This window comes from Lysobacterales bacterium (genome assembly GCA_014946745.1).
In the GTDB taxonomy this organism is placed as follows: Bacteria; Pseudomonadota; Gammaproteobacteria; order Xanthomonadales; family Xanthomonadaceae; genus Aquimonas.
The window spans coordinates 346,030-402,922 of the sequence record JADCRD010000002.1 but is presented as its reverse complement, the minus strand read 5'-3'; the positions used below and the strand labels follow the sequence as shown (position 1 = coordinate 402,922).

The following is a 56,893-nucleotide window of genomic DNA, read 5'->3' as shown; positions in this document are numbered from 1 at the left end:
CGTCCACCAGTAGTTGATCAGCACGTTGAAGGCGTCCAAGGCCTCGACGTGATGCCACCACAGGCTGGGAACGAAGAGCGCGTCGCCGGGTTCGAGCTCGACCGAGCGCGCCACTGACATCGCCTCGCGAAAGCGCGGATAGCGATCGAGATCGGGCGCATTGAAGTCGATGACGCTGACGGCCTGACCGCCGGGCGTGGGATCCAGCGGGCCCGGATACAGATTGCCGATCTGATCCGGAGGAAACAGGGTGAACCGGCGCCGGCCCACCGCGCAGCAGGCGATGTTGTTGGGAGCGTCGTAGTGGCAGGACGCCGTGACGCGATTGCCGATCCAGATGCTTGGCGGCGCATCGATGCCCTTGGACGCGAAGTCGAGGTCGTTGCGCTCGCGCAAACCCGGCAGGCAACTGTCGACGGGCAGCGAGGCGAGGTAGTACATGGCCGGCTCGGGCGTATCGAGCTGGCTTTGCAGGGCATCGAGCACGCTGCCGAGGTCGCTGCGCCGGACCTCGCAGTTCAAGGCGGTGAAGTCGTCGCTGTAGAACGGCCGCCCGCGTATCGCCGGCTCACCGTGCGAGAACTGCACCGGTCGACCGTTGTAGTGGCCTCGCAGCAGATCCATCGCCGCATTCGGCCCCTGCCGACCGGCTTCGACAAGGCTCCAATGGCGCGCCAGCCCCCGCAGCACGACCGGCTCGGCCGCAGCCGCCAGCAGCTCGATGGACACGTCCTCGAAGGGAAGGTCCATGGAACGGATCTCGACGGCGCCTTGGATCATCCTGCGCGACTCCGCATCAAGCGGCGCGTCCGGCCGGGCTGGCCGGCGTTGCTGCTGCCCGCAGTCGTCGCTGCTTCTCCGCCAGCAGGCGGCGCACGTTGTGCTGCGAAGCCAGAAGCAGATACGCCCCTTCGAGCCAACCGGCCTGATGCAGGCCGTGCAGCGCGTCCGCATCCAGCGCGGCGAGACGCGCACGATCCAGTGCATACAAACCGCCGACCTTGACGCCGTGTTCGGCATCGAATCGGACGTCGAGCTCGATCGGCTGGATCAGCCCGAGCGCGTCGAACGCAGCGCACATGCGCGCGCTGGCCTGCGCGCCGTCATGGATGCCGCGCAGTACGGTGATGATGTGTTCGAGGTAGGCGCTGTGGCCGCCGTGCGGGAGAAACACGGCCTCGCCATGGCTCACGCTGATGCGCGGGTGATCCATGTCGACATGGATGACCGGTTCAGGCCTGCCTTCGCCGTGCATGTCCCGATGCTGGAACCCGATGAGGAATGGCCCGCGCGCGAGTGCACCGGGGAGATAGTGCGCGCTCCACTGGCCTTCGCGCAGGAAGAGGTTTTCCTTGGGCTCGAATCCGAGCAAGGCCACGGTTTCGTAGTCGCCGCCCTCGCGCGGTCGGCGCAGAAAGATCGGGTACTCGCGCTGCAGGTCGGCGAACTCGGTCGGAAACGCCGGCAGCATGCCCAGCGCATCGCCGTAGACCTCGCCGAAGTCGGTAACGACCCTCAGCCCGGCATGAGTCACATTGTTCAGCACTTCGTAGCGTGCCATGCGTGCTGCAACTCCGGTGGATGGGCCAGTGACGATTCCACAGCCGCGCCCGGTCTCGCAAGCAGGACCGGGTGCGATCCGGCAGGGCTTCAGAACGACTCCGCGAGGCTTGACGGGGCGCGCGCCGAAAGTCACTCCAGTCAGGGCCGCTGCACGGGCAGCGGCCCTGAACCCTGGGCAGACAGCGGTCGCCCTTCTGGCCGAACTGGCAGGCTGCTTCTCGACAGCCTGCTAGAACGTATAGCGGAAGCCGAGCATGTAGCGCGGGCTCTGGTCGGCCAGCTTGATGAACTGGTTGTACGAACGCCCGCGCCAGCGGATGTCTTCGCCGGTCAGATTGATCGCTTCCAGCGACACCGTCATGTTGTCATTGATGCGGTAGCTGGTACTCAGATCCCACTGGCTGTATTCCTCGACATAGAACGGATTGCGGCTGCCGCCCTGGTTCGCAAGGATCAGATACTCGTCGCGCCAGTTCCACGCCAGACGCACCGACCAGCCATACTTCTCGTACATCAGCATGGCATTGGCGGTGTCACTCAGGCCGAGCAGTGCGAACTGATCCACGGTGGGATCGCCGGCATCGTTGATTCCGACGTCACCCTTGACGATGGTGTAGTTGGCGTACACGCCGAAGCCGGTGTCGCCGAGGAAGTACTGGCCGCCCAGTTCCCAGCCGCTCAGCTTGGCCTTGCGCTGGTTGACGGGACGATTGACATCGAACAGATAGAGCGGGTCGTCGGCCTCGCCCACCAGGTCGAAGTCGAACTCCATCTGCAGCACCTGAGCGACCGTGCCGTTGTACGCCCCCAGACCACCTGTGCGCGGGTTGCGGAGCAGCGCCAAGGCAGTGAACAGCGCGGTGTCATTGGCTGAGCAGGCGGCATCGACATCACCCCCACCTGCGGTCACCTGGGTTCGGCAGGCGGCACTGAGCAGGAAGTCGAGCGCGGCTCGCGCATCGGGTCCGGAGGAAGGATCCCGGAGGTCGTACAGGGATTCACGCACGACTGTGTTGCCGACGAAGTTGTCGACGCGCTTGTTCCAGTAGGTCAGCGTGACGTAGCTGGACGGTGCGAAGTACCACTCCAGCGCGAGGTCGAGGTTGTCCGCTTCGAGCGGAATCAGGGCCGGGTTCTGCGCGCTTCCGGTGGCCCGCGTCGAGGGATTGATCAGGATCGAACCGCTGGGCTGGTTCGGGCTTGGGCCCGCGTACAGATTGCCGTAGGGCACGCGCGACATGGTCTGGCTGAACGAGACCCGGCCCTTCAGGTCTTCGGTGAGATCGATGCCGAAGTCCATGTTCGGCAGCAGATGGCTGTAACTCGACTTCTCGCTGAAGGGTTGCAGCGTGCTTGAACGCACGATCCGGAAATCGTTGTTCGCCTGCCATTCGATGGCGCCTGGAATCGCCACCACCGAGGTCGAGGTGATGTCGGTGCGCTCGTAGCGCAGTCCGAAGCGGGTGTTGACCGTCTTGCCACCCAACTCACCGTCAAGCTCGATCTGCAGGTAGGCGGCATCCACCGACTCGTTGATCTCGTTGTCGGCAGCCAACTGCGGGTTGACGCGGGTGCTGGCGCCGTAGCGCTGCGCCGCCCACTGCGCCAGTGCGCTGCTGTCTCCGCGCCAGGCGCCAGTCGGAATGCCCGCGGTGCCGAAGTCACTGAACAGACGGGTGATGCTGAAGGGCGTCAGCAGATCGGTCATGCCGGATTCGTTGCCCGCGTTGGCCACACCCCAATCGCCGAGCGCCGCATACATCTCGCTGTTCTGGCGACGGGTCATGCGGGTATCGGACGAGTCCACGCCGAACTGGAAGCGACCGCCATCGAACATCCATTCACCGTCGATCTTGCCCGCCTTGACCCGCGACTCCTGCGCCTGCGCGTTGATGCGCAGCACCTGCGAACCGAGCTGTGAGGCGGGGAAATCCGGATTGACCACCCCATTGGTCCCGGCAATCGCGTTCGCGATGCTCGGGTACCAGGTGCGTGAGGCGATCGGCAGGCCGTTGTTGAAGCGGAATTCCTGGGCCCAGCCACCACCGCAGTAGGGCCCGCCCGCCTGGCAGTTGTTGGTTCCAGCGAGGCTGAAGAAGGTGGAGCCTCCGCCAGTGAACGGATCATTCGGCAGGCTGCGCGACTTCGACTGGTGGGTATCGACGGTGAATCTCAGATCGTCAGTCGCGCGCCAGGCAGCGTTGAAGCCCAGCGAATCCAGCCGGTACTTCTGCATGCTGCGCTGCTGCTCGAGACCGAAGTCCTTCAAGCCGACCACGTCACGCAGGTAGATCGGCGTGGCCACCGCTTGGCCGGTATCGAACTCGAGATGCGTGAAGCTGTTGGAGCGCTGCAGCCACTGCGTCTGTTCGCCGCGGTCTTCGGTGATCTCGTTGTTGCCGTAGGTGTAGTCCAGCGTCAGCGTGAGGCTGTCGGTCGGCGCGAACTGCAGGACACCCTGCGCATTCAGGCGCTCGCGCTGGAAGTCCGCGAACGCATAGCGGATGTCATTCGGCATGCCGTACAGCTGGCCGATCGCCGGCGGGTTGACCACGGTGGCACCCGGACGCAGCGCAGCCTCGGTTCCGGTCCATGGCTGGACGTTCCAGTTGTTCTCGGTTGCCTGGATCGAGCCACCCTGACGCTCCTGGTAGCTCGTGCTCAGGCTCACGCCCCAGGTCTTTTCGTCGTTCGCGTAGCTGAAGATCCCCGAGACTTCAGGGGTGATCTCCCGGTCGAACGGCGCCGACTCGTCGTACATGCCCTTGAGCCCGGCGTTGGCCACCAGGCCATCGCGATCCAGAGGCCGTGCGGTGAGGATGTTGATCGAGGCGCCGATGCCACCGCTGGGTACGTGCGCCTGGCCCGTCTTGTAGACCTCAAGGCCGCTGACCGCCTCGGAAGCGAGCTGTGCGAAGTTGAAGGCGCGAGTGCCGCCATCGACGCCGCCGATGGGCACCTGTCCGGGAGCGCCAAAGGCATCCGCACCGGGAATCTGTCGCCCGTTCAAGGTCACCAGATTGAACTGCGGGCCGAATCCGCGCGCGGTGACCTGCGCGCCTTCGCCGTCGCGGCGCTCGATCGAGATGCCGGTGATTCGCTGTAGGGACTCGGCGAGATTGGTGTCAGGAAACTTGCCGATGTCCTCCGAGGTGATGGCATCGACGATGCCGGTCGAGTCGCGTCGCACGCCCATCGACTGCTCGAGAGACCCGCGCATGCCGCTGACGACAATCGCGTCGAGGCGTGCCGCGTCATCGCTCTCGGCGACGGTCTGTGCGTAGAGCGGGTTGATCACCAGCACCCCACCCACAAACGTAAACAGAGCCCGCGAACGGAACCGCTTCTTGTTGAGGCTCATTGGCAGACCCCCATCGACCGATCCGGCAGGCACGGTCTGGCATGGGTCCATGCGCCATGAGTGGCTGCTGTCAGGTGTCGCCGACTGCAAATGATCATTCTTGTCACTCCCTGTTGGGCTAGAGAACGCAGCTTTGCCCCGGTATCGCACCGGGGCTCCCCCTCGGCTCGCCGGCGGCGACCCGACCTCGTCGAACGCGTAGGCCACCTGCAGGCAGCCCGATCCCCACGCGACGAAATCCTTCTCAGCCCCCGGCCGCTTGAGCAGGCCAGGCCCTCATCGGTGAGTTCGCACGCGTTCCACTTCGGTGACACCCAGAGCGTTCCCGCTCCCGTCTCCCCCGGGGCAGAGGCTCTGCTCGCTTGGCTCGCGCCAGGCACCCATGAGCGCTCGGCCGCGCAGCTCACCAGCGACGACCGGTGATCGCCCTGAAGCCTCGCCCGCCATCACGGCATGAGAGCGCTACCATCGGTTGAAATAAAAAAACAGCGCCAATTGACAGCGCTATCAGGTTTCTGCAGCAGCGTGATATCACCCTCCCGTGAAACTGTCACCGTGCAGTGCAACAGAGGGCGAGCCAAGGGGGGGCTCAGCGGGCTTTGAAGCAGCCTGGCTCCTGGCCCCGGGCGGAGAGGGCCGCGCCGACAGCGCAAGCGCATGCGCGCTGGATGTCTTGTGCGGCGGTACGGACCTGAGCCCCATCGCCGACGCGAAAAGCTCCCGGAAACGGAGATCCTCGGCACGCCGCCAGGCGCGCCTTGGCGCGCACGCGGACGCCGTGCGGTCCGCACTGGCGCGGGCTCAGTCGGCAGCGTTCAGGGCCGCGGCCAGCCAGGCCCGCGCTGCATCCCAGTCGCGATGCGCAGTGCGCGGCGAGATGCCCAGCGCCAGCGCGACATCGTCATCGTTGAGGCCACCGAAGTAGCGGTGCTCGAACACCGCCGCCTGACGCGGCTCCAGCGCGGCCAGCCGCTGCAGGGCCGAATCGATCTCGACCAGCAGCTCGAACTGCTGCAGCTCGGCGGCGGCGTCCTCATCGAGGGTTACCGCGATCGCGCCGCCGCCGCGCTTCTGCGCCAGACGCTCGCGGGCGTGGTCGATCAGCACCTGGCGCATGATCCGCACGGCCAGGCTCAGCAGATGCCCGCGGTCGCGCGGCGTGCCCTCGGCACGCGCCAGCCGCAGATAGCATTCGTGCACCAGCGCGGTGGTGTTGAGGGTGTGCTGACGGTGGCCGCTGAGCGAGCTGCGGGCGAGGCGCTTCAACTCGGGATAGACCAGCTCGACCAGCCGATGCCAAGCCTCGCCGTTGCCCGCGCGGGCGGCGTCGAGCAGAACGGTGATGTCGGAATCGGCCTGCGGCATGGCCGCGGACTCTAGCAGCTTGTTGAAAAACTCCCTTCCGGGGAGTTCTTCAAGTCGGCGGTCCGGCGCAGGTCCGTACCGCCTCACGACACATCCATCGCTTGCGCGCTTGCCTCGTCGTCCCGGCCATCCCTGGCCGGGCGAGCAGGCTGTTTTTCAGCATCATGCTCGCCGGGGCTGACTGGAGTTCAACCGGTTGGATCGAGCCCGGCCGGCTCGGGCGCCCGCCGCGGCAGGTCCAGCTCGAAGCGTGCGCCGCTGCTGCAGGGCACGCAGCGCAGCCCGCCGCCCAGCACGTCGCGGGCGAGGTTCTGTGAGATGTGCAGGCCGAGGCCGCTGCCGCCGCTGCCGAGGCGGGTGGTGAAGAAGGGTTCGAAGATCCGCCCACGAATCGCCTCCGGGATGCCGCGACCGCTGTCCTCGCAGACGATGCGGATCTGTTCGCCGTCGAGCGCGGCGGCGCGGATGCCGATCTCGCCGGGGCTGTCTTCGGCAAGACCGTGGCGCAGCGCGTTCAGCACCAGATTACTCAGGATCTGACCCAGCGCGCCGGGATAGCTCTGCAGCCGCAGGCCCTCCGGCACCTCGATGCGTAGCCGGTGGGGAGTGCCGCGCAGCTGCGGCCCAAGGCTGGTGGCGATCTCCTCGATCGTGGCCCGGAGGTCGAACTCGCGTCGGCGCTCGCTGGCGCGGTCCACGGCGACCTGCTTGAAGCTGTTGAGCAGGCGGCTGGCACGTTCGAGATTCTGCTCGACCAGGCGGGCGCCTTCGCTGCTGGCCTCCAGCTGTTCCACCAGGGCTGACATGCGCAGGCTGCCCTGTCTGAGTTCGTCGAGGGTTTCCCGGCTGCGCGACTCCACCGTGGTCGCAGCCAGCAGGGCGTTACCTATCGGCGTGCCCAGCTCGTGGGCGACGCCGGCCACCAGCTGACCGAGCGCAGCCATCCGCTCCTGCGCGGCCAGGCTCTGCACCGCGGCGTGCAGCTCGGCGTAGGTCGTCTCCAGCTCGGCGCGCTGCTTGCGCACTTCGATTTCGACTCGGCGCTTCTGGTCCAGCGCCTTGAAGAACGCAAAGGCCAGCGAGACCGAAACCATGACGCCCGCCAGCCAGAGCCACAGACGACGTTCGCTGGGCGGGCTGCCGTTGAAGTCGCGATCGAAAGCCCATTCGAGCGTCCACGGATAGGCGCCCATCTCGATGCGCTGACGGTGCTGTGCCTCCGGGGTGCCGGCGAGCGCCGGTTGGCGGGCGTGATCCACACCGGCGGCGAGCGGGTGCAGGATGCGCAGATGCATGCCTCCCTGCAGCAGCCCCGCACCCACCTGATCCAGCAGCTCGTCGAACGCGATCAGCTCCAGCAGCACGCCGGGCTGTCCACCGTTGGGGGCGGTCACCGCAAGCGCGAGAAAGCTGCGACCCTCGCGTTCGAACAGCTCGCCGATCTGCAGTGCGGGCGCGCCCGCGAGGGCAAGCTGAAGGGTCCGCAGCACCGCCTCGGGGCCGTGCAGCCGCGCGCCCTCGCTCAGCAGGCGGTCATGCGCCGAGCTCTGGCGCACCGTCCAGCGTCTGCCCTCGACGCTCAGCCACGCCACCTGCGGCAGCCGCGCACTGCCTCGGCTGCGGCGCACCACTTCGACCGCTTCCACCAGCTCCTCATGAGTGACTTGCGTCGACCCTGAGTAGAGGGTGGCGACCGCCACCAGCGAGGCGCGCTCGCGCAGCACCCGATAGCGCAGCTCGGCGCCGACCCGCTCGGCTTCGGCCACAGACTGGGCGCGCCAGAGGGCCAGCTGGGCGCGTTGGTCGTTGCGATCGATCAGCGCGGTCAGCAGCAGACCGGCAGCGAGCAAGGCAAAGCTGGCCAGCCGGGCCGCGCCGAGCCTGCGCGGCGGGATCTTCAAGCGGGGCCTGCGGCGGGGCCCCTTGCCGTGCCGCGCAGCCACTCGCGCAGCGCTGGCGGGGGCATCGGCCGGGCCAACAGATAGCCTTGCGCGACCTGGCAGCCCAGCGCACGCAGCACCTCGGCCTGCGCCTCGGTCTCCACGCCTTCGGCCACGGTCTGCAAGCCCAGTTGCGCCGCCATGCCGACGATGGTTCTGGCGAAGGCGGTGCCCTGCGGTGCCGTCAGCGCCTGCACGAAGCTGCGATCCAGCTTGATCACATCGATCGGCATATCGCGCAGCTGCGCCAGCGAGGAATAGCCGGTGCCGAAATCGTCGATGGCCACGGTGGCTCCGAGTGCGCGCAGGGCCTCCAGCGAGGCGCGCACGGTGCGCGGGTCCTCCAGCGCGACAGATTCGGTGATCTCGATCTCAAGCCGCCCGGGCTCCAGGCCGTGTCGCTGCAGCAGTCCGCGCACCCGGCCCACAAAGCGCGACTGCCGAAGCTGCGGCATGGCCACGTTCACCGCCAGCCGGCCCGGTGCATAGCCCTCGCGATCCAGGCTGGCCAGGGTCTCGCAGGCGCGATCGAGCACGAACTCGCCGAGCCGGGCGATCAGCCCGCTCGACTCGGCCAGCGGGATGAACTCGGCGGGCGAGCGCCAGCCGCCGGGGGCCTCGGCGTCAGGCCAGCGCGCCAGCGCTTCGAGTCCGACCAGGGCCTGGGTGTGCAGGTCGAGCTGAGGCTGGAACCACACCGTCAGCTCGCCGGCGTCCAGAGCGCGGCGCAGACGATGCGCCAGCGCCAGACGCTCGCGCACCCGCTCTTCCATCTCCGCGTGGAAGAAGGCGTGTCCGTCCTGGCTGCCTGACTTGGCGCGCTTCAGGGCCAGGCTCGCTCGACGCAGGCTGACCAGCGCCGTGGACGACGGGCCTGCCGCAGCCTCGGCCAGACCGATGGCCGCCTCGGCCGGCAGCGCGTGTTCCGCGCACACGAACGCCTCGGTGAACAGGCCGCGCAGACTGTCGACGTTGACCCAGCGCCGCGGGCCGGCGACTGCGAAGACGTCATCACCGATTCGCGCCAACAGACAGTGTTCGCCGAGCCGCTGCTGCAGCCGTTGCGCCACGGCCTGCAGCAGCAGGTCGCCCACTTCGTGCCCGAGCCCATCATTGAGCTCGCCGAACTGGCGCAGGTCCAACAGGCCCAGCCAGCGCGTACCGGCGACGGCCGTCTCGGCGTCGAGTGCGCGCAGGAAACCGGCGCGATTGAGCAGGCCCGTCAGCGCATCGTGGAAGGCGAGGTGGTTGACCTCGTCGAAGCGTCTCAGATTGGCGTAGCAGCCCGTGATGTTGGCCCCGAACACTTCCAGCAGCTGGCGGTCCACCTCGGCCAGCGGCCGTTCGCTGCAGGCGACATACACGGCCGCGTCGCAGCTGCCGCCGTCGAGGAAGAGCACGCTGCGCTGCGGATGGAACACGTGCGAGCGGGTCGCGAGGGCCTGGTGCAGATCGGCGGCGGCATTGGCATCGGGCAGCTGATCCAGCGGCTGCCCGACGTGGTCGCCAAGGCGGCCGGCGGCGCCGACCACATACATGCGGGTGTCGCCGTGGTCGAACGGCGAACCGCGTTGGGCGCAGACGATCCCCTCGATGGGCACCTTCAGCAGGGCGGCGAGCTGCACCAGCACGCCTTCGGCAAAGGCGCCCAGTGCCTGCGGCCGCAGCAGGCCCGGCGCGGCGTGCACGATCAGCTCCAGGCCGCGGCGGTTCTCGGCGATCGTGCGGATCTGCTCATAGCTGCGCAGCGCCGCCGACAGCGCCGTGATCAGCCGGGTGCGGGTGAGCTCCGACTTGGTGCGGTAGTCGTTGATGTCGTAGCGATCGACGATGCCGAGTTCGGGGGCATAGCCGGGCTGCCCAGTGCGCAGGATGATCCGGGTCTGCACCCGTCCGCAGGTGCGGCGGATGAAATCGACCAGCTCCAGCCCGGCGCGCTCGGTCTCCATCACCACATCGAGCAGGATCACTGCGAGGTCGCCGGGCTGGCTCAGACGCTCGCGCGCCTCGCGCGCCGAGTGGGCGTGCTCGAGCTGCAGCGGTCGGCCGAGCAGGCGGGTGCCGCGCAGTGCAAGGCGGGTCGCCTCGTGCACTTCGGGGTCGTCATCGACCACCAGCAGGTGCCAGGGCGACGGCGCCGCGGCATCGGCGGCAGGCTCCTCCAGCAGGCGCAATAGATCGTCCGAGCTCATGGGTAAGGCCGTGGCCCGCGTGAGGGGTGTCGATGCGACGGAACTTCAGCGTTCGCGACGCGCTGTGCGCCTGCGTGCAATGGACATGCCGTCACCGGTGCCAGAAAACGCGAACGGGGCCCGAGGGCCCCGTTCGCGCTGCGAGCCCTGCCGGGCCCGACTCAGTCGCCCGCTGGCTGCAGCCAGCGCGCCAGCCAGTCATGCACCTCCTGGTAGAAGTAGCGGCTGTTCTCGCCCTTCAGGATCCAGTGGTTCTCGTCGGGGAAGATCACCAGCCGGCTCTCGACCCGCTGGCGCTGCAGCACCGCCCAGTATTCGAGGCCGTTGTTGATCGGCACGCGGTAGTCGTTCTCGCCGAAGGTCACCAGCACCGGCGTCTTGAAGTTCTCGGCGTAGGTGATGGGGCTCTGCTCGGTCCACAGCGGGATGTCTTCCCAGTGCGGGCCGCCCTGCGCGACTTCGCGGCCGTAGGCGACGTCCGAGGTGCCCCACTGCGACTTCAGGCTGACCAAGCCGGCATGGCTGACCAGGCAGCGGTAGCGCGTGGTGCTGGCCTGCAGCCAGTTGGCCAGATGGCCGCCGTAGCTGGCGCCACCGGCGCACTGGCGCGCGCCGTCGATGAAGGCGTAGCGCTCGATGGCCTCGTCGGCGGCATCGTTGATCTCATCGGACGGTCCCTTCAGAGGATCTCCCTGGATGTCCTGGGCGAAGGCCTCGCCGAAGCCGGTCGAGCCGGTGTAGTTGGTCAGCAGCACCACGTAGCCGGGCGCGGCCAGCAGGTGGTAGTGCCAGCGCAAGACCCACATGTCGCGCCACATCGTGTGCGGGCCGCCGTGGATCACCACGAACAGCGGGTACTTCTTCGATGGATCGAAGCCCGGCGGGCGAATCAGCATGTTGTGGATCTGCTTGCCGTTCGGCGCTGTGCTCCAGAAGTGCTCGGCTGGCGGCAGGTCGAGTGCGGCCACGCGCTCGGCGGTGAACTGCGTCAGCGCCACGGCGCGGCCGTCGCGCTCGATGCGCACCACTTCCGGTGGCTGGGCGGCGTGCTCGTGCAGGGCGATGATCCGCGCCTCGCCGCCGCGACCGCCGGCATTGACCAGGGTGTAGACGCCGCGCTCTGGCGCAAACGCCATCGCGATCTTTCCGCTGCGCGTATCGACGCGCCAGAGCTTCTCGTAGCCCTCGTGTTCGGCCGAGAGGTAGAGGCTTCGGCTGTCGGCGCTGACTGCGTAGCTTTCCACCGAGAGGTCGCCCGGCACGCGAACGCGCGACTCGGTGCCGGCCGGCCAATCGATGCGGGCCAATTCGGTGCTGGTGTAGATGCGACCGCTGCGCGCATTGACCAGGGCCAGCAGTTCGCCGCCATCGGGGCTGAAGCGCGGCGTCGCATAGCTCGCACCCGCGCCTTCGACGCCGGCATTGGTGAGGCGCTTGGGCTCACCGCCTGCGGCGGGCACTTGCCACAGATCCGCATGGGTGAAATCGAAGGCCGAGCGGTCGCGGTTGGTGGAGGCGACGAAGACGATGGATTCGCCGTCCGGCGCCCACTGCGGCTCCAGTTCCGAGCTGCCCGGCGTGGTGCGGCCGTCGTAGCCGGGACTCTTCAGCAGGGCGGTGCCAGCCAGTAGATCCCGCGCCTCGGCCTCGCCCAAGGTTTGCACGAACACGCGCGGGCGGGTCTCATCCAGCCAGCGGTCCCAGTTGCGGATCGGGAAGCCGGTGTAGACCCGCGCGTTGTACTTGCGGTTTTTCTGCTCCTCGGCGAGGCGTTTGCTGTCGGCGTCGGTCGCGGCGTCGGGGTGCAGGTTGCTGACGAACAGGATGCGCTGGCCATCGGGTGAGAACTGCGGCGTGCGCGCGCCGGTGCTGATCGCGGTGACGCGCTGGGCCTCGCCGGCACGGTCGACGTCGAGCACGTAGATCTGGTTCTGCGCATCGGCCTCGCGCTTGGTCGAGAACGCGATGCGGCGGCTGTCGCGGCTCCAGACCACGCCGGCTTCGGCTGCCCGCGTGGCGGTCAATCGCCGCGGCCCAGCGCTGCCGTCGGCCGGCACGAGCCACAGGTCGCTGACCTGCTCCTCGGCCTTGTAGGCCGGCTCGGTCAGGGTGAACACCACGTGGCGACCGTCCGGGCTCAGCACGGGCGCCGACACCCGCGGCATCAGCCAAAGATCCTCATGATTCAGCGTGCGCTTCTCGGCGGCGTGCGCGCTGCTGAGCGCGAAGCTGCCTGCGACGAGCAGGGCCAGAATTCGGAACATGCGCAGCTCCTTCGAGCTTGGTTCGGGAACACCGGACCGTGCCGCGAGCGCAGGGCTTTGTCCAGAGGCGGAGGGCAGGGGGTCTGCACGGTTCCGTCGATAGGGTGGGTCAAGACCCACCCTATGCCCATTCCCCCCGCAGTGCCTGCACCTTGTCCTGCAGCGCTGCGGCCGTCGCCTGCTCGGGCGGCAGGGCGGGCGCGATCGCCAGCTCGATGTGGGCGCGGAAGCGGCGCGGCAGGCGCATGCGCCGCAGGGCCGAGTCGCGGCGGCTGAACAGGCTGCCCCACATGCCGCGCAGGGCCATCGGCACCACCGGCACGGGGCGTGCCGCGAGGATGCGTTCGACGCCGGAGCGGAAGGGGTTGATCTCGCCCGTGCGGGTGATCTGACCCTCGGGGAAGATGCCGACCAGCTCGCCGGCGGCCAGTGCCGCATCGATCTCGGCGAAGGCTTTCTCCATTAGCGCAGGGTCTTCCTTGGCGCCGGCGATGGGGATGGCCTTGGCCGTGCGGAACACCCAGCTCAGCACCGGGATGTTGAAGATCTTGTAGTACATGACAAATCGGATCGGCCGCCGCACCGAGGCCGAGATCAGCAGCGCGTCCATGAAGCTCACGTGGTTGCAGACCACCAGCGCGGCACCCTCGTCCGGCACCTGCGGCACGCCGCGCACGCGCAGCCGATACAGCAGGCTCATCAGCAGCCACACCAGGAAGCGCATCAGGAATTCCGGCACCAGCCGGAAGATGTGCCAGGCCACCAGCGCATTGAGAATCGCGGTGACCAGCAGGATCTGCGGGATGTTCAGCTCCAGCGCGGTCAGACCGATCGCGAGCCCCGCCGCCAGCACCATGAAGAGCGCATTGAGAATGTTGTTGGCGGCGATCACCCGCGAGACTTCCTCGCGCGGTGTGCGCGACTGGATCAGGGCGAACAGGGGCACGATGAAGAAGCCGCCGAACAGGCCGATCAGGGCAAGGTCCATCAACACGCGCCAGCGCCCGGGCTGACCGAAGACCTCGCTGACCGACTGCCCCAGCGCGCCGACGTCGGTGGGCTGGGCGAAGTAGAGATCGATGCCGAAGACCGACAGCCCGATCGCACCCAGCGGCACCAGGCCGATCTCGATCTTGTGGCCTGAGAGTTTTTCGCAGAGCAGCGAGCCCGCGCCGATGCCGGCCGCGAACACCGCCAGCAGCACCGACATCACCGCGGCCTCACCGCCCAGCGTGTCGCGCGCATAGACCGGCAGCTGCGCCAGCACCAGCGAGCCGTAGAACCAGAACCAGCTGATCCCCAGCACCGAGTTCAGCACCGCGGTGCGCCCGCGCAGAATGCCGAGCGTGTGACCGATCTCGCTGATCGCGTTCCAGTTGAACTTGAGCTCCGGCGCGGTCGGCGGTGCCGGCGGAATCGCCAGGCTCACGGCCCAGCCGACGATGGCGAGCCCGATCACGCAGACCGACACCCAGAGGTCGGCGTTCTCCAGCTGCATCAGCGGTCCACCGGCGAGGAAGCCGAGCAGGATCGCCATGAAGGTCGCGGCCTCCACCCAGGCGTTGCCGCCGACCAGCTCCCAGGGCTTCAGGTGCTGCGGCATCAGCGAGTACTTGAGCGGGCCGAAGAAGGCCGACTGCGTGCCCATCAGAAACAGCACGCCGAGCAGGAACTCGACCGAGCCCAGCGCAAAGCCCACCGCCGCCGCGCCCATGATCAGGATCTCGGCGAACTTGATGATCCGGATCAGGCGCGCTTTCTCGAACTTCTCGGCGATTTGTCCGGCGCTGGCCGAGAATAGGAAGAACGGCAGGATGAACAGCGCCGCGGCGATGTTCGAGTACAAAAGGCTCTGTTCCTGATCGGTGCCGACGCGGTAGATGACCAGGCCGATCAGGGCGTTGCGGAAGAGGTTGTCGTTGAAGGCGCCGAGCGCCTGGGTGAGAAAGAACGGCAGGAAGCGGCGCTGCGCGAGCAGGGCGAACTGCGAGGTCTGCGGGGCGTCGGCCATGCGGGCGTCCATGCGGTGGGCAAGCGAGTGTGAGCCGTGCGTGAGGCGGGCTGTCAAGCCGCGTCAGCTAGTGCCGCAGCAGGCACGCGCTTGTCCTGCGACTGTAAGGAAGTGTTTCGAAGTTCGCCTTCGCAACGACGAGCGGACGGATTTCCGCCGCCACCGGTGCCCGGGGCGCCGCCCAAAAGGGGCGAACTGTGAGCGTTTCCGCTTTCCGCCCGCTGGCACAAAAGCTGCTGGTCACAGGCATCGCCCACGGCCATCCCGGCTGCGCCACGCAGTCCACGGAGCTCGCTCATGTTCGCCCTGACCCTGCTGCACACGCTCGATCGCGTTCGCCACGAAGTGCTGGTGCCGGCCTGGTACTGGGGGCTGGCGATCTGCGACGGCGCCGCTTACTTGCTGGCGCGTCGCTGACGGCGCCTCCACCGGGCGCTTGCGCTGCGAGCGCGGACTCCGCAGCGGCGCCCTCTTCAAGTCAACACGTGTTGCCGGCTCGGGCGTCATCCGCCGGGTTGCGCGCTGCGCCCGAACAGACTGCCCTGTCGCGGCAAGCTCTCTGCCTCCACCAGATTCGACAGGCCCACGCCGGCCAGCCGAAAACGCGTGCGCTTCGGAAGCTCGACGCGCGTGCGCAGAGCCAGCGCGATCTCCAGCAGCTCCTGCCACGACGCGGGCGGTGATTCCGGGCTCAGGCTGCGGGTGAGGAGGCGGAAGTCGGTGGTCTTGAGCTTCAGCACCACGGTGCGGCCGATCCGCTGCGAACGCTGCGCCGCCGCCCAGACCTTGCGCGCCAGCGGCTCTAACTCGGCGCCGATCGCGTCGATGTCCAGATCCACCGCGAAGGTGTCCTCAGCCGAGATCTGCAGACTCGGGCGCTCGGGTTCCACCGGATGTTCGTCGATGCCCAGCGACAGCTCGTGCAGGCGCCGACCCCAGCGGCCGAAGCGGGCGATCAGCGACTCGGCGCCCAGATCCCGCAATTCGCCGACGCGCTCGACGCCAAGCTCGGCCAGTTTGGCCTGCATCACCTTGCCGACGCCGGGCAGCTTGCCCACCGCCAGCGGCGTCAGGAAGTCCAGCGCCTGCTCGGGTCGGATCACGAACAGGCCATCGGGCTTGCGCCAGTCGGAGGCGATCTTGGCGAGGAACTTGTTCGGCGCCACGCCGGCGCTGGCGGTGAGCTGGGTGGCCTCGCGGATTTCGGCGCGGATCTCCTTCGCCACCGCCGTGCCCGAGCCCAGGGCCTGCAGGTCGGCGCTGACGTCCAGATAGGCTTCGTCGAGCGACAGCGGCTCGATCAGCGCGGTGTGCCTGGCGAAGATCGCCCGCACTTCGTTGGAGACCGCCTTGTAGCGGGCGAAGTCCGGCGGCACGAACACCGCATCGGGGCACAGGCGCTCGGCGCGGATCGCCGGCATCGCCGAGCGGATGCCGAACACGCGCGCTTCGTAGCTGGCCGCGCAGACCACCGAGCGCGCGCCCTTCCAGGCTACCACCACCGGGCGCCCGCGCAGGCTCGGGTCGTCGCGCTGCTCGACCGAAGCGTAGAAGGCGTCCATGTCGACGTGGACGATGCGGCGCATGGCGGTGGGTGGGACGATCGGCAAGGCAGGTCAGTGTGCCTGCGCGGGGCAGCCGCGCGGCGTGCTGCGTCAGCCGGGTTCGCGCCAGTGCAGACGCAGGTTGCGCGGCGTCAGCTCGCTGCCGTCGGCGTCGAACGCGCGCAGGGCGGCGAGCGGCGCGCCGGTGTCGGCGTTGCGCAGCTCCAGCGCGGTTTCCTCGCAGGGCGCCCACTGGGTGCCCCACTGGGCCATCGACACCAGCACCGGGAACAGGGCCTTGCCCATCGGCGTCAGCCGGTACTCGATCTGCCGCGCGTCGTCGCGGGAGGCCTCGCGCGACAGCACGCCGCGTTCGACCAGATGCTTGAGCCGCGCCGACAGGATGTTGCGGGCGATGCCCAGCTGGCGCTCGAAATCGTTGAAGCGCCGCTGGCCCATGAAGGCCTCGCGCAGGATCAGCAGGGACCAGCGCTCGCCGACGATCTCCAACGCGCGCGCGATCGGGCAGGGCGAATGGGGATCGGCAGCAGGGCTGGCGCCGACAGCGAGGTGGGGGCTCATGGCGACGAGCATGGCGATTTAGGTTGCAAGCTGCAACTGACCGCGCTAGCGTCTTCCGCGGTTGCACATTGCAACCGATCTGACCGCTGTCCAAGGAGCACCCCATGTCGCCTGCCGCCCTGCGTCCGCTCGGCTCCACCCTCGGCCGACTGTTCCCTGAATTCACCGCCGGGCTGGTCGCCAGCTATGCCACCCGCCCGCGCCCGTTGCCGCCACGGCCGCAGCCCGAGGATGCCGAACCGGTCACCTTGCGTTTCGGCCTCGCCGGCCTGCGCTGGGGCAACAGTGGCCCGCGCGTAGTGGCCCTGCACGGTTGGCAGGGCAGCGCTGCGCAGTTCGCGCCGATTGCCCGCGTCCTGGTCGCCCGCGGTCTGCAGGTGCTGGCGCTGGACGCGCCTGCCCACGGCCGCACGCCCGGCGAGTTCGCCTCGCCGACCGTGTTCTCCGATGCCCTGCTCGAAAGCGCGCCCGAGCTGGGCAGCGTGGAGGCGGTGATCGGCCACTCCATGGGCGGCGGCGCGGTGCTGTACGCCCTGTCGCAGGGCCTGCGCGCCAAGCGCGCCATCGTGGTGTCGGCGCCGGCCCACTTCGCGGAGGTGCTGCAGCGGACCAGTCGACAGCTGGCTCTGCCGCAGCGCGCCGAAGCCGCCTTCGTCGCGCGCATGGAGCGCTTGACCGGCGTGCCCGCCGCCGCTCTGGACATCTCGGCACTGGCCCGGCGCTTCACGGGTGAACTGCTGGTGGTGCATGACCGCAGTGATCGGATCATTCCCTACGGCGACGGTGCCCGCATCGCCAGCACCGCGCGCGTGCCGCTGCTGAGCACGGACGGACTTGGCCATGCGCGCCTGCTCACCGATCGGCATGTCGCGGACAGCGTCGCCGCCTTCGCCCAGCGCGGTCGGGCCAGCTTGAACGCGGCCGAGCAGGCGCGTCTCAACTGAGGAAGGTCTGAACAACTCCGCCCGAAAGCCGTTCAGACCTCGCGAGTCCGGCGCCGGTCCGGACTCGCTTGCACCAGACCAAGCACTTTAGTGCTCGATCCGCGTGCGCGCCCTCTGTGGCGCGCCGGAAGCTCCGATGATTCAGACCTTCCCTAGGGCACGGCCGATCCAGTCCACTCAGGCGGTGGTCGGGCCTGGCTCCGACCTCGTCGATCTCGCCTCAGCGCGCCAGCGGGGCCAGGCGCGCACGCAGATGCGCGACCAAGGCTTCGGCGCTGGCGCCGCCGCGGGTGAAACCAAAGGCATGCTCGGTGTCGCGCTGGCGGTCCAGCCACAGCCCACCCTCGGGTGACAGCGGCGGGCGCTGGGCGGCAAGCCACAGGGCCGTGTCCGCGCCTTCCTCGGCGCTGCGCAGCCAGCGCCCCAGCAGCCGTCGGAACTGCGGCAGCGCGCTGCGCACCCCTTCGGTATCGACCCAGCCCGGATGCAGCGCATACGCGCGTGGGGCCGATCCTCCGAGCCCGTTCCACCAGCGCGTCAGCTCAACCTGCGCGCGCTTGTGCTGGGCATAGGCCGCGAGGCCGTTGTGCTGGGCGGCGTCCTTCGCTTCCAGGGCGGCCAGATCGAGCCGTGCGCCGTAGAGACCGCCGGAGCTCATCGAGATCACCGCGCTGTGCCCATCGAGCGCGCCGGCCTCACGCAGACCTTCCGTCAGCACGAAATGGTTGAGCAGGTTGGTGGCGAAGCCGGTCTCGATGCCCTCGGCGGTCCGCCGGAAATCGTGCAGCATCAGACCGACGTTGTTCACCAGCACCTCGACGCGGCCCTCGCGGGCGAGGGCCGCGGCCGCCGCGCGGGTGGCGGCGACGCAGGCCAGATCCACCTTGAAGCCGCGGATGCGCCCGGCGCTTTCGGTCTGCAGCGCCTGCAGACGAAGGGCGTCGCGGCCCAAGGCCACGACTTCGGCACCGGCGGCGGCGGCGCCCAGCGCGATGGCGCGGCCGATGCCTCCGGTCGCACCGCTGACCACCCATCGCTGGCTGCGAAAATCGAAGTCGATCGCTTCGAAACCGCGCTTGCGGCGGACGTAGCCCAAGCGCGAGAAGCGGGGCAGGAAGCGGGCATAGAAGAACAGGCTGGCGAGCGCGTTGAGCATGCGCGCACTGTGCGGGCGCGCTGCGCAAGCGCATGTGAGGCGGACGCGCAGGCCGTGTGAGCCTCGCCCGCGTCTCAGACCTTGCGGCGGATCTTCAGCCCTGAAGCTGGAAAGCTGGCGATCTCGCCGCCGCCTTCGCGCCGGCGTGGCTGGCCCGGCTCGGGGGCGAAGGCCTGGGCGTACAGCACCTCGTAGGTGGCCGGCAGCAGGCCCTCGCTGCGGAAACCCTCGTAGGCCTCGAACACCCGCTGCATGCGCGCCTTGCCGGTCAGGCTGCGGCGGCGGTCGGACCAGGCGTTGCCGGCGCCGATGCCGCGCAGCTCGCGCATCAGCTCGCGCGGTTCGCGGTAGGTGAGGGTGAAGCGGTCGGTGTCGAGGACGGGGTCGCGGAAGCCCGCACTCATCAGCGCATCGCCGATCGCCTGCATGGGCTTGAAGCTGGACACGTGCGGCGCATCGTCGGCGGCGGCGAAGGCCGAGCGCAACTCGAACAGCGTGTCCGGACCGAAGCTGGTGAACAGCAGCAGGCCGCCCGGGCGCAGCAGCCCGCGCAGGCCGTCGAGCACGGTCGGCAGATCTTCGATCCACTGCAGACAGAGGTTCGAGAACACCAGATCAAAGCTCTGCTCGGCAAAGGGCAGGGCACGTGCGTCGGCGCAGACGCGATGGAAACGCTTCGCCTTTGGCGTGTACCAGCGCCAGCCGCGGCCGGCTTCCATCAGCATCGGCAGGGCCAGGTCCACCGCCACCAGCTCGGCCTTCGGATAGTGCCGGCGCAGCTCGGCGCTGGCGCGGCCCGGGCCGCAGCCGAGGTCGAGGATGCGCGTGGGCTCGGCCTTGGCGAACACCCGCTGCTCCAGTAGACGCGACTCCACCTCGCGCTGCAGCACGGCGATGGCGGCGTAGTCGGAGGCGGCGCGGCCAAAGGCACGGCGCACCTGGTGCAGGTCGAGGCGGGGGTCCATGAGGGCGCGCAGTGTACGCCAGCGCGGGTCATCCGCGGCCCGGTCGCGGCCCCCGGCCTGCGCGTAGAATCGCCCCTCACCGGGTCCTCACGTCCAGCGGGTCGCTCAATGAGCCACAGCCATAACGATTTCATCGAGGTCTACGACAACGCGCTCAGCCGGGAGCAGTGCGCCGCGCTGATCCAGCGCTTCGAGCGCTGTGGCCAGCTGGCGCCGGGTGCCGTGGGCGGCGGGGTTTACCCGGAGCTGAAGCACAGCAGCGACGTCACCATCTCCGCCTACCCCGAATGGCAGGACGTTGAACAGGCCCTCAACATGGCGATGCTGAATGGCCTCGTGGCCTACTTGCGCCGCTACCCGCACACCCTGATCGCGCCGCTGATGCTGCAGATGCAGGACCCGAACAGCGGTGAGCTGCGTCGGCTCGACGCCGGCGACGTCGAACGCATGGACGCGAGTCAACTGGTGCCCGTCGCCCAGCAGGTGTTCCGCCCCGGCGCGATCAACCTGCAGCGCTACCGCGCCGGCGAAGGCGGCTATCCCTACTGGCACTGCGAGCTGTATCCGCGCGATCCCGGCGCCGAAAGCCTGCACCGCACCCTGCTGTGGACGGTGTATCTCAACGATGGCTTCGACGAGGGAGAAACCGAGTTCCTTTACCAGGACCGCAAGATCAAGCCGAAAACCGGCAGCCTGCTGATCGCGCCTGCGGCCTTCACCCACACCCACCGCGGTAACCGCCCGCGCGGCGGCGACAAGTACATCGCCACCAGCTGGGTGCTGTTCCGTCGCGCTGAGCAGCTCTACCCAGACACCGCAGCGGCCTGAATCGTGCAGGCCACGCCATGCCCTTTCCGCGCCGCACCGACTCTCGTAAGGAGCACTGCATGCACACCCCACTGAAGTTGAGCGGCAGCCTCGCCCTGTGTCTGGCTTTGGCGGCGTGCTCCGAGCCGCCGCCGCCGCCGCCCAGCGGCCCCACCCTCAACAGCGCTGCCGCCAACGAGGCGATCGTCCTGTTCGATCAGGCGCGCGCCGAAGGCCGCGGTCAGCTCGCCCGTGCCTATGCCGAGGACATCCTCGCCAAGTACCCCGGCACCGAGGCTGCGGCCAAGGTGCAGGCCGCGATGGCCGAGATCGAAGCCTTGGCCGCGGCCGATCGCGAGCGAACCCGCTTGGCCAATCTGTGGGTCTACCACGCGGTCGGTGAGGTCAAGGGCACCACCTACACGGCCTTCATGTACGAAGCCGACAGTCTCAAGCTGCCGCGCGAGGAGCGCCCTCAGCTGGTGCTGCGCCGGCACCCTGAGTGGGGCCAGAACGTCTACATCCTGCTGCCCGGCGGCCGCATCGCCTGCGGCGCGCGCTGCAACATCAACCTCAAGATCGACGACGCCAATCCGGTGCGCTTCGAAGCCAGCCAGCCCGAGGGCGCGCCCGTGCCGGCCATGTTCATCGAGGAGGACCGCCGATTCTTCGAGGCGCTGAAGTCCGCGCGCTGGATCGAGATCGAGGTGCCCATCCGCGGCGGCAAGCAGAGCCTCCGCTACGAGGTCGGTGGCATCGATCTCGCGCGCATGGGCCCCGAGGTGACGGCGCGCCGACCGCGCGGCTGAGCGGCCCGCACCGCGCCTGCCGAAGGTCGCACTTCACGCTCACGTTCCTGCAGGCGACAATGGCGTGCTGCGCCGCGCGGCGCCCAGGCTGCGCGCACCCTGCATCCCGCAGACAACCCTTTCATCCAAAGGCCCCGTCCATCGCGACGGCGGCCGCAACCGGGAGGATCCCCATGGCAGAACCGACCCTCACTCCGCCCGCCGGCGGCGCCAAGATCACCATCGAGAACGGCAAGCTGCACGTGCCGAACAACCCGATCATCCCCTTCATCGAAGGCGACGGCACCGGCCCCGACATCTGGCGCGCCTCGGTGCGCGTGCTCGATGCGGCGGTGGAGAAGGCCTACGGCGGCCAGCGCAAGATCCACTGGCTGGAGATCTACGCCGGCGAGAAGTCGAACAACCAGTTCGGCACCTGGCTGCCGGAATCCACGGTGCAGGCCTGCCGCGACTACCTCGTTTCGATCAAAGGCCCGCTGACCACGCCGATCGGCGGCGGCATCCGCTCGCTCAACGTGGCGCTGCGGCAGATGCTCGACCTCTACGTCTGCCTGCGTCCGGTGCGCTGGTTCAAGGGCGTGCCGAGCCCGGTCAAGCGTCCCGACCAGGTCGACATGGTGATCTTCCGCGAGAACTGCGAGGACATCTACGCGGGCATCGAGTTCGAGCAGGGCTCGGACGAGAACGCGAAGTTCCTGAACCTGCTGAAGGAGCACTTCCCCAAGAGCTTCGGCAAGATCCGTTTCCCCGAGACCTCGGGCATCGGCATCAAGCCGGTGTCGAAGGATGGCTCCGAGCGTCTGATCCGCGCCGCCATCGAGTACGCCATCGCCAACGGCCGCAAGTCGGTGACGATCGTGCACAAGGGCAACATCATGAAGTTCACCGAAGGGGCCTTCCGCAACTGGGGCTATGCCCTGGCGGAGCGCGAGTTCGGCGACAAGACCTACACCTGGGACCAGTGGGAGCGCACCAAGGCGGCCAGCGGCGAGAAGGCCGCCAATGAGGAGCAGGCCGCCGCCGTCGCCGCCGGCAAGATCATCATCAAGGACGCCATCGCCGACATCACCCTGCAGCAGGTGCTGACGCGGCCGAACGAGTTCGACGTGATCGCCACGCTGAACTTGAACGGCGATTACCTCTCCGACGCGCTGGCTGCGCAGGTCGGTGGCATCGGCATCGCCCCGGGCGGCAACGTCAACTACATGACCGGCCACGCCGTGTTCGAGGCCACCCACGGCACCGCGCCGAAGTACGCCAACCTCGACAAGGTCAACCCGGGCTCGGTGATCCTCTCGGGCGAGATGATGCTGCGCTACATGGGCTGGACCGAAGCCGCCGACGCCATCATCAAGTCCATGGACGCCGCCATCGCCGCCAAGACCGTCACCTACGACTTCGCCCGCCTCATGGACGGCGCGACCGAAGTGAAGTGCTCGGAGTTCGCGGACGCGCTGATCAAGGCGATGTAAGCGATCGCTGCGATGGGTTGAACGCACAAGGCCGCCGTTGGGCGGCCTTGTGCGTTAAGGGGTTCAAGAGATCGCTTCGAGCACGGATTGCGGATCCCTTTCCAGCGCCTTAAGCAGAACCTTGGCTGGACCTGTGGGTTCGCGGCGACCCTGCTCCCAGTTTCTGAGTGTGCCTAACGGAACCGCAACCACACGTGCGAACTTGGCCTGTGACAAGCCGGTCGCCACCCGAATTCTCTTGACGTTGACAGCCGTGACTGTGAACTCCCGCGATGGCGCGCGTTCCCCCCGAGTGATCTCTCCCATCTCGGTTACGCTTTCAAGTAGTTCCGAAAAGAGTTTCTCGTCCATTACTTCCACTCCTCGATGAGGCGCTTGAGCGCAGCTTTCTGAGCCGCTGTCAGATCGTCAGATTCGCTCTTCGAATAAATCAGCAGAAGGCGAATTTGGGCAGCAGCGTCCAAGTGGTAATAGATCACCCGTGCTCCTCCTCGCTTTCCGCCGCCTGCCAGGGCCACTCTCACTTTGCGAAGGCCTCCTGTGCCCTCGATAACGGCGCCTGCGCTGGGGTTGCACGCAAGCTCTGTCTGGAATCGGGCGTACTCATCGTCGTTCAGCAGTTCCTTCACGCGACGAGTGAACGCGCTGGTTTCGATGAAAATCATGTGCGCGTTCTACGCCAATGGCGCACGTGCGTCAATGGCGCACCTCAGTGAGACAGATCCGAATGCAGTCCCAATCCCTCCCCCTCTGGCCCCTCCCACTCGCTGTGGCCCTGGTGCCCGTCGCCGCCGCCCACCTCGCCTACGCGCTGTCGATCGAGGCCGGGCATGTGCCCGCCTGCGTGCCTTACTTCGAGGGTTGCACCTCGATCAGCCGGGCGGCGCGGCATGGCTTGGGCAATCACCTGTTCCGGCTGCTGATGCTGCCCTCGGCGCTGCTGCTCGCCCTGCACTGGCTCGCGACCATCGTCTGGCTGCGGCAGAGCACCGGCGAGGCGCGGGCGGGCCGCAGCCTCTGGCTGCTCGCGCCTTTCGCCGGTCTGGCGCTGGCGGTGTATGTCACCTTTCTGGGCACCGAGGGCGAGGTCTATCGCTTCCTGCGGCGCTACGGTGCCCAGCTTTACTTCGCCTCGGTCTATCTGGCCCAGCTGGTGGTGGTGCGGCACTGGCATCGCTGGCTGGGTCGATGGGATGCCGTCGGCGCGGTGTGGCTGGCGATCTCGCTGGTGATGCTGGCGCTGGGTCTGGGCTACACGGCCGTGGCCAATGGCTTCGATGACCCCGAGCTCAAGGACCGCATGGAGAACCTGCTGGAGTGGCATATCGGCGCGCTGATGACCGCCTGGTATCTGCTGCTGGCCTGGGTCTGGCGGCGCGAGGGCTTCGCCCTGGGCTTCAGTCTCCGGCGATAACGTGCGCTGTCGCTTCAGCCGATGGCGTCCGCCAGGTTGATCCGCGCCTGGGCCTGCAGTCGCTCGCGCAGGGCCGGCGTACGGTACAGCGGCTCGCGCCTAGCGAATTCGCGCAGCAGCTGCCGGCGCTTGTAGCGGAAGAGGAAGCCCGGCACCCAGGCGTACTCGGCGCGCACTTGCTGCTCGTACTCGGCGAAGCGTTCGGGGGCTGCGCCGAGGATGGCGAGGTCGATGTCGACCAGCAGGCTGGGGTCACCCGGCGCGGGTTCGGCGGCATGCGCGGTGTCGAGGATCAGGGCGTGGATGCGCGCTGTCGCTGCGGGATCGGCGCCGGCCTCGCTGAGCGCTTGCGTCGCCCAGTCGGCGCTGCGCTGCTCGTTGTCCTTGGCGCGCGGGTCGTAGATGGCATCGTGAAACCACAGCGCCAGCACAAGTTCGTCCGGCCGCTCGGCCAGTTCGCGGTGCGCGCGCAGCAGGTCCAGGCATTCCGACAGATGCTGCAGGCTGTGGTAGTGCCGCTGCGGCTCGCGCCAGGCGCGTCGCAGGGCAGCGAGGCAGGTGTCGGCGCCATCCTGTGCGCCGACTGCGTGCCAGGCCAGCCGGAATTCGAGGTCGATCGGGTGCGGCGTCATCGGCGGGTTCGCAGGGACGGGGCGGATGCGCAGCAGGCTGGCGAATCGAAGTGGCCGCGGCAAGCCCTGCGGGCGCTCGACGTCCTGGGCCGCTCGACCGATCATGCAGGCCCACCCCAGGAGCCCGCGCATGGACTTCAAGCAGCTCGACCAGACCCTGCGCGACAGCCTTGCGGATCTCAGCCTGAGCGTCGACGAGCGCGACGAGCTGCGCGAGCTGGGCCAGTCGCTGTCGGCGGACGCGGTCCGCTACCTGCGCAATCGCGCGTTCGCCCTGGTGCGCGAGCTGGTCGTCGACCCGGCCCAGGCGCAGCCGGCGCTGAAGTGGCTGGAACAGGTGGTGAAGACCCTGGACCTGAAAGCGCAGGCCGCACGCGAGCCGGCCAGCGCGCATTTCAGCCCGGGCGAAAGTTGCCGGCAGAAGATCCTGTCGCTGTGCCGCGCAGCGCGCGCGCAGATCGACGTCTGCGTCTTCACCCTCGCGGATGATGTGCTCGCCGAGGCGCTGCTGGCCTGCCATCGCCGCGGGATCGCCGTGCGCCTGCTCACCGACAACGACAAGGCCTTCGACGCCGGCAGCGATGTGGCCTGGCTGCGGGATCAGGGGCTGCCGGTGCGGGTTGACCGCAGCGAGTTCCACATGCACCACAAGTTCGCGATTTTCGACGCGCGAGTGCTGTTGAACGGCAGCTTCAACTGGACGCGCAGCGCCAGCAGCTCGAACGAGGAGAACCTGCTGGTGATCGAGCATGCGCCGCTGGTCGCGGACTACCGCGCGGAGTTCGAGCGCCTGTGGTCGCGACATGGGTGATGGCTTGACGCAAAGTGACCCCGGTGCGGCGGAGCAAGGCGGCAACCCATGACCCGCCGCACCGGGGCCGGTGCGGGCCGCTGTGCGGCTCGGGATCGATAACGGCAGGGCCTGCGCGGACTTGAGAGCGGACCGTCAGGTGCGCGAAGACCTTTCGGCACCCCGAAAACGAAACAGCCGAATCGCATCCTGCGATCCGGCTGTGTGCTTCGGGGAGAGCATGGGACCGGGGCCGTGGGGGAGGTCGGAGAGCCGGTCCGGAGCGCCTCGCATGACAACGCGGGCGCACTGTCATTATCGACAGGGTGGGTGAAGAATTTTTGCGGACACTTCGCATTCAAGGTCAGGGTGATCCTGACAGCCCGGCCAGGCTGTCAGGGTCTGGATGACCATGTCGGCTGCCGTCTGCCGCGAAGATCGGCGGCGTGCGTCCCTTCCCCTCCAATGGAGCCTTCATGGCTGAGCTGTCCCCGGATCACAACCCGCAGCGCAGCGCAGAGGAAGCCCGCGTCGAACTGGCGGCGACTTCGATTCGCGATGCCTTCGAAGGCTACAACGGCCACTTCCGCGCGATCACCCAGCGCGCGCGCCGACGCTTCGAGCAGCGCGATTGGCTGGGCGCGCGCTCCGACGCGGTCGAGCGCATCGAACTGTACGACCGCTGCGTGGCCGCTGCAGGTGCGCGGCTCTCGGCCCAGCTCGAAGGGCAGTCGCAGGACAAGGCGCTGTGGGCGCGCATCCACGCGCGCTACGCCGAGCTGGTCGACGGCCTGCTCGACCAGGAGCTGTACAAGACCTTCTTCAACACCCTGACCCGGCGCTTCTTCGCCACCCGTGGCGTTGACGCCGCGATCGAGTTTGTGGCCCTGTCGATCGCACCCACCGACCGCATCACCCACCCGGTGGCGCGCCGCAGCTATGCGGTGGCGGGGGAGCTTGCCCCGGTCTTCGCGCGCGTGCTGGCCGACTATCCCTTCGCCGTGCCCTACGCCGATCCGCAGGCCTGCGCGCGCACGCTGGCCGAACGCATCGAGCAGCAGCTGGCCGACTGGGACGCCCCGGCCGTGCGCGGTCTGGAGCTGATGGAGACCGTGTTTTATCGCGAACGCCGCGCCTATCTCGTCGGCCGCGTCTACGGCGAGAGCCGCTTCGCGCCGATCGTGATCGCGCTGATGCACGGCGAGCGCGGCCTGCGCGCGGATGCGCTGATCACCGAGCGCGCCCAGGTCGCGGTGCTGTTCGGCTACACCCGCAGCTACTTCCACGCCGACCTGGAAACCGTCGGCGATGCGGTCGTGTTCCTGCGCACCCTGCTGCCGCACAAGCCGGTCGATGAGCTCTACACCGTGCTCGGCCGCGCCAAACAGGGCAAGACCGAGCGCTACCGGCACCTGTTCGCGCATCTGGAGCGCCATCCTGACGAAGCCTTCGTCCACGCCGACGGCGAGCGCGGCATGGTGATGGCGGTGTTCACCCTGCCCAGCTATACGGTGGTGTTCAAGCTGATCCGCGACCGCTTCGCCTACCCGAAGACCATGGCTCGCGCAGAGGTCGAAGAGAAGTACCGGCTGGTGTTCCACCACGACCGCGTCGGCCGTCTGGTCGATGCCCAGCTGTTCCGCCACCTGCGCTTTCCGCGCCGCCAGTTCGCGCCGGCCCTGCTCGATGAACTGCTCGAAGGCTGCCGTGAGACCGTGCAGGCCGACGGCGAAGATCTGGTGTTCTCGCACTGCTACATCGAGCGCCGTCTGCGGCCCTTGAACCTGTACCTGCGCGAGGTCGAACCCGCGCACGCGATCGCCGCTATCGTCGACTACGGCCAGGCGATCAAGGATCTCGCGCGCAGCAATATCTTTCCCGGCGATCTGCTGCTGAAGAACTTCGGCATCAGCCGCGCGGGCCGGGCCATTTTCTACGACTACGACGAGCTCTGCTTCGTCACCGAGTGCCGCTTCCGCGCCCTGCCGAGCGCGCGTCATGAGGACGAGGAAATGCACGCTGGCGCCTGGTACCACGTCGATGACAATGACGTCTTCCCGGAGCAGTTCCCGCGGTTCCTGGGCCTGTCGCCCGAGCTGCGCGCAGCCCTGCTGGAGGCCCACGGGGAGATCTTCACCGTCGGCTGGTGGCTGGCTCTGCAGCAGGACATCCGTGCCGGTGCGATGGCCGACGTGCCGCCCTATCCCGCACGGCTCCGCGTGTAGCGGCGCGCTTCGCTGTCGGCGCCTACGCGCAGCCTCAGCGAAGTCGCCGGGGCCAGGTCAGCGACTTCACAGCGTCACAGGAAAGCCACAGACTCTGCCGGCTGCGTCGGAGCCTAGCCTTCGGCGCGCATGTGGCGGCCGCGGTGGCCGCCCGCCGCGGGAGGTGCCGCCGGGGAGGGCGGGCGCCTGCTGCGGAACCGCTCGTGTCCGAGCGCGCGCCGGCGGCCGGATGCCGCGGCCTGCGACACCCTGGAGTTCCCATGACCCTGTCCCTGCGTGGACGTCTTGCGCCTGCCTGCAGCGCGCTGGCTTGGCTGTGCCTGATCGCCGCGGGCTCCGCCCGCGCCGATGTCTTCATCAACGAGTTCCACTACGACAACGACGGCACTGACAGCGGCGAGCGCGTCGAAGTCATCGCGCCGGCAGGCACCTCGCTGAGCGGCTGGACGCTGGTGCTGTACAACGGCAGCGACGGCCGCCGGTACGCCACGTACAGCCTGTCGGGCACGACCGCCAGCCAGTGCGGCGGCCACGGCACGGTCGTGGTGAACGTGCCGGGCATCCAGAACGGCAGCCCGGACGGGCTGGCTCTGATCGACGCCAGCGGCGCGGTCGTTCAGCTGCTGAGCTATGAGGGCGGGTTCACCGCCACCGATGGCCCGGCCGCTGGCCGCGCGGCCACCCAGATCGCAGTGGCCGAGACCACCACCACGCCGGTCGGGCAGTCCCTGCAGCTTGCCGGCAGCGGCAGCCGCGCCAGCGACTTCGCATGGCAGGCGCCGCGCGCCGCCAGCTTCGGCGCCTGCAACAGCGGCCAGACTCTGGTCGCGGCGGGCGGCGGCGGAAGCGCCACTCCGCTGAGCAACGGCGTGACCCGCAGCGGTCTCGCGGCAAGCGCGGGCAGCAGCCTGGCCTTCACCCTGAGCGTGCCCGCAGGCGCCAGCAACCTGCGCTTTGCGATGAGCGGCGGCAGCGGCGACGCCGACCTCTTCGTGCGCTTCGGCAGCGCGCCGACCACCAGCACCTACGACTGCCGCCCCTTCCAGACCGGCAACGCCGAAACCTGCAGCTTCGCCAGCCCGCAGGCCGGCACCTGGCACGTGCTGATCCGCGCCTACACCAGCTTCAGCGGGCTGAGCCTCGCGTCCAGCTTCGACACGGCGAGTGCGCCGCCGTCGGGCTACTACAGCGGCGTGCAGGCCGGCAGCGCCAGCGCGCTGCGCGCCAGCCTGCATGCGCTGATCGACGACCACACCCGCATCCCCTACACGGCGAGCACCACCGACACCTGGGACGTGCTGAACCAGGCCGAGCAGGATCCGCTCAACAGCGGCCGTATCCTCGACGTCTACAAGAACGCGTCCTACGCCAAGGTGGCCGGCGGCAACGACTTCTACAACCGCGAGCACACCTGGCCGAATTCGCTGGGCTTTCCCAACGACGGCCCGACCAACTCGGCCTACACCGACCTGCACATGCTGATGGCCTCGGACATCGCCTACAACGCGGCCCGCGGCAACAAGGCTTACGACAACTGTCCCAGCGGCTGCACCGAGTACGCGACAGGCGCCTACGCCGGGCAGGGCGGCGGCAGCGGCGTCTATCCAGGCAATTCCAACTGGAGCAACGGCAGCGTGTTCGAGGTCTGGCGCAAGCTCAAGGGCAACGTGGCGCGCGCGATGTTCTACATGGACCTGCGCTACGAAGGCGGCAGCCACGGCGGCACCGGCGCGGCCGAGCCCGATCTGCGCCTGACCAATGACCTGAGCCTGGTGGTTGGCACGTCGGGCAATGCTGCAGTGGGCTACATGGGCCGGCTCAGCACGCTGATCCAGTGGCACCAGCAGGACCCGCCGGACGAGGCCGAGCGTCTGCGCAATGCGCTGATCCAGACCTACCAGGGCAACCGCAATCCCTTCATCGATCAGCCGCAGTGGGTCGCCTGCATCTACCAGGCGGTCTGCAACTGAGACCGCCCAAGGCCCGACCGGCCGAAGCGCGCGGCCCGGCGCTTCGGCCGGTCGGGCTTAGCTGCCTCGGCCCGGGCTCAGGATTGAGCGCGCACAGGCAGCTGAGCCCTGCCTGACGATCCGCCTTCCGACCTTTCTACATCCTCACGCCCCTGTGCTAGCGTGGCCCGCTGTTTCCAGCCGCGTCGCCGACTCGGCGGCGCCAGAACCCTGTAGACCCCGCGAGGAGTCCTTTCATGCTCAAGAAAACCCTGCCGCTGTTGATCGTGCTGTCGCTCGCCGCCTGCTCGCAGTCCGAGGCTCCGCCTGCGCCGCCCACCGAAGCTGCCAAGCCCGCTGAACCGGCTCCGGCCCCGGCGCCTGCGCCGGCCCCTGTCGAGCCGGTGAAGTCGCCGATCGAACAAGCCGTTGCCGGCGCCTGGCGCACGCCCGAGAACGTCGTCCGCGACGCCTTCCGCAACCCCGTGCCGACGCTGGGTTTCTTCGGCGTCGAGCCGACCGAAGTGGTGCTTGAAATCACCCCGGGCGGCGGCTGGTACACCGAGATCCTGGCGCCGCTGCTGCGTGACGGTGGCCGCTACATCGCCGCCGTGGTCGATCCGGCCAAGGCCGCCAACGAGCGTGCTGCCGAGTACTACGGCAATGCGCTGAAGAGCTTCCAGGAAAAGCTGGCCGGCAACGCCGAGGTCTATGGCAAGGCCGAGGTGCTGCAGTTCGATCCAGCCAATCCGGTGTTCGGTGCGCCCGGCTCGGTCGACACCGTGCTGACCTTCCGCAACGTCCACAACTGGATGCCCTCGGGCGCGGCGCCGGCCTACTTCAAGGGCTTCTACGACGTGCTGCGCGACGGCGGTACCTTGGGCATCGTCGAGCACCGCGCCGCTGAAGGCACCGAGCCGGACGGTCGCAGCGGCTATGTGACCGAAGCCCAGGTGATCGCGCTGGCCGAAGCCGCCGGCTTCAAGCTGGAGGAGAAGTCCGAGATCAACGCCAACCCGAAGGACACCCGCGACCATCCCAATGGCGTGTGGTCGCTGCCGCCGGTGCTGCGCGGCGGTGACGTCGACCGCGAGAAGTTCGTCGCCATCGGCGAGTCCGACCGCATGACCCTGCGCTTCGTCAAGCCCGCCGCCAGCGAGCCTGCACAGCCGGCCGGCGATGCCGCTTCGAGCGATGCTGCCGCGAGCGAGGCCGCTGCCGAGTCCAGCGCCGAATCCTGAGTCCACTTCAGCCTGCTGAACCGCCGCGGCCGCCTTGTGCGGCCGCGGTTGTTTCGCGCCCCCGCCCATGCTGATCGCCTTCAACAAACCCTACGGCGTGCTCTGCCAGTTCACCGACGGCGAGGGTCGCCCGACGCTGGCCGACTGGGTGTCGGTGCCGGATGTGTATCCGGCTGGCCGCCTCGATGCCGATTCCGAGGGCCTGCTGCTGCTCAGTGACGACGGCCCACTGATCGCCCGCATCACCCAGCCGCGGCACAAATGGCCCAAGACCTATGTGGTGCAGGTCGAGGGCGAGGCCACGGACGCACAGCTGCGCGCGCTGGCCGCCGGCCCGCGGCTCAAGGACGGGCCCTGCCTGCCCTGCGAAGTGACCCGTCTTGCGGGCCCGCCCGACGGGCTGTGGCCGCGCGACCCGCCGGTGCGCTTCCGCAAATCGGTGCCCGAAAGCTGGCTGCAAGTGGTGCTGCGCGAGGGCCGCAACCGCCAGCTGCGGCGGATGACCGCGGCCGTCGGCCTGCCCACGCTGCGGCTCATCCGCACGGCCATCGGCCCGCATGCCCTGGCGGGCTTGCGTCCAGGCGAACTGCAGGTGCTAGAGGCCGCGCCCGCTGTCGCGTCCGCGCCATTCGAGCGGCCAGCTGTCCGGTCTGGCCGTACAGCGCGCTCGACGGCACCGCGCCGCCGTTAGGCTGTCTACAGGGCGCATTGACGGCGCCAGCGGCTACCATCCCTGACCAAATCCCATCCACGGAGACCGCCATGAACGAGCGTCCTGCAGTTCCCATCGCCGCGGCCCTGCCCGTCGCCGCGACCAACACCCTGGTCCGCAACACCTTCATCCTGCTGAGCCTGGTGCTCGGCGTCGCCGCCGTCGGCGCCGGCGCGGGCCTGGCCCTGCGCATTCCGCTGGGCCTCGGCATGTGGCTGGTGTTCATGGCCCTGTTCATCGGCGGGCCCTTTCTGATCTCGCGCATCGGCAACGGCCAGGCGCAGATCCTGGCCACCTTCGGCTGGGCCTTCGCCGTGGGCCTGCTGTTCAGCCCGATGATCGGCGCCTACCTGAGCATCCCCGGTGGCGCGTCGGTGGTACTGAATGCGCTCGGCGCCACCGCGGTGATCTTCACCGCGCTGGCCGGCTATGCCGTGGTCTCGCGCAAGAACTTCAACTTCATGGGCGGCTTCCTGATGGTCGGCCTCCTGGTGCTGGTCGTCGCGGTCGTCGCCAACCTGTTCCTGCAGATCCCGGCGCTGTCGCTGACGATCTCGGGCGCCGCCGTGCTGCTGATGAGCGGCTTCATCCTCTGGGACGTGAGCCGGTTGATCCACGAGCCCAACGCCAACCCGATCATGATCACGGTCAGCCTGTTCTCCAGCATCGTGGTGCTGTTCTCGCACCTGCTGAACCTGATGAACCTGCTCTCCGGCGAAGATTGATCCCGCACGGACAGCGGCCACAGAGGCGAAACGGACAGGGCCCTTCGGGGCCCTTTCTGTTGCCCGCGACACGGGGCCGACAGATCTTTGCCGGCGTATCGATCTCGACGCGTCCTACGGTGGCTTGAAGACAGGGAGGGGCTTGCGTTCAGCCCGCCGCGCTGCCGATGGCGTGCGACCTTCATAGGGTGGGTCTTGACCCACCGAAGCTGCACGCTTGCTTCGGTCCAACGCGCGCCCTTCGCGCCGGCGACTGGGCCTCACCACCGCACGACCTTGCCCGGTCGTCGCCCAAGCCCTACCGTAAACGGCCGCGTCAAACGCTGTCTTCGATGACCATGAACACCACCGACCAAGCCACGTCCGCCGCCGAGGCGCGCCCTGTCGACCGCTGGTTCGCGAACTACGCGGGCGACCACCGCAACGCCACCAACCAGGCGATCCACGTGGTCTGCGTGCCCTTGATCCTGTGGTCGGTGATCGCCTTGCTCTGGCTGATTCCGGTGCCGCCGGCACTGGGCCGCGATGGGGCCTGGGCGGGCATGGCCATGGCGATGGCGGCGATCTACTACTACCGGCTGTCGCGCTCGCTGGGGCTGGTCATGGCGCTCAAGCTGGTCGCGCTGGGCTTCCTCACGCACCTGCTGTACGGAGCGCTCGGCGCGACGAGCCTGCTGTGGCTGGCGATCGCGGTATTTGTGGTCGCCTGGATCGGCCAGTTCATCGGCCATCGCTACGAGGGCAAGAAGCCCAGCTTCTTCACCGACCTCGTCTATCTGCTGATCGGCCCGGCCTGGGTGATGGGCAAGCTGATGCGGCGGCTGCGGATTCCGCTGTAGGTGTGGCGCGAGGCGGCTTCCAGCGCGTAGCCTTCAGCCGCCCCTTCGATCGCCATGAAGCGGAAGTACGGCGGCGATGCGCCGGCACGACAGGCGTCGCGATGGCTCAGGCCGTGATGCCGGTGAGCTTGAGCAGGGCCTCGGCGTACTTCGCGCGCGTCGCCTCGATGACCGCGGCCGGCACCTTCGGCCCCGGCGCGGTCTTGTTCCAGTCCAGCGTCTCCAGGTAGTCGCGCACGAACTGCTTGTCGTAGCTCGGCGGGCTGATGCCCACCTGGTACTGGTCGGCCGGCCAGAAGCGCGAGGAGTCTGGGGTGAGCATCTCGTCCATCACGATCAGTTGGCCCTGCTCGTCGAGACCGAACTCCAGCTTGGTGTCGGCGATCAGGATGCCGCGCTCGGCGGCGAAGGCCGCCGCGAAGCGATAGATCTTCAGCGTTGCCGCGCGCACCGCCTCGGCCAGCTCGCCGCCGATCAGCTCGACCACGCGGTCGAAGCCGATGTTCTCGTCGTGGTCGCCGACGGCTGCCTTGGTGGACGGAGTGAAGATCGGTTCCGGCAGGACTTCGGCCTGGCGCAGGCCGGCGGGCAGGGCGATGCCACACACGGCACCCGTGCGCTGGTAGTCCTTCCAGCCCGAGCCGATCAGATAGCCGCGGGCAATGGCTTCCACCGGCAGCGCTTTCAGCTTCTTCGCCACCACGCTGCGCTTGGCGTACAGCGCAAGGTCGGTGCCGGCCGGCAGCACGCTGGCCAGCGGCGTCGACAACAGATGATTCGGCTGCAGGGCGGCAGTCTGCGCGAACCAGAAGTTCGACATCTGGCAGAGGATCTCGCCCTTGCCCGGGATCGGGTCGGGCAGCACCACGTCGAAAGCCGAGAGGCGATCGCTGGCGACGATCAGCAGTTCGTTGTTCGGCAGGCCGTAGACGTCGCGCACCTTGCCCCGGTGCAGCAGCGGCAGGTCGAGGTCGGACTGGTGCAGGGTCGTGGTCACGGCGAAGGCCTGGGCTGGCGGAAAGCGCGACAGTTTAGCGGTGCGCGGGCGGGGCTCCCAGCGCGACAGTGGCTGCGCCCAAAGCGGTCTGGCTGTCCCATCCGCTAACCTTGCTCCGATGACACAGAGCCCCGCCCCCGCTCCCGAAAGCCGTCCGCCCCGTCTCACGGTGGCGAGCGTACTTGCCGAAATGGCCGACGAGCTGTTCAGTCTTGACCGCGGTCTGCCCTATACCGCCTGGTGTGTGCTGCGTTCGCCAGGCTCGACTGCGCGGCGCTATGTCGAGACGCGCGATCCGCGATTGACGCGGCCGTTCCGGCTCGCCTTGATCGTGCTCGCGCTGTGCGCGCTGGTATTGCACTTCAGCGGGCAGGGCGAGCAGTTCCTTGCAGGGCTGGTGCATGGAACACGCGCGAGCGCCGGCGGCAGGTCGCCAGACGCTCTGACGGCGGCGATGTCCGCGCTGTTCGCCCGCTTCGACCTGGCCCTCGTGGTGTGCTGGCTGCCGGCAGTCGCACTGTCCTTCATGAGGGCGCCAGTGCAGCCCCGCCCCAACTTGGCCGAGGCCACGGCCTTTTCGCTGTACGCCCTCGCGAGCCTTTTGCCTCTGCAGTTGGCTTTGCTGCTCGGCCTGCCGCTGCTGGGCGTGCAGCCGATGGGGTTCCTGCTGCTGCTGCCACTGGCATGGCTGGGCTGGGCCGTCTGGGGTTATCTGCGGCCCTCCGGCTGGCATGCGCTGGCGCTGTTGAGCATCCCTGTGCTCGCTGTGTTCACCCTGAGCCTGCTGTTCGTTCTGCTCGTATTCGCCTCGGCGGCGATCTACCCGCTGCTGATGTGACTGCACTGGGGCGGTGGCGTTGGCGTCCGCGACCTCGCGCCCACAGCCTGCCGGTAGAATGCGCGCCCATGAATCTTCGCGCCCTGATGCTGGCCCCGCTGTTGGGCCTTGGACTTTCCGCCTGCAGCCCCGGCGCGCCGGCCGACGATGCGCCCGTCGAACGCCCGGCCCAGCTCGGCATGTGCGCCAGCTGTCATGGCGTCGACGGCATCGCGCTCGCGCCGGGCAACCCGCATCTGGCCGGCCAGGACGAGGCCTACCTGCGCCTGTCCCTGCAGAAGTACAAGACCGGCGAGCGCCGGCATCCGCCGATGCAGGCGGTGGTGGGCGCCCTGCAGCCGGACGACCTGGACGCGCTGGCGCGCTGGTACGCCAGCCAGCCGCGACAGGGCCAGCGCGCGGCGGCGGCTGAATCCGCGGCAGCGGCCAGCGACGACGGCGCGAACTAGGTCATGCCTTACGCCGGCCGACTGCTGGGTTTCGTGTTCGGCTGGATTCTGCTGCGGCATCCTGCCGGCGCGGTGCTGGGTTTCCTGGTCGGCTGGGGTTTCGACGGCGGCTGGCTGGCCCTGCGCTCGCGCCGCCCTGCGCGCGGCGAAGACCCGTACGGCGTGCTTGAAGTCGCGCCCGAGGCCTCGATGGAGGAGATCGATCGCGCCTACCGTCGCGCGATGTCGCGTCACCATCCGGATCGCGTCGCCAACGAATCGCCCGCCGTGCGCCGCCGCGCTGAGGCCCGCGCGCGCGCCATCAACGCCGCCTACGACCGCATCCGCGCCGAGCGCGAGGGCTGAGGCAAGGCTGAAGCATTCAGCGTCTCCGAGCGAATGCGGAGGCGTCGGTGCGTAGCGGTCGAACGAGTCCGGACCCGTGCCGGACTCGCGACCACCGGTCAAGGCCAGGCAGGGCTTGATCCGTATTGCCCCAGGTCGCGCGCGCGCTGAACATCGAATTCCCCTCCACCCCGAGCCCGCCATGTCCCACTGCCTGATCGCGCCCTCCATCCTCTCCGCCGACTTCGCCCGCCTTGGCGAGGAAGTGCGCAACGTGCTCGCGGCCGGCGCCGACTGGGTGCACTTCGACGTGATGGACAACCACTACGTGCCCAACCTCACCGTCGGCCCGCTGGTCTGCGAGGCGCTGCGTCGCCACGGCATCACCGCGCCCATCGATGTGCACCTGATGGTGAAGCCGGTCGATCGCATCATCCCGGACTTCGCCAAAGCCGGCGCCAGCCTGATCAGCTTCCATCCCGAGGCCAGCGAGCACGTCGATCGCAGCCTGCAGCTGATCCGCGATTCCGGCTGCAAGGCGGGTCTCGTCTTCAACCCTGCCACGCCGCTGCACCACCTCGACTACGTGATGGACCGCATCGATCTGATCCTAATCATGTCGGTCAATCCGGGCTTCGGCGGCCAGAGCTTTCTGCCCTCGGTGCTGCCCAAGATCCGCGAGGCCCGCGAGCGCATCCGCGCCTCCGGCCGCGACATCCGGCTGGAGGTCGACGGCGGGGTCAAGGTCGACAACATCGCCCAGATCGCCGCCGCTGGCGCTGACACCTTCGTCGCCGGCTCGGCCATCTTCAACGCGCCGGACTACGCCCGGGTGATCGCCGAGATGCGCGCTGAGGTGGGCAAGAGCCGGGATTAGGGATTGGGGATTCGGGATTAGGGATTCGGGATTCGTAGGACTTCCGCAAGCCCGCTGTGGAGCCCCTCTCCCCCTGAGGGAGAGGGGTTGGGGAGAGGGGGGAGCCTGGCTGCAAGCTTCCTACCCCTCTCCCCCCGCCCCTCTCCCTCAAGAGAAGAGGGGAGGTCGGCATTCGGGTGGCTCGCGGCGTGATTCGGGCCGCAGCTCTGCCAATCCCCAATACCCGCCCTCACATCACCGCCGCCCCGATCACCCGCCACAGCCACAGCTGCACGGCCAGGAACAGCAGGGTGACGGTGAACAGGGAGAACAGCAGTTTCCGCAACAGGCCGAAGCGGGTGCGGGTCCAGGCGGGCATGAGCATCAGCAGCATGGCAAGCGCTGCAGCCACAAGGGTCCATGCCGCCCAGTGCGTCCACAGCATGGCTGGCAGCGGGTAGTTGCCCGGCAGCTCCGCGGCACCGGCCTGCTGCAGGGCCAGCGCTGTGGCGATCAAGCCGCCCGTCAGCGCCAGCACGCACAGCGCCGCCAGCACGGAAACAGCGCCGACCAGCGCATCGGTCGGCCCGCCATAGCGCTTGCGTCCGAGCCGCCAGACCACGCCGGCCAAGGTCGACAGCGCCAGCAGCAGGCTGCTGCCCAGGGCGACGAACAGCCACAGCGGTGCGCTCAAGCCTTCGACGCGCTCGAAGCTGTGCACGCCGCTGCTGTCGGCGAACGCCAGCACGCGGCCCTCACTGCCGCGGATCAGCGCCAGACGCTGACCGAAGGCAGACTCGAACAGGTCCTCGCCGATGCGTCGGTATTCGCCGCTGCGCGGGCCGGCCTCGAGCGCCAGGGTTTCGCTGTTGATGGCGCGCAGGCTGACGCCGTCGAAGGCGCCGAAGATCGCCGCGAAGCTGCTGAACACGCGACGGTTGGACAGATACGCGCCGTCGACCTCGGCGAGCGCGCCGGGCGCGCCCGACTCGGCGGCCAGCGGCGCTGCGGCGGGCAGGGTTTGCAGATGCTCAAGAATCTGCTCGGGCAGGCGCTGGACGAGGTTGCGGCTGGCGCCGCTGCTCTGGCTGACGAAGACGCCGAGGCCCAGCTCGGGCACCAGCACCAGATTGCTCAGATAGCTCTCGGTGGCGCCGCCGTGGCCGGTCAGCTGCAGGCCGCGGAACGGCGTCTGGATGAAGCCGTGGGTGACATCCGCGGCATCGGCACGGTCGCTGTAGGGCCGCGAAAACACCAGAGCATGCGTTTCCGCTGACAGCAGTCGGCGGCCATCGATCTCGCCCGCGTTCAGATGAAAACGCATCCAGCGCGCCATGTCCGCGGCCGTGGTCGACATCCCGCCGGCCGGCCAGTAGGCGCCGAGCTGCAGCTCCGGTTCGGGCTTCGGCACGCCGCCGCGCTCCGCGTAGCCCTGCGCCAGCCGTGCACGCGTGGCCGCATCCATCCGTGTGGGCCCATCCCAAACGGTGTCGCGCATCCCGAGCGGCTCCAGCAGCTCGCGGCGCAGAAAGCTGCCGTAGTCCTCGCCGGCGACATCGGCCACCACCTGTGCGGCGAGCGCCGAGCCCCAGTTCGAGTATGAGGTGCGGGTGCCCGGCGGGAAGATGCGCTTGGGCTGGTGCTCGGCCAGCAGCTGGGCCAAGGGCCGCGCATCGTCATCGCCCACGGCGAACACCTGGAAGCTGTCCTCGAAGCCCGCGCGATGCGCCATCAGCTGGCGCAGGGTCACCGGCGCATCGAAGGCCGGGCTCACCTTGACTGCCTTGAGATAGGTGTTGACGTCGGCATCGAGGTCGAGCTGGCCGCGATCGACCAGCAGCAGGGCCGCGCTCCAGATGAAGGTCTTGGAGACCGAGCCGATGCGGAACAGGGTCTGCTGCGGGTCGACCGGCGTGCGAGCGGCGAGGTCGGCGTAGCCGTAGCCGCGCAGCAGCTCGGGCGCGTCCGCACGCACGACCGCCAGGGTGACGCCCGGCAGCAGGTGCTCGCGGCGCAGGGCTTCGACCAGGCCATCGATGTGCGCGGGCAGCAGATCGATCGGCGGTTCCGGCGCGGGTCTGATCTCGACAGCGGCTTCGGCGCTTGGCGCGCTCGCGGTCTGAATCGCCTCGGGATCGAGCACCGCGGCATCGGCCGGTGTAGCGGGTGGCGTGGAGGCCTCCTGCGCCGCGAGCGGAGTGACCCAGGCGAACAGCAGGCAGAACAACAGTCTCGACATCGCTCGGGTTCCGGTCGGGGCCGCGGCAACGGTAGCAGCTTGCGCGCGCGATGCGCGGCCAGAAGGCGCCAGCGCTGCGGCCGTCGGATGCGCGCACGCGGCGTGCCCAAGACGGTCTGGGCTGCTAGGCTGCTGAACGCTTCCGGGGGGAGAGCTCCAATGAAACTCGTTTTGAAGTTGCTGGCCGGTCTGGTGCTCGTCATCTGCGGCCTCGTCGCGGCAGGCTTCGCCCTGCCTTCCGCGTTCAAGGTCGAACGCGCGGTGCAGATCGAGGCACCGGCCGCTGAGGTCTTCGCGCTGATCGCCTCACCGCGCGAGTGGAAACGCTGGTCGGCCTGGAACGCGCGCGATCCGGCCATGCGGATCGAGTACACCGGCCCGGAGTCGGGCCTGGGCGCCGGCTGGTCGTGGCAGAGCGTGACCGAAGGCAACGGGTCGATGGAGTTCACCGCGGCTGTCCCGGGCGAACGCATCGACTACGTGCTGCGCTTTCCAGAGTTCGGCATGGAGTCAAAGGGTGTGCTGCGGATCGAACCCTCCGGCAGTGGCGTGCGCCTGTCCTGGAGCAACGAGGGCGACATGGGCGGCAACCCGATCAACCGCTGGTTCGGGCTGTTCATGGACGATCTCGTCGGCCCGGACTTCGAAGCGGGGCTGGCGAATCTGAAGCAGCTCGCCGAAGCCGGCTGAGCGCACTGCCCGCAAGACTGCTGATGTCAGCGCACGGTTTTGCGGGCTCCGCGTGGCGCTCGGCTTTCCCCGGGCGCAAGGTCGGATGCGCGGCGCCGATCGGTTCAACAACCGAGAGAGACGCCGCGCATGCAGCGAAGCCTGCGGCATGCGTGCGTCGCCTTTGCTGATCAACGGACACCGGTGACGCCGCGCATGCAGCAACGCCAGCGGCATGCGCACGTGTCGCGTCGAAAGGCCCGGCGCACCTGGCGGCCCTGCGCGTTCTCGGGCACATCGTCAGCCCGCCAGCAGCCGCGCCGCCAGCCCGCTGACGCGCTGGGTTGGGCGCGACAGCGCCGTGCGCAGCGCGGCTTCGGTACTCCACAGCGACAGCGCGCGGCGCGCGCGGGTGGCGCCGGTGTAGAGCAGGGCGCGGCCGAGGATCGGGTGCTCGGGATCGGGCGGCAGCAGCAGGGCGACTTCGCCGTACTCGCTGCCCTGGCTCTTGTGCACGCTGAGCGCGAAGCCGCCGCCGTGCAGGGGCAGGGCGCCGGGAGCCAGCCCGCGAAGACCGGCAGCCTCCACACCGCGCGCTTCGAACCACACCCGCAGGCTGCCATCGGCCGCGCGCAGGCACAGGCCGATGTCGCCGTTGAACAGGCCGGCGGCGTAGTCGTTCTGCAGCACGATGACCGCGCGCCCCGGATACCAGGCCTGGCCTTCGGGAAGACTGAGCCGGCGCTTCAAGGCGACATCGATCGCCGCGTCACAGGCGAGTGCGCCAAACGGGCCCTGACGCAAGGCGCACAGCAGCTGGGTCTCGCGCAGGGCGGCGTGCGCGCGCGTGATCGCCTGTGCCCGCGCGGCCTCATCGAGCGGTAGCGACGCGAACACCTGGCCTGCCTCCAGCGCCAGGTGCAGTTGCTGCGCATGATCCACCAGGGCGGACTGCAGACCGCGCGCGTCCTTGACCGCGCGCAGCGCGAAGGCTCCGCCTGCGTGCGCGGCGGCCTCGGCAAAGCCGCCGGCATCGCCCGCGGCGATCGCCGAATTCAAGGGCTGCAGCGCGGCCTCGGCGCGAAAGCTGTGCTGCAGCCGAACCAGATCGCCGCGCGGATCCTGCTGCAGCGCCTCGACCAGATCACGCAGCACCGAGCCGGTGCCGACCGAGGCCAGCTGCTCGGCGTCGCCCACCAGCAGCACCGTCGCATACTCGGGCAGGGCCTCGACGCTGGCGCGCAGCACGGCCAAATCGACCATCGAGGCCTCATCGATCACCAGCAGGTCCAGCGGCAGCCGACGCCCGCGATGCCAGGCATGGCCGCGCGCCGGCCCGCGGCTGCCGAGCAGGCGATGCAGGGTGCCGGCCTCGGCGGCGAGTACGTGATCGAGCGCGGGCGCCCAGTCGACCGCGAGCCCTTGCGCCCGCAGCGCACTGGCCCCGCTCTGCAGACTCTCCGCCAGCCGCTGCGCCGCCTTGCCAGTGGGTGCGGCCAGCCGCAGCCGCGGCAGCACGCCGAAACGCTGCTGGTGCGCGCGCAGACGCAGCAGCAGCATGCGCAGCACCGTGGTGGTCTTGCCCGTGCCCGGCCCGCCGGTCAGCACGAACAGGCGGCGATCCGCGAAGCCCGCCACCGCCGCGCGCTGCGCTCGCACCGCCGCGCTGCGATCGCCGGCGAACAGCGGGTCGATCCAACTCTCAAGCGCATCGCCGCCCAGCCCGCCCGCGCCTCCGGCATCCCATAGGGTGGGTCTCGACCCACCGAATCCCGACCCCGCCCCGGTCTCAATCCGCGCCTTTCCCGACCCCGCCGCAGCCTCGGCATCCCATAGGGTGGGTCTTGACCCACCGAAGCTCGACCCCGCCTCGTTCTCGATCAGCGCCCTGCTCGACCCCGCCTCGTTCTCGATCCGCGTCTTGCCCGACCCCGCCGCAGCCTCGGCATCCCATAGGGTGGGTCTTGACCCACCGAAGCCCGAACCCGCCCCGGTCCCGCTCCCCGCCGCACACGTACCCTCACGGCGCGCCCGCAACATCCCCGCCAAGGCCTGCTCATGCGCAAAGCTCCGGCGCAGATAGAACTGCACGCCGTCCAGCACGAAAGCCCAGCCAAGCGCCGCCGCCCCCGCATCTGCATCGCCCTCGGTCGCCATCTGCGCCGCCTGTTCGACGCTCGCCACCAGCGCTTCCTTTGCCAGCTCGACCAAGGCGTCTTCGTCCAGCGGCGCGATAAAGCGCCCGCTGCCGTCCCCTGCGAGCACCAGCACGCTGTCGCCTTCGCCCTCGGCGCGACTGGCCGCGGCCGCAACCCGCGCCAGCAGCATCGAGCCGCCGTGCGCCAGCACCCAGCGCGCCACCGCGCGATCGATCGCGCGCAGCTCGCCGTCCTCGCCGTCGAAACCCTCGCCCAGCCGGCGCCGGAAGTCGAAGCGACCGGCGGCGTCCCACGCCGCGCTCATGCCGCCACCTCCGTGAGCCAAGCCCCGGCCAGCGCCGCCTGCGCGTACTCGATCAGGTCCGCCGCAAAGCGCTGCCGCCACACGCCCGCACCGGGGGCCAACCCGGCCGCGCGCAGGAACAGATACACGCATTCGCCGAGCTGCTGTTCACGCCCGTACGCATCGCCCAGGCGCTGCCGCAGGTAGCGGTCCAGCGCCAGCGTGTACAGCAGGGCCTGGAAGCGGTACTGGCTGTGGTCCATCGCCGCGGTGAGGCGTTCGCCCGTGTAGTCGGCCACGCGCTCGCCCAGCCAGTTGCCCTTGTAGTCGAGCACGTGGAAGCGGCCACCGGCGCGGAACACCAGATCGATCTTGCCGCTCATCAGGCCCGCCACCCGGCGTGAGGAATGCGGCACCAGGTCTGGCTCGCCGTGCCGCGCGCAGGCCGCAGCGAGATCCGCCAGCGCGATCTCGGGCAGGGCGAAGTCGAAGCCCAGCTCGGCGCGCTGATCCTGTGCCGGCACATCGCCCAGCGCCAGCCGCGGCGCCTGCTGCAGGCCCAAGGGCGCGGCGAGTGCGGCATCCAGCCGCTGCGCCAGCCGCTCGCTGAACCTTGCCAGCCCCAGCGGCTCGAAGTCGCGCGTGCGCAGGCCGGCGCCGGCCAGTGTGCTCTGCACATGCTCCCGTTGCTGCCGCAGTGAGACACCAATCGCGCGCAGCTCCAGCAGGCTGTGCAGGGCGTTGCCGAAGCCCGCGCCGCGCAGGCCGGCCAGCGCCAGCAGCTCGGGGTGCGGCGGCTCCAGTGGATCGCTCTCGACGCTTGCCGTCTCGACCGGCAGGAACTCGTCCTGCGCCGGTGCTTCCGCATCCAGCACGATCTCGCTCTGCGCGCGCCCGGCGCGGCTCAGCGAGGTGAAGCTGTGCTTGGCTTCGGGCGCGCGCGCCGGCAGCGGCCGCAACTCGCGCGCGCGCCGCGGTGACTCGGCGGCTTCAGGCGCGGCGTAGCGCGTGCGCGTGACAGCGGGCCACGCCGCGCGCAGGCCGACAGGTTCAAGCGCCGGTGCTTCGCCCACCTTCAAGGCCGCAGCAAGCTCCGGCCGCGCTTCGAACAGGCGCTGCAGCAGCACGTCCAGCGGTGCGGCATCCACGCCCTGATGCGCTTGGACGTTCCAGCCCGCGCGCTTCGGCCGCAGCGGGTCCAGCGCATACACATGACAGGCATGCACCGCGCGGGTCAGCGCCACGTAGAGCAGGCGGAAGCGCTCGTCCTGCAGATCGGCCTGCTGCTGCGCCTTGGCGTCGTCCGCATAGCTCAGGCGTGGACGTGCGCTGTGCGCGTCGCTGCGCCGCCAGGGCGCGCGATCAGCGCCCGCGCCATTGGCCCACATCAGCGGCAGGAACACGATCGGAAACTCCAGGCCTTTGCTGGCATGCAGGGTCAGCAGGCGCAGCCGCGGCTGCTGCGATTCGATGCGCAGCTGGCGCTCGTCGGCGGCGGCTTCGTCGATGGCCGCGCCCTCGCGCTGGTGCTGCAGCCAGGCCAGCAGTTCCTCGGGGCCGCCGAGGTCTTCGCTGGCCTCCTGCAGCAGCTCGCCCAGATGACGCAGGTCGGTCAGCAGGCGCTCGCCGCGCCGCGTCGACAGCGCGCGTTCGGCGATCTGTTCCAGCAGGGCCTCGATCAGCCCGGCCACGCCGCGTTCGATCAGCAGCGCCTGCAGGCCGCGGAAGCGCAGCGCCACCTGCTGCAGGCCCTCGGGCTCGTCCCGCCAGCGGCGGAGTTCGGCGAAGCGCGCGCCCCACAGCCGCGTCGCCGCGGCTGCACGCAGGGCGCCGGCATCGCCCGGATGCACCACGCCGTGCAGCAGCACCTGCAGCTCGCGCGCGGTGTCGCCGGCCAGCACGCTGTCGCGACTGGTCGCCACGCAAGGCACGCCGCGCGCTTCCAGCAGCAGACGCAGGTCCGCGATGTCGGCCGCGCGCGGCAGCAGCACGGCGAGGTCGGCCGGGCCGATGCGGCGGTCGTCCAGCGTGTGTTCGGGATCGTTCAGCAGCTCGACGATCTGGCTGGCGCAGGCGCGCAGCGCGGCCTGTCGACGCGCGTCCTGGCCGCCGGCGCTATCGGCCTGGAAATGCAGCACCAGCGCCGCTTCGGGTGCGCTGCCGCCGATGCGATAGGGCTTGGCGTCGGCGCGGCCCGCGGCCTGCACGGGCAGGTAGCGGATGTCGTGATCGACATCCGCCGACAGCGCCGCGCCGCCGAGCGCGAACAGCGCATTGCAGCCGGCCACCAGCGCCGTCGACGAGCGCTGGTTCACCGCCAGGTTCAGGTGCTCGTCGACCTGTTCGGCCGCGCGCCGGTAAGCGTGGATGTCGCCGCCGCGGAAGCGGTAGATCGCCTGCTTGGGGTCGCCGATCATCACCAGCCGCCCGCGCTCGCCGCCCGCGCTGTCGCGATAAAGCCGATCGAGGATGCCGAACTGCAGGGCGTCGGTGTCCTGGAACTCATCGACCAGGGCCACCGGCCATTGCGCGAACAGAGTGTCGGCCAGCGGCCGCCGGCCGGAATCGCCTGCCGCCTGCGCTTCGCGCGCGAGTGCGGCATCCACGCTCTCCAGCAGGCTGTCGAAGCTCTGCTGCCGGCGCAGTTGCAGCAGCGCATTCATGCGCGCGCGCCCGGCGGCGGCCAATGCATGCAGAAAGGCCTGCGGCGCCGCCTGCATGCGCGCCAGCACGGGCTCGCAGAGCGTGGCTGCGAATTCGGTCGCGGCCAGCAGCCCGGCGTGCGTCTTGCCGAGCTTGCTGACCGCGGTGAGCGCACGCGCATTCGCGAGCCCCTCGATCTCGTCCGCGCTCAGGCACTGCCAGGCCGGCAGGCCCTGCGTGTTGCGCGCGGGGTCCAGGACCTGCGCCAGCGCGGCCAGCGCGCGATGCAGCTTGGCGCGCTTGTTGAACAGCGCCGCATTGTCGACCACCGCCTGCAGCTGCGCCGCGCGCGCGGCGTCGGGCTGCGCCAAGGCCGCAGCGGTCGTGTCCTCGATCGGCAGTGCAGGCGCTTCGACCTCGATGCCAGCCATCAGCGTCGACTTCAGCAGTCCGCGCAGCTGGGCCAGCGACAGCGGCCTGCCGGTCATCAACTGCAGCCGATACAGCGGCTCGTCCTCCGAGCCCTGCTGCAGGCGCCGCCACAGATCCGCGCTGAGCTCATCCAGCAGGCTCTCGGTGGACACCAGCTCGGCCGCGCGGAAGTCCGCTCCGGCTTCGATAGGCTGCTCGGCCAGGATGCGCCGACACAGGCCGTGCAGGGTGCTGACCGGCGCGTGCTCCAGCTCGGCCAGCGCCAGCCGCAGCGCCTGCAGATCGCGCGCGACGGCGCCGGGCGTGCGCCAGCGCGCATGCAACCAATCGAGGGCGGGGTCGGCGGCGGGTGCGTCGTCGCGCGCGTGATCTGCAGTCAAGCCCACCGAAGCCACTTCCTCCCCGTCGCCCCCGCGCAGGCGGGGGCCCAGTGAGTCTCCGCGGTCTATCGCGCTCACGAAACCCGCAGCCCGCGTCTCCGCCCACAGCAGCCGCCGACGCAGCCGCTCGCGCAGCTCCTGCGCCGCGGCTTCGGTAAAGGTGGTGACCACGATCGCGCGCGGCGACAGGCCCTGCTCCAGCAGCAGGCGCAGGTAGAGCACGGCGATCGTCCAGGTCTTGCCGGTGCCAGCGCTGGCCTCGATCAGGCTGCGCCCACCGGCGCCCAGGGGCAGGGTCGTCCAGTCGTGATGCATCGGCGCAGGGTGGCACAGGGCAGGGCGCTTGGGCAGGTGGCGATGGGCCTGAAGCCGCAGCCTTCGGTTTCCTCAAGCCTCGCGGAAAGCCCCAGAACGCCCCAGCCCCGAACCGCGGTACAGGTGTTCTAGAAGAAGCCTGAATTGGTCCGCGCGCGGTTCTCGTAGGAGCCAGCTTGCAGGCGACCGCAGCCTGCGCTTTGCGTCCACCTTTCGGGTCGCGAGCAATCTCGCTCCTACAAAAAGCCCGTCCTCCCTTCAATCATCCTCTGCACGCGTGGCACACTCGCGAGGCGTCGGCGTCAAGGAGACTCTCGGATCATTCCTGAAACGTACCTATCACGCCGATGCCTAACTAAACTCTGGAGCCAAGAAATGAGCAACGTACTTCTGGACGGCCCCCTGGGCGAATCGCTGATCCGTCGACTGGCAGGGGACGATGACTTCCGCGCGCTGTTCGCGCGTAATCCTATTGAAGGCCTGCGGCAGATCGGCCTTTCCCCGCAGCAGATGATGCAGCTGTCTCCCCGTTGCCTGTCGCCTCAGGAAGCAGCCCCCAAGGCCGTCTTCGAGAAGATTCTTTCCGACATCGGCGGCGAGTCCTTCCGGCTGGCCATGTCGTTTTCGATCCACCATCTGAAGGTTCAGATGTCCGAGTCTAGAGAGCTGAGCGCCGTGCAGACGCTAGGCGCTCGCTCCGCCACGGCTGCCAGTGGTGCTTCAGCGGGTCACGGGTCTCTCTGAGATTCCATGGTCGACCCACTTTAGGCTCGGCTCAGAGAGAGGCTCGAATGCCTACGCTGACCTTGCAGTTGATCGTGGATGAGAGCGCCGCGCGGCTTCACGCGCGGCGCTTTTTTCACTCCATCCCCGCCGCCTCGGTCACCCAGTTCTCCCACGCCACGGTGTTGGGATCAAACTCCAGGTTCTCCATCGCGCCACCGCGGTAGCCGAAGCCGCTGATGGCCATGACGCCCTGCTGCATCGGGTCGAGGCCGAAGGCGGTTTCCAGCGTGTGGTCATTGATGGCTGCGGTGATGAACGCCGCCAGGCCGCACTCGGTGGCCGCCAGGTACTGCTGGTGCGAGAGGTGGCCTGAATCCAGCGTCAGCGCGCGCAGCGCCTTGGCGTGGCGACGGTACTTCCAGAAGTTGCGTCCGAAGCGTGCGACGTGAACGACGAACACCGGGCAGTTCTCGAACCAGAACTGGCCGGCCAGCGCCTCGCTCAGCAGCGCCCGCAGCGCCACAGGCTCAAGCAGCTGCACCGGGCCCAGGCTGTGCTGTATGCCGTTGTAGTGGTACAGCCCAGGCCGCAGGCCTTCCACATGCTGCGCGATGACATAGGGCTCGATGGCGTGCAGCCCGCCGGCCGAGGCGACCGGCTTCTTGACCACCCGCACGCCCGCCATCGCGAACTCACCGATGGCGCCGTAGGTGCCGGCCAACACCCGCGACATCGTCTTCAGCGCGACAGGTCGGCCCGCATCGAAATTGCGGCAGGTCACGCGCCTGCGGCACAGCTCGGCCAGCGCGCCCTGCGACACCGACGGCAAGTCGATCCGGGCCGAGGTCGCTGCGGGTTCGGCCACGGTGGGCGGTGCCTCGCCCAGTGCATCGGTCAGGCGCTGCCCCGAACGGGCCAACTGCTCGGCCGCCGCGCCTGTGTCCACCCCGGCCCAGCGCGAGTGCCGATGGGCCACCGCCGACAAGGGGTGCCAGTCATCGAGGATGGAGGGCTCGGGCGAAGCCTGCGTGGCGGCGTCCCAGAGCAGCTGCTCATCCAGCAACCGCTGCACCGCCGCCGCGCCAAAGCGCGCCTCCAGGGCGGCTCTTTCCGAACCATGCAGCGACGTGACCGCACCCAGGAGGGCGATCTCGTTCTGATCCAGCTCCACCTCGCCATCCCGATGTGCCGCCAGGGCCACCCAGCGGTTTCGCGCAACCACGCTGGGCGCGCCCGAGAGCAGGGCTTCCAGATCCACCGCACGCTCTTCTCGAAGCTGCAGCACCACCAATTTGCACCGCTTGATCGCCACGCCACAGACCTCCCACAGAACGAATCGCCAAGTGTGCCCCATCGCACCGCGCTCGCCACGTCTCATGCGTCGCACGTGGACTCTTCAGTGCATGCATGCGAGAGGGGCAACGGCGACGCCGTGCGGGTGGCGCCGAGCGCCGCTGACAGAGAGCTTGAATAGGTTGGCTAACAGCAAGCCCCCGGATCGACCCATGTCAGGATATGCGAGCCACCGCACGATTCGGCGGCGCAAATGACAGCCCGGAGCTCACCCTCGCGCATCGGGCTGGCTTACGCTCCGCAGGGGCTGCGCTTGCATTGCCGCTTCCGCACTTCGCTGGGCAGACACCGATCTGCGGCAGGCCGCGGCCACCCCTTCAAACCATTTCAATCCGCTTTGGAGATTCGACCCATGGACCAGCCAGTACCCTCTATGCAGACGTTCGACGTGCTGCGTGACAAGGAGCAGCCTGCGAGCGGTTCGCAGCCGGAGCGGCAGGGGCAGCTGCCTATCGAGCCCAAGCGAGAAGGGGCAGGGATGCTGTCACTGGATCAGGGCACCGAGCTTCTGCGGCGCTTGTCCCGGGACGACGCGTTCCGCTCGTTGTTTCAGTCGAGCCCGAAGTCCGCACTGATCGAAATGGGCATGGCGCCCGAGGAGATCGCAAGACTCTGCCCCTCATGCCTTGAGCCCTGCAGCCTCGCGCCGAAACGGGACTTCGAGGCGGCGCTGAAGGAAACCAGCGCGAACGAGATATTCACTGCCATGCAGATGATGGTGCCCCGGGTTCGGTTGTAAGCCCTGCCGCCGGGGTTTGCGGGCGGCGACGTTCGACAACCTTGAGTGCTGATCCTAGGCGCAGCTGGCCTGCATAAATGATTGAGCGCCCTTGAATTCAACAAGCAAGTATGCCCGAGGAGGTTCCACCCATGGATCAGTTCACAACCCACATCCTGACGCTCGATGCTGCAAGCGATGCACCGCTCGACCTGCCCTGCAAGCCAATGCTCAGTCAATCTGAGGGGGTTGCTCTCTGCAGGGCCCTCGCGAGCCAGGATGATGTCAGAGCGCTCTTTGAGCGGGATCCTGCCTAGGCGATGGCGCAACTTGGTATCCCGATCGCCACCATCGAGAGCTTGCCACCCAAATGCCGGGAGGTGCGGCAGCTGGCACCCAAAGAGGCTTTCCAGGCGTTGCTTGAAGACATAAATGGGCAAGCATTTCTTCTGGCGATGACCATGAGGCAGCCGAACATAAAGTAGAACTCTGCTGCGCTTGCTTGAGCTGCAGGTGGGCGGGCAGCCGCGCGCTTCAATCCAAGAAGTGAAGCGGCGCCTGCCGCTGCCGCATCACGGCGGCTCGGGGCTACGTGCAAGCTCAACTCAACGCCAGATCGTCCGACTCGACAACCGTGCTGTCAGTGCTTGAGTTTCCCGATCACTTGGCGGTGCGGCGTCCTGTCTGCACGGCAGTGCGGTGCACCGGAAGGTCGCAGAGCCGTTGGTTCGAGCTCAGCCTCCCACGTTCGACGTTCCCGACTGCGGGCGGGGCAGCTCGCGCTGCCCCGCCTCGCCTCGCTCTTGTCGGTGTCCCGGAACTCAGCGGATGCGAACTGTGGGCACGGTCATATCCATGCGATACGCCGTAGCGCCGGCCTGCATCGCGTCCAGCAGTTCGGCGAACACGGCCTTGTCGGCCAGGCGGCAGGTGGTGGCGGCGCTGGGTTCCAGCAGGCGCAGGGCCGCTTCCGGCGCAAGGCCCAGCTGCTCCAGCGCCTGCTGCGGGTGGTTCAGCGTCAGCGCGCGAAAGCTGTCGCTGCTGGCCAGCAGACGGACCAGCTCCAGCGCCTGCTGCTGGCTCAAGCGTGGCCGCGGCGCCTGCTGCGGCGGCGTCTCGGCATCGGCGGCTGTTGAGCGGTCGAAGGCGTGCGCGGAGTGATCAAACGTGGAGCGGTTCAGGGCATCGAACTGCGACATGGAAACCTCCTGGATTTCTGAGATGAAAACCCTGGCCGCAGGCGCGTCAGGGGCAGAACCGAACCCGGCGCAGGCCGCGCCAGGCTCGAAACGGGCAGGCAGGGCGGCGACGGCGCTCAGCCCTGCGGCTCGGCCGTCCATGCCGGCCACACCTGCTTCAGCGGGCCGAACTCTAGCACCTCCATGCGCCCGCCCCGCCAGCCGAAGCATGTGATGGCGATCGCGCACTCCTGCATGGGGTCGAGCCCGAAGGCGTCTTCGATGTCGCCCTCTTTGACGGCGGCGGTGATAAAGGCGCCCAAGCCCAAGTCGGTGGCCACGAGGTACTGCATCCGCGAGAGGTGGCCGGAGTCTAGAACGACCGCGCGGTAGGCCTTGGCGTGGTTGCGGTGCTTCCAGTAGTTGCGACGGAATCGCGCCGCCAGGATCACCTGCAGATGCGCATCGACAAACCAGGGCTGGTGCCCCACGAACAGGCTGGCGCTAAGCCGCGGCCACCACTTCAAACCATTTCAATCCGCTCGGGAGATATGACCCATGGACCAGTACACAGCCCACAACCAGACCCTCGACACCGCCAGCGAAGCGCAGCTGGAAGCGTCCCCGACGCGCTCGCTGAGCCAGGCCCAGGGCCAAGCCCTGCTCGCGCGTCTGGCGCAGGACGATGCGTTCCGCGCGATCTATGCCGCCGATCCGGCGACGGCCCTGCTGTCGATGGGCGTGCCGGCTGAGGTGATCGGCATGCTCGACCGCAAGTGCCTGCGCGAGCGGCAGCTGGCGGACAAGGCGGTGTTCGCTGCGCTGGTGCAGGACATGCAGTCTCGGGAGACCATGGTCGCGATGATGATGATCGTCCCAACTGTCGCCTACCGCTGATCGCTGCGGCTCCGTCCTGCAGTCTTGGCAGGGCAGCGTCCTGTCTGCACAGCGGTGCGGTGCACCGGGTTCTGCTGCCGCTTGTGATCTGCACCTGCGATATCCTCGACTGAACCGTCCAAACGAGGCCAGAGCATGGAAATCATCAGACAAGATCGACGCGCCGAGTCGCGCACCGCATCGCATTCAAGTTCCAGCAAGGCCTCGGCCCGCCGCGAGTCAGAGCGGGCCGCACTGACGGTCGACGAGAGCGTCGCCGTGGTCGCCAGGCTTGCCGAGGACGATGACTTTCGCGCCTTGTTTGAGGTGGACTGCGCGGCGGCCCTGCGTGAGCTTGGGGTGCCTGCAGACCGTGCGAGGTCGATCGTGGAAGGCTCGGCCAACTCGGTGTGCAAGCTCGCCTCGAAGCAGCGCTTCGCCGAACTGCTGCCGCAGCTGGCGGACGATTCGGTTCGACGCGCCCTGTTCTTCATCGTTCCGCAGATCCGGCTGTCTTGAGGCGGTGTCTCGCATCAGTGCCGCTGCCTGGCTGTTCGCTGCCCTGCATTCCTACCTTCTGTTGAATCCGGAGACTTGACCCATGGACCAGTACACAGCCCACAACCAGACCCTCGACACCGCCTGCGAAGCGCAGCTGGAAGCGTCTCCGACGCGCTCGCTGAGCCAGGCCCAGGGTCAGGCCCTGCTTGCGCGTCTGGCACAGGACGATGCGTTCCGCGCGATCTACGCCGCCGATCCGGCGACGGCCCTGCTGTCGATGGGCGTGCCGGCCGAGGTCATCGGCATGCTCGACCGCAAGTGCCTGCGCGAGCGGCAGCTGGCGGACAGGGCGGTGTTCGCTGCGCTGCTGCAGCACGTGCAAAGCCAGGCCACCAGTGTCGCGATGGCGATGGACATTCCCAGGCTTTCCTTCGCGTAGCGCGTCGGCGGGGGCCTGGGCGTACCGATGCCGCCGAGCGCGCCTCGTGCCAGAGCCGTCGGCTCGGGCTCAGCCTCCCAGGTTCGATGTTCCCGAGGGCGGCGGGGCAGCTCGCGCTGCCCCGCCTCTCCTCGCTCTTGTCCGTGTCCCGGAACTCAGCGGATGCGGATCTGCGGCACGGACATATCCATGCGATACGCCGTAGCGCCGGCCTGCATCGCGTCCAGCAGTTCGGCGAACACGGCCTTGTCGGCCAGGCGGCAGGTGGTGGCGGCGCTGGGTTCCAGCAGGCGCAGGGCCACTTCCGGCGCAAGGCCCAGCTGCTCCAGCGCCTGCTGCGGGTGGTTCAGCGTCAGCGCGCGAAAGCTGTCGCTGCTGGCCAGCAGACGCACCAGCTCCAGCGCCTGCTGTTGGCTCAAGCGTGGCCGCGGCGCCTGCTGTGGCGGCGTGCCGGTATCGGCGGCGCTTGAGCGGTCGAAGGCGTGCGCGGAAAGATCAAGCGAGGAGTGGTTCAGGGCATCGAACTGCGACATGGAAACCTCCTGGATTTCTGAGATGAAAACCCTGGCCGCAGGCGCGTCAGGGGCAGAACAGAACCCGGCGCAGAACGCGCCCGGCTCGAAACGGGCAGGCAGGGCGGCGACGGCGCTCAGAGCGTGTGAAAAAACCAAGACGCCGTAGCGAGGGCGTCTCTGGGCGTTCGTGGCAAAGCGCGCGACGTGAGTTCAAGGGAGTTTGGCGAGCCAAATGACCGCGGAATTCGCGGAGCGCGCTGCCGCCACGGACGTCCAGAGGCGGCCGCAGTAGGCGGATGGTTTTTTCACATGCTCTCAGCCCTGCGGCTCGGCCGTCCATGCCGGCCACACCTGCTTCAAGGGGTCGAACTCCAGCACCTCCATGCGCTCGCCGCGCCAGCCGAAGCCGGTGACGGCGATCACCCCCTCCTGCATGGGGTCGAGCCCGAAGGCGTCTTCGATGTCGCCCTCGTTGACGGCGGCGGTGATGAAGGCGCCCAGGCCCAACTCGGTGGCCACCAGGTACTGCATCTGCGAGAGGTGGCCGGAGTCGAGAATGACCGCGCGGTAGGCCTTGGCGTGGTTGCGGTACTTCCAGTAGTTGCGACGGAATCGCGCCGCCAGGATCACCTGCACGTGTGCATCGACAAACCAGGGCTGGTGCGCCACGAACAGGCTGGCGCAGCGTGCGGCCTCTTCGTCACTCAAGGGCTGCAGCGGCTCCAGGGCGTGGGTGTCAGGGCGATAGTGGTAGAGGCCGGTCGCCAGCCCCTCGACATGGCGCACCAGCAGATAGGCCTCCACCGGGTGCAGGCCGCCGGCCGAGGGGCTGTTCTTCTTCAGCACCGGCACGCCCGACACCACGCTGCGGCCCTGCGCGCCGTACACGCGGTGCAGCACTGTGGCGAGGGCCTCCAGCGGCAGCCGGAGCGAGGCATCGAAGTTGCGGCAGGTGGCACGCAGCGGGCTGTTGGGCAGCACATTGGCTGCCGGGGCAGGCAGGGGCTGTGCGGCCTCCGCGCTGGCGCGCGCGCGTGAGACCTCGGGCGGCGTGCCCAGGCGCTCCAGGATCTCCTGGTCGCTATTGCCCAGCGCGCCCGAGGTGCGCGCTTCTTCGCTGTTGACGCCGCGCCAGCGCAGGTGTCGATGCATGACCGCCGCCAGGCCGCGCCAGTGGCCACTGCGCACTGCGGCGTCGGCGCGCAGCGGGGCATCGGCCTCGGTGGACTCGTCCGCGGCCAGCAGCAGTCGCTGCGCCACCAGGCTGTCGATCAGTGCGGCGCCAAAACGTTCGGCAAGCGCCGCGTGCTCCACCGCGTCTTCGCTGGAGATGTCGCCCAGCGCCGCGAGCTGCTCGGCGCTCAGCTCGATCTCGTCGTCGATATGGGCGGCCAGCGCAATCCATCGCCGCGTGCTGCGCAGACGAGGCTGGCCCATCAGCAGCGCCTCAAGGTCGAGTTCGCGAACCTCGCGGGGTTCAATCAGCAGGGCATGACAACGGCGTAGGCGCATGGGGTTCATTCGCAAAACGTGGGAGGGGAATGGTAGCGGTGCGCCGCTTCGTTCGGGTGGGCTGCTGAAGTGCAAGCTCGCGGAAAGCGCCCGGGCTGCGCAGGCGCGGCTGCGCACTGCGGCGCGTCGGCGCGCATCTGGCGAATCTGCAGCGCCCGCCAGGCTTGCCGCCAGCGCGGCCATGCCGCGCAGGTGCAGCGCGTGCCGTCGCAGTGCCCGCGCGCCCTCGCAGCGCAAGCCCTCAGGGCGAAACGAGCGCGGGTGCCAAGCTGGCGCGCGCGTCTTCGAAGCGCGGCGCTTCGGCGGTGTCGGCCAGCCGGTAGGTCACCGTCTCGCGCGTGCCGCCGACCGCACGGAAGCGGTGGACGCGTTCATCGACGTGGACCACCTCGGCGCAAAAGGCATCGCCTGCCACATGCGGCGCGTGCTCGCTGGAGGCAGTGATCTCGACGCAGGTCACCACGCCTTCGACGGTGTAGCGCCCCTCGGACCAGAAGCGGTTCAAGCCATCGGGTGTCTGCCCCCAGACCCGCAGACCGCCATCGGCGGTGACTTCTTCCCAGGCCCAGCAGCTGCGGCCCTCGTCGCGCGAGAAGCACCACAGCCCCGAAAGGGCCTCGGCAAGCGCGGCATCGCGCGGCGGGGCCGCCGCCCCGGACGCCAGGGCAGTGGAGAGCAGCGCGGCAAGCAGGGTGGGGTCGGACATGGGCAGGTCACCGGAGCGGGGAGCGTGGGCGGCAATGATACGAAAGAAGGTGCTTCACGCTGGATGCGTTTCGACTACACTCCGGCAGCCACAACCACAGGGGGTTCACATGTCCGCATCGCTTCCGCAAGAAGCCGGCCTCAGCCTGCTCAAGCGCCTCGCCAGTGACGACGCCTTCCGCGCCCGCTTCGAGAAGAATCCACAGGCCGCACTGGAAGAAGTGGGCGTGCCGCAGGGCGTGATCGCCGAGCTCAAGTCGGCCTGTCTTGCACCGAGGGCCTTGGCTGACAAGGGGGTGTTTGAGGCGCTGGCGGGGGACGTGGCTACCGCACAGTACCGGGAGGCGATGTCAATGTTCGTCCCGACGATCAAAGGCTTTTAGAACGCCCGGATAAACCATTGCGTAGGCTGATTTCGTGCCATTAGGACTTGTTGGAGCCGATTGGCATCCCATGTGCATTTGGCTAGAGCACATGGGAGTGGTTGCGAGTATCAGTGTGCCGAAGGTGTGGAATCCGCGGATTCGTGTTCTCGAGCGGCGTTCTCAGCTATCTCGGAGCGAAGTTCACCCACCCGCCTTCGGAGTTTTGGGGCGATATGTGCTTCGTCGACGCTGTTTAGGAACTCCTCCAGCCGAACGCTTGCGCCGCTCCAATTTGAACGCAGCGCTTCTATTTCAGCCAAAACGAAAAGAGCTTGGGTTGACCAAAAGACATTGTAGGGCACTAATGCCTGAAATGCCTGCGGTTCCGCATATGCTAGCCCTCTATTCGCTGCAATCCACTTGGCTTCGCCCTCAGCTTTATCCAGTGCCCCCGCTTCAATCAGCGCCCTCATCAACTCAACCCGCGTCGCGAAGAGCGGCTTCGTGGATGAGGGCCGAGATAGCGAAGCTGCGGCTAGCTCAGGGTGACCGCTGAGTCGCTGCGCTCTTGCATGAGCCAGCATTGTCCTTTGCTTCAGTTCAGGGAAATCGTCAGTCACATCTACACTGGACGTGTCCTCAAAACGACTTGAGTCCGACAGATGCGCAGTTGCCCAAAGTGACAGAAGCGTAGCGGAGGTCCGCATCCATGGAGTGAGCAAGCGATCATCACTTGGAACGGCCGCCTGAGCAATGAGTTCAGAGGCCTCTTCGATCAAATCTTCGGAGGGGCTCTGCACCTCCACATCCAGAAGCGATGCTTGCGCGACAGCAAGAGTCCTGCGGTCAGCTCCAAGCCCCTCCGGCAGTTCCCGGCGAGCTTTTTGAAGTACCGCACGGGCTTCCCCAATGCGTCCCCTATCGGCAAGGTGGCTTGCGATCGCCAACGCGTAAGCGCCGGAGCGCAAGGTCAGGCTACTTGCGGTGCCTCGCTCAAGCACTTGCGAAGCTCCCTTGAAGTCGCGTTGCGCCGCATAAGCCGCAGCGAAGGCACGGTTCTCGACCTTTAGCCCAAGAGCCTCTGCCGCTTCGAACTGTTGAATGGCCTCTTGAAAACGATTTTCGGCTAGCAGCAGAGTGCCGTAAAGGTAGTGCCCTCCGCTCCTCCTCGGGTTGCGGCTGTCGATGTTCTTCTGCACGGAATTAATCGCGGCACTAGAGTCGCCAAGAAGAACCCACTGATACCACGCCAAGCCACCCCATCCCACGTGATAGTCTGGAAACTCGACGGTAAGCATCCGCCATGCTTCAACTGCACTAGCGGGTGAGTCGATTAAGGTGGCCCTTATCGCTGAAGCGTGCCGCAACTGGCGAAGAGTTAGTCGATCAGGATTGGCCAGCGCTCGCTCCAAGTGAGTAAGTGCTGCCTCCCTGTTGATCGCATCGTTCATGATGACCGCGAGTTCTAGTGACGCAGCCGCGAACTCTGTATCAATGCTAAGGCTGACGTTGAGTAGAGAAATCGCATCGTCCAGCTTGCGTTCGAGCAGTAAAGCGCGCGCCCGCGTGTAGGCGGTCAATGCGTCTAGGTTTGGCGTCGTCACCCGTTCCAGCGCGCGCGAGTCTTCACTGACCTGATCCACGGCTTCACCCAAGCGCCCGCGCAGCTTGCGATTCACCTCGTCCACCAGCGGCAGCACCGCTTCCGCGCCGCGCCCATCGGCGTACTCGGAGTACACCGTCGCCTGGGTATTGGGGTGGATGACTTCGGCCGTGAAGCGCAGCCGCCCCCCCACTTCCGCCAGCGTCGGCAGCACCAGGGCGCGGGCGCCCTCACGCATTGCGATCTCGGCGCCGATGCTGCGGTCCACCGGGCTGTCGCTGTCGCGCTGCATGCGCTGCAGGGTGTCGCGCACCTG

Annotated in this window: 48 protein-coding genes and 1 pseudogene (2 of these 49 running past the window's edge); 23 read left to right on the top strand and 26 right to left on the bottom strand. The window is 68.4% G+C overall.

Going from position 1 to position 56,893, the window contains the following annotated elements; all coding sequences use genetic code 11:
- The 10 genes from H4O13_13985 to H4O13_13940 form a co-directional block, all read right to left on the bottom strand.
- Positions 1–780, bottom strand: the 5' portion of a protein-coding gene (locus H4O13_13985; GenBank protein MBE5316499.1) for a cupin-like domain-containing protein. 240 nt of this gene lie to the left of the window's left edge; only the first 780 of its 1,020 coding nucleotides appear in the window; the start codon lies at positions 778–780; its stop codon lies off the left edge, out of view.
- A 16-nt stretch (positions 781–796) separates the two neighbouring features.
- On the bottom strand, positions 797–1,561 hold the full coding sequence (locus tag H4O13_13980) for a SapC family protein (GenBank protein MBE5316498.1): 765 nt from the start codon (positions 1,559–1,561) through the stop codon (positions 797–799).
- Between the two features lie 231 nt (positions 1,562–1,792).
- Complete coding sequence (locus tag H4O13_13975) at positions 1,793–4,924, bottom strand: TonB-dependent receptor (GenBank protein MBE5316497.1); 3,132 nt, start codon at positions 4,922–4,924, stop codon at positions 1,793–1,795.
- 801 nt (positions 4,925–5,725) lie between these two features.
- Positions 5,726–6,289 carry a sigma-70 family RNA polymerase sigma factor gene (locus H4O13_13970; GenBank protein MBE5316496.1) on the bottom strand — a complete coding sequence of 188 codons (564 nt, stop codon included), beginning with the start codon at positions 6,287–6,289 and terminating at the stop codon, positions 5,726–5,728.
- Positions 6,290–6,477: 188 nt separating this feature from the next.
- Positions 6,478–8,190, bottom strand: coding sequence for a HAMP domain-containing histidine kinase (locus H4O13_13965; GenBank protein MBE5316495.1), 1,713 nt, complete (start codon positions 8,188–8,190; stop codon positions 6,478–6,480).
- On the bottom strand, positions 8,187–10,421 hold the full coding sequence (locus H4O13_13960; protein ID MBE5316494.1) for an EAL domain-containing protein: 2,235 nt from the start codon (positions 10,419–10,421) through the stop codon (positions 8,187–8,189). The genes H4O13_13965 and H4O13_13960 overlap by 4 nt, the downstream gene beginning before the upstream one ends.
- 161 nt (positions 10,422–10,582) lie before the next feature.
- The gene (locus H4O13_13955) at positions 10,583–12,685 is read right to left on the bottom strand and encodes a S9 family peptidase (protein MBE5316493.1); all 2,103 of its coding nucleotides are present in this window, start codon (positions 12,683–12,685) and stop codon (positions 10,583–10,585) included.
- 121 nt (positions 12,686–12,806) lie between these two features.
- Entirely contained in the window at positions 12,807–14,696 is a 1,890-nt protein-coding gene (locus H4O13_13950) for an MFS transporter (protein ID MBE5316492.1), read from the bottom strand.
- 503 nt (positions 14,697–15,199) lie between these two features.
- The gene (gene dinB / locus H4O13_13945; protein MBE5316491.1) at positions 15,200–16,282 is read right to left on the bottom strand and encodes a DNA polymerase IV; all 1,083 of its coding nucleotides are present in this window, start codon (positions 16,280–16,282) and stop codon (positions 15,200–15,202) included.
- A 69-nt stretch (positions 16,283–16,351) separates the two neighbouring features.
- The gene (locus tag H4O13_13940; protein MBE5316490.1) at positions 16,352–16,822 is read right to left on the bottom strand and encodes a helix-turn-helix transcriptional regulator; all 471 of its coding nucleotides are present in this window, start codon (positions 16,820–16,822) and stop codon (positions 16,352–16,354) included.
- A gap of 104 nt (positions 16,823–16,926) precedes the next feature.
- Here H4O13_13940 and H4O13_13935 point away from each other — a divergent pair, with 104 nt between their 5' ends.
- Complete coding sequence (locus H4O13_13935) at positions 16,927–17,766, top strand: alpha/beta fold hydrolase (protein MBE5316489.1); 840 nt, start codon at positions 16,927–16,929, stop codon at positions 17,764–17,766.
- Positions 17,767–17,986: 220 nt separating this feature from the next.
- Here H4O13_13935 and H4O13_13930 read toward each other — a convergent pair whose 3' ends face one another.
- The gene (locus H4O13_13930; GenBank protein MBE5316488.1) at positions 17,987–18,922 is read right to left on the bottom strand and encodes an SDR family NAD(P)-dependent oxidoreductase; all 936 of its coding nucleotides are present in this window, start codon (positions 18,920–18,922) and stop codon (positions 17,987–17,989) included.
- 74 nt (positions 18,923–18,996) lie between these two features.
- On the bottom strand, positions 18,997–19,887 hold the full coding sequence (bioC, locus tag H4O13_13925) for a malonyl-ACP O-methyltransferase BioC (GenBank protein ID MBE5316487.1): 891 nt from the start codon (positions 19,885–19,887) through the stop codon (positions 18,997–18,999).
- 108 nt (positions 19,888–19,995) lie between these two features.
- Here bioC and H4O13_13920 point away from each other — a divergent pair, with 108 nt between their 5' ends.
- From H4O13_13920 to icd, 3 genes are all read left to right on the top strand, one after another.
- Positions 19,996–20,715 (top strand): 2OG-Fe(II) oxygenase, encoded by a 720-nt coding sequence (locus H4O13_13920; protein ID MBE5316486.1) that lies wholly within the window; start codon positions 19,996–19,998, stop codon positions 20,713–20,715.
- A 59-nt stretch (positions 20,716–20,774) separates the two neighbouring features.
- Complete coding sequence (locus H4O13_13915) at positions 20,775–21,503, top strand: hypothetical protein (protein MBE5316485.1); 729 nt, start codon at positions 20,775–20,777, stop codon at positions 21,501–21,503.
- A 173-nt stretch (positions 21,504–21,676) separates the two neighbouring features.
- Positions 21,677–22,975, top strand: coding sequence for an NADP-dependent isocitrate dehydrogenase (gene icd, locus H4O13_13910; GenBank protein MBE5316484.1), 1,299 nt, complete (start codon positions 21,677–21,679; stop codon positions 22,973–22,975).
- A 63-nt stretch (positions 22,976–23,038) separates the two neighbouring features.
- Here the strand turns inward: icd and H4O13_13905 are convergent, their stop codons facing one another.
- Together H4O13_13905 and H4O13_13900 are read right to left on the bottom strand one after the other, a co-directional pair.
- Positions 23,039–23,326: a helix-turn-helix domain-containing protein gene (locus H4O13_13905; GenBank protein ID MBE5316483.1), complete on the bottom strand. Its 288-nt coding sequence runs from the start codon at positions 23,324–23,326 to the stop codon at positions 23,039–23,041.
- Complete coding sequence (locus H4O13_13900) at positions 23,326–23,640, bottom strand: type II toxin-antitoxin system RelE/ParE family toxin (protein MBE5316482.1); 315 nt, start codon at positions 23,638–23,640, stop codon at positions 23,326–23,328. The genes H4O13_13905 and H4O13_13900 overlap by 1 nt, the downstream gene beginning before the upstream one ends.
- 113 nt (positions 23,641–23,753) lie before the next feature.
- On the opposite strand from H4O13_13900, the gene H4O13_13895 reads away from it, so the two are divergent.
- Positions 23,754–24,389 (top strand): hypothetical protein, encoded by a 636-nt coding sequence (locus H4O13_13895; protein ID MBE5316481.1) that lies wholly within the window; start codon positions 23,754–23,756, stop codon positions 24,387–24,389.
- 14 nt (positions 24,390–24,403) lie between these two features.
- On the opposite strand, the gene H4O13_13890 is transcribed toward H4O13_13895, so the two are convergent.
- Positions 24,404–25,021 carry an N-methyl-D-aspartate receptor NMDAR2C subunit gene (locus H4O13_13890; GenBank protein MBE5316480.1) on the bottom strand — a complete coding sequence of 206 codons (618 nt, stop codon included), beginning with the start codon at positions 25,019–25,021 and terminating at the stop codon, positions 24,404–24,406.
- A gap of 130 nt (positions 25,022–25,151) precedes the next feature.
- Between H4O13_13890 and H4O13_13885 the strand changes: the two genes are divergently transcribed.
- The 7 genes and pseudogenes from H4O13_13885 to H4O13_13855 all read left to right on the top strand — a co-directional run bounded on the left by H4O13_13885 (position 25,152) and on the right by H4O13_13855 (position 33,502).
- Positions 25,152–25,832 carry a nuclease gene (locus tag H4O13_13885; protein ID MBE5316479.1) on the top strand — a complete coding sequence of 227 codons (681 nt, stop codon included), beginning with the start codon at positions 25,152–25,154 and terminating at the stop codon, positions 25,830–25,832.
- Between the two features lie 455 nt (positions 25,833–26,287).
- Complete coding sequence (gene aceK, locus H4O13_13880; GenBank protein ID MBE5316478.1) at positions 26,288–28,036, top strand: bifunctional isocitrate dehydrogenase kinase/phosphatase; 1,749 nt, start codon at positions 26,288–26,290, stop codon at positions 28,034–28,036.
- A gap of 260 nt (positions 28,037–28,296) precedes the next feature.
- The gene (locus tag H4O13_13875) at positions 28,297–30,006 is read left to right on the top strand and encodes an endonuclease (GenBank protein MBE5316477.1); all 1,710 of its coding nucleotides are present in this window, start codon (positions 28,297–28,299) and stop codon (positions 30,004–30,006) included.
- 257 nt (positions 30,007–30,263) lie between these two features.
- A pseudogene (locus H4O13_13870) lies at positions 30,264–31,130 on the top strand (class I SAM-dependent methyltransferase).
- Between the two features lie 163 nt (positions 31,131–31,293).
- Positions 31,294–31,917 carry a pseudouridine synthase gene (locus H4O13_13865; protein MBE5316476.1) on the top strand — a complete coding sequence of 208 codons (624 nt, stop codon included), beginning with the start codon at positions 31,294–31,296 and terminating at the stop codon, positions 31,915–31,917.
- A gap of 71 nt (positions 31,918–31,988) precedes the next feature.
- Positions 31,989–32,663, top strand: coding sequence for a Bax inhibitor-1 family protein (locus tag H4O13_13860; GenBank protein ID MBE5316475.1), 675 nt, complete (start codon positions 31,989–31,991; stop codon positions 32,661–32,663).
- Between the two features lie 338 nt (positions 32,664–33,001).
- Entirely contained in the window at positions 33,002–33,502 is a 501-nt protein-coding gene (locus tag H4O13_13855; protein MBE5316474.1) for a DUF962 domain-containing protein, read from the top strand.
- A 106-nt stretch (positions 33,503–33,608) separates the two neighbouring features.
- On the opposite strand, the gene H4O13_13850 is transcribed toward H4O13_13855, so the two are convergent.
- Entirely contained in the window at positions 33,609–34,499 is an 891-nt protein-coding gene (locus H4O13_13850; GenBank protein MBE5316473.1) for a phosphoribosylaminoimidazolesuccinocarboxamide synthase, read from the bottom strand.
- 190 nt (positions 34,500–34,689) lie between these two features.
- On the opposite strand from H4O13_13850, the gene H4O13_13845 reads away from it, so the two are divergent.
- The 4 genes from H4O13_13845 to rpe all read left to right on the top strand — a co-directional run bounded on the left by H4O13_13845 (position 34,690) and on the right by rpe (position 36,987).
- Positions 34,690–35,337, top strand: a complete 648-nt coding sequence (locus H4O13_13845; protein MBE5316472.1) for a DUF3667 domain-containing protein — start codon at positions 34,690–34,692, stop codon at positions 35,335–35,337.
- Between the two features lie 179 nt (positions 35,338–35,516).
- Positions 35,517–35,786 carry a c-type cytochrome gene (locus H4O13_13840; protein ID MBE5316471.1) on the top strand — a complete coding sequence of 90 codons (270 nt, stop codon included), beginning with the start codon at positions 35,517–35,519 and terminating at the stop codon, positions 35,784–35,786.
- 3 nt (positions 35,787–35,789) lie between these two features.
- A complete protein-coding gene (locus H4O13_13835; protein MBE5316470.1) occupies positions 35,790–36,131 on the top strand; it encodes a DnaJ domain-containing protein in 342 nt (113 codons plus the stop codon).
- A gap of 181 nt (positions 36,132–36,312) precedes the next feature.
- The gene (gene rpe / locus H4O13_13830) at positions 36,313–36,987 is read left to right on the top strand and encodes a ribulose-phosphate 3-epimerase (protein MBE5316469.1); all 675 of its coding nucleotides are present in this window, start codon (positions 36,313–36,315) and stop codon (positions 36,985–36,987) included.
- 229 nt (positions 36,988–37,216) lie between these two features.
- Here rpe and H4O13_13825 read toward each other — a convergent pair whose 3' ends face one another.
- Complete coding sequence (locus tag H4O13_13825; GenBank protein ID MBE5316468.1) at positions 37,217–39,205, bottom strand: beta-lactamase family protein; 1,989 nt, start codon at positions 39,203–39,205, stop codon at positions 37,217–37,219.
- A gap of 159 nt (positions 39,206–39,364) precedes the next feature.
- On the opposite strand from H4O13_13825, the gene H4O13_13820 reads away from it, so the two are divergent.
- Complete coding sequence (locus H4O13_13820) at positions 39,365–39,895, top strand: SRPBCC family protein (protein ID MBE5316467.1); 531 nt, start codon at positions 39,365–39,367, stop codon at positions 39,893–39,895.
- Positions 39,896–40,174: 279 nt separating this feature from the next.
- Here H4O13_13820 and recD read toward each other — a convergent pair whose 3' ends face one another.
- Together recD and H4O13_13810 are read right to left on the bottom strand one after the other, a co-directional pair.
- Entirely contained in the window at positions 40,175–42,337 is a 2,163-nt protein-coding gene (recD, locus tag H4O13_13815; protein ID MBE5316466.1) for an exodeoxyribonuclease V subunit alpha, read from the bottom strand.
- Positions 42,334–46,086: a UvrD-helicase domain-containing protein gene (locus H4O13_13810; GenBank protein MBE5316465.1), complete on the bottom strand. Its 3,753-nt coding sequence runs from the start codon at positions 46,084–46,086 to the stop codon at positions 42,334–42,336. The genes recD and H4O13_13810 overlap by 4 nt, the downstream gene beginning before the upstream one ends.
- Before the next feature lie 375 nt (positions 46,087–46,461).
- Here H4O13_13810 and H4O13_13805 point away from each other — a divergent pair, with 375 nt between their 5' ends.
- Positions 46,462–46,830, top strand: a complete 369-nt coding sequence (locus H4O13_13805; GenBank protein MBE5316464.1) for an NHLP-related RiPP peptide — start codon at positions 46,462–46,464, stop codon at positions 46,828–46,830.
- A gap of 115 nt (positions 46,831–46,945) precedes the next feature.
- Here H4O13_13805 and H4O13_13800 read toward each other — a convergent pair whose 3' ends face one another.
- Complete coding sequence (locus H4O13_13800) at positions 46,946–48,097, bottom strand: putative peptide maturation dehydrogenase (protein MBE5316463.1); 1,152 nt, start codon at positions 48,095–48,097, stop codon at positions 46,946–46,948.
- 420 nt (positions 48,098–48,517) lie between these two features.
- Between H4O13_13800 and H4O13_13795 the strand changes: the two genes are divergently transcribed.
- Entirely contained in the window at positions 48,518–48,904 is a 387-nt protein-coding gene (locus H4O13_13795) for an NHLP-related RiPP peptide (protein ID MBE5316462.1), read from the top strand.
- An 800-nt stretch (positions 48,905–49,704) separates the two neighbouring features.
- On the opposite strand, the gene H4O13_13790 is transcribed toward H4O13_13795, so the two are convergent.
- On the bottom strand, positions 49,705–50,082 hold the full coding sequence (locus tag H4O13_13790; protein MBE5316461.1) for an NHLP-related RiPP peptide: 378 nt from the start codon (positions 50,080–50,082) through the stop codon (positions 49,705–49,707).
- A gap of 116 nt (positions 50,083–50,198) precedes the next feature.
- Complete coding sequence (locus H4O13_13785) at positions 50,199–50,588, bottom strand: nitroreductase family protein (GenBank protein MBE5316460.1); 390 nt, start codon at positions 50,586–50,588, stop codon at positions 50,199–50,201.
- A gap of 31 nt (positions 50,589–50,619) precedes the next feature.
- Here H4O13_13785 and H4O13_13780 point away from each other — a divergent pair, with 31 nt between their 5' ends.
- The 3 genes from H4O13_13780 (at position 50,620) to H4O13_13770 (ending at position 51,877) form a co-directional block, all read left to right on the top strand.
- Positions 50,620–50,958 (top strand): NHLP-related RiPP peptide, encoded by a 339-nt coding sequence (locus H4O13_13780; protein MBE5316459.1) that lies wholly within the window; start codon positions 50,620–50,622, stop codon positions 50,956–50,958.
- 135 nt (positions 50,959–51,093) lie between these two features.
- Positions 51,094–51,456, top strand: coding sequence for an NHLP-related RiPP peptide (locus H4O13_13775; protein MBE5316458.1), 363 nt, complete (start codon positions 51,094–51,096; stop codon positions 51,454–51,456).
- Positions 51,457–51,538: 82 nt separating this feature from the next.
- On the top strand, positions 51,539–51,877 hold the full coding sequence (locus H4O13_13770) for an NHLP-related RiPP peptide (protein ID MBE5316457.1): 339 nt from the start codon (positions 51,539–51,541) through the stop codon (positions 51,875–51,877).
- A 155-nt stretch (positions 51,878–52,032) separates the two neighbouring features.
- Here the strand turns inward: H4O13_13770 and H4O13_13765 are convergent, their stop codons facing one another.
- The 3 genes from H4O13_13765 to H4O13_13755 all read right to left on the bottom strand — a co-directional run bounded on the left by H4O13_13765 (position 52,033) and on the right by H4O13_13755 (position 54,610).
- Entirely contained in the window at positions 52,033–52,410 is a 378-nt protein-coding gene (locus H4O13_13765) for an NHLP-related RiPP peptide (protein MBE5316456.1), read from the bottom strand.
- Between the two features lie 297 nt (positions 52,411–52,707).
- A complete protein-coding gene (locus tag H4O13_13760) occupies positions 52,708–53,904 on the bottom strand; it encodes a putative peptide maturation dehydrogenase (protein ID MBE5316455.1) in 1,197 nt (398 codons plus the stop codon).
- Positions 53,905–54,145: 241 nt separating this feature from the next.
- The gene (locus H4O13_13755; GenBank protein ID MBE5316454.1) at positions 54,146–54,610 is read right to left on the bottom strand and encodes a hypothetical protein; all 465 of its coding nucleotides are present in this window, start codon (positions 54,608–54,610) and stop codon (positions 54,146–54,148) included.
- 109 nt (positions 54,611–54,719) lie between these two features.
- Here H4O13_13755 and H4O13_13750 point away from each other — a divergent pair, with 109 nt between their 5' ends.
- Complete coding sequence (locus H4O13_13750) at positions 54,720–54,992, top strand: NHLP-related RiPP peptide (protein MBE5316453.1); 273 nt, start codon at positions 54,720–54,722, stop codon at positions 54,990–54,992.
- A gap of 110 nt (positions 54,993–55,102) precedes the next feature.
- Here the strand turns inward: H4O13_13750 and H4O13_13745 are convergent, their stop codons facing one another.
- On the bottom strand, positions 55,103–56,893 hold the 3' portion of the coding sequence (locus H4O13_13745; GenBank protein ID MBE5316452.1) for a putative peptide modification system cyclase. It continues 912 nt past the right edge of the window; 1,791 of the gene's 2,703 nt are visible here — the last part of the coding sequence; the start codon falls outside the window, past its right edge — the gene reads right to left on this strand; it ends in the stop codon at positions 55,103–55,105.

Excerpts from the sequence above, each read along its gene's own strand:
- H4O13_13920 (MBE5316486.1), top strand. The coding sequence starts at position 19,996 with ATGAGCCACAGCCATAACGATTTCATCGAGGTCTACGACAACGCGCTC.
- H4O13_13975 (MBE5316497.1), bottom strand. The coding sequence starts at position 4,924 with ATGAGCCTCAACAAGAAGCGGTTCCGTTCGCGGGCTCTGTTTACGTTT.
- bioC (MBE5316487.1), bottom strand. The coding sequence starts at position 19,887 with ATGGACCCCCGCCTCGACCTGCACCAGGTGCGCCGTGCCTTTGGCCGC.
- H4O13_13935 (MBE5316489.1), top strand. The coding sequence starts at position 16,927 with ATGTCGCCTGCCGCCCTGCGTCCGCTCGGCTCCACCCTCGGCCGACTG.
- H4O13_13905 (MBE5316483.1), bottom strand. The coding sequence starts at position 23,326 with ATGGACGAGAAACTCTTTTCGGAACTACTTGAAAGCGTAACCGAGATG.
- H4O13_13755 (MBE5316454.1), bottom strand. The coding sequence starts at position 54,610 with ATGTCCGACCCCACCCTGCTTGCCGCGCTGCTCTCCACTGCCCTGGCG.
- H4O13_13825 (MBE5316468.1), bottom strand. The coding sequence starts at position 39,205 with ATGTCGAGACTGTTGTTCTGCCTGCTGTTCGCCTGGGTCACTCCGCTC.
- H4O13_13885 (MBE5316479.1), top strand. The coding sequence starts at position 25,152 with ATGGACTTCAAGCAGCTCGACCAGACCCTGCGCGACAGCCTTGCGGAT.
- icd (MBE5316484.1), top strand. The coding sequence starts at position 21,677 with ATGGCAGAACCGACCCTCACTCCGCCCGCCGGCGGCGCCAAGATCACC.
- H4O13_13820 (MBE5316467.1), top strand. The coding sequence starts at position 39,365 with ATGAAACTCGTTTTGAAGTTGCTGGCCGGTCTGGTGCTCGTCATCTGC.
- H4O13_13890 (MBE5316480.1), bottom strand. The coding sequence starts at position 25,021 with ATGACGCCGCACCCGATCGACCTCGAATTCCGGCTGGCCTGGCACGCA.
- H4O13_13875 (MBE5316477.1), top strand. The coding sequence starts at position 28,297 with ATGACCCTGTCCCTGCGTGGACGTCTTGCGCCTGCCTGCAGCGCGCTG.
- H4O13_13775 (MBE5316458.1), top strand. The coding sequence starts at position 51,094 with ATGGAAATCATCAGACAAGATCGACGCGCCGAGTCGCGCACCGCATCG.
- H4O13_13840 (MBE5316471.1), top strand. The coding sequence starts at position 35,517 with ATGTGCGCCAGCTGTCATGGCGTCGACGGCATCGCGCTCGCGCCGGGC.
- H4O13_13845 (MBE5316472.1), top strand. The coding sequence starts at position 34,690 with ATGGCCGACGAGCTGTTCAGTCTTGACCGCGGTCTGCCCTATACCGCC.
- aceK (MBE5316478.1), top strand. The coding sequence starts at position 26,288 with ATGGCTGAGCTGTCCCCGGATCACAACCCGCAGCGCAGCGCAGAGGAA.
- H4O13_13810 (MBE5316465.1), bottom strand. The coding sequence starts at position 46,086 with ATGCATCACGACTGGACGACCCTGCCCCTGGGCGCCGGTGGGCGCAGC.
- H4O13_13860 (MBE5316475.1), top strand. The coding sequence starts at position 31,989 with ATGAACGAGCGTCCTGCAGTTCCCATCGCCGCGGCCCTGCCCGTCGCC.
- H4O13_13955 (MBE5316493.1), bottom strand. The coding sequence starts at position 12,685 with ATGTTCCGAATTCTGGCCCTGCTCGTCGCAGGCAGCTTCGCGCTCAGC.
- H4O13_13950 (MBE5316492.1), bottom strand. The coding sequence starts at position 14,696 with ATGGCCGACGCCCCGCAGACCTCGCAGTTCGCCCTGCTCGCGCAGCGC.
- H4O13_13765 (MBE5316456.1), bottom strand. The coding sequence starts at position 52,410 with ATGTCGCAGTTCGATGCCCTGAACCACTCCTCGCTTGATCTTTCCGCG.
- rpe (MBE5316469.1), top strand. The coding sequence starts at position 36,313 with ATGTCCCACTGCCTGATCGCGCCCTCCATCCTCTCCGCCGACTTCGCC.
- H4O13_13760 (MBE5316455.1), bottom strand. The coding sequence starts at position 53,904 with ATGCGCCTACGCCGTTGTCATGCCCTGCTGATTGAACCCCGCGAGGTT.
- H4O13_13980 (MBE5316498.1), bottom strand. The coding sequence starts at position 1,561 with ATGGCACGCTACGAAGTGCTGAACAATGTGACTCATGCCGGGCTGAGG.
- H4O13_13865 (MBE5316476.1), top strand. The coding sequence starts at position 31,294 with ATGCTGATCGCCTTCAACAAACCCTACGGCGTGCTCTGCCAGTTCACC.
- H4O13_13915 (MBE5316485.1), top strand. The coding sequence starts at position 20,775 with ATGCACACCCCACTGAAGTTGAGCGGCAGCCTCGCCCTGTGTCTGGCT.
- dinB (MBE5316491.1), bottom strand. The coding sequence starts at position 16,282 with ATGCGCCGCATCGTCCACGTCGACATGGACGCCTTCTACGCTTCGGTC.
- H4O13_13855 (MBE5316474.1), top strand. The coding sequence starts at position 33,002 with ATGAACACCACCGACCAAGCCACGTCCGCCGCCGAGGCGCGCCCTGTC.
- H4O13_13960 (MBE5316494.1), bottom strand. The coding sequence starts at position 10,421 with ATGAGCTCGGACGATCTATTGCGCCTGCTGGAGGAGCCTGCCGCCGAT.
- H4O13_13790 (MBE5316461.1), bottom strand. The coding sequence starts at position 50,082 with ATGTCGCAGTTCGATGCCCTGAACCGCTCCACGTTTGATCACTCCGCG.
- H4O13_13805 (MBE5316464.1), top strand. The coding sequence starts at position 46,462 with ATGAGCAACGTACTTCTGGACGGCCCCCTGGGCGAATCGCTGATCCGT.
- H4O13_13780 (MBE5316459.1), top strand. The coding sequence starts at position 50,620 with ATGGACCAGTACACAGCCCACAACCAGACCCTCGACACCGCCAGCGAA.
- H4O13_13835 (MBE5316470.1), top strand. The coding sequence starts at position 35,790 with ATGCCTTACGCCGGCCGACTGCTGGGTTTCGTGTTCGGCTGGATTCTG.
- H4O13_13795 (MBE5316462.1), top strand. The coding sequence starts at position 48,518 with ATGGACCAGCCAGTACCCTCTATGCAGACGTTCGACGTGCTGCGTGAC.
- H4O13_13930 (MBE5316488.1), bottom strand. The coding sequence starts at position 18,922 with ATGCTCAACGCGCTCGCCAGCCTGTTCTTCTATGCCCGCTTCCTGCCC.
- H4O13_13940 (MBE5316490.1), bottom strand. The coding sequence starts at position 16,822 with ATGAGCCCCCACCTCGCTGTCGGCGCCAGCCCTGCTGCCGATCCCCAT.
- H4O13_13900 (MBE5316482.1), bottom strand. The coding sequence starts at position 23,640 with ATGATTTTCATCGAAACCAGCGCGTTCACTCGTCGCGTGAAGGAACTG.
- H4O13_13970 (MBE5316496.1), bottom strand. The coding sequence starts at position 6,289 with ATGCCGCAGGCCGATTCCGACATCACCGTTCTGCTCGACGCCGCCCGC.
- H4O13_13770 (MBE5316457.1), top strand. The coding sequence starts at position 51,539 with ATGGACCAGTACACAGCCCACAACCAGACCCTCGACACCGCCTGCGAA.
- recD (MBE5316466.1), bottom strand. The coding sequence starts at position 42,337 with ATGAGCGCGGCGTGGGACGCCGCCGGTCGCTTCGACTTCCGGCGCCGG.
- H4O13_13750 (MBE5316453.1), top strand. The coding sequence starts at position 54,720 with ATGTCCGCATCGCTTCCGCAAGAAGCCGGCCTCAGCCTGCTCAAGCGC.